The sequence below is a fragment of the Georgenia sp. Z1491 genome (assembly GCF_049856175.1).
Taxonomy (GTDB): domain Bacteria; phylum Actinomycetota; class Actinomycetes; order Actinomycetales; family Actinomycetaceae; genus JB111.
In genome coordinates, this window is the sequence record NZ_JBNDNA010000002.1 from 211,660 (window position 1) to 269,330 (window position 57,671).

At 74.3% G+C, this 57,671-nt stretch carries 51 protein-coding genes, 1 tRNA gene and 1 pseudogene (1 of these 53 running past the window's edge); 41 read left to right on the forward strand and 12 right to left on the reverse strand.

Features of this window, described 5'->3' with window-relative positions:
- The first annotated feature begins 548 nt into the window (after positions 1-548).
- The 6 genes and pseudogenes from ACPYO4_RS03570 (at position 549) to ACPYO4_RS03595 (ending at position 9,003) form a co-directional block, all read left to right on the forward strand.
- Positions 549-1,313 carry a phosphoribosyltransferase family protein gene (locus ACPYO4_RS03570; protein WP_425707839.1) on the forward strand — a complete coding sequence of 255 codons (765 nt, stop codon included), beginning with the start codon at positions 549-551 and terminating at the stop codon, positions 1,311-1,313.
- Between the two features lie 229 nt (positions 1,314-1,542).
- Positions 1,543-2,187: a ribosome hibernation-promoting factor, HPF/YfiA family gene (gene hpf, locus ACPYO4_RS03575; RefSeq protein ID WP_425707840.1), complete on the forward strand. Its 645-nt coding sequence runs from the start codon at positions 1,543-1,545 to the stop codon at positions 2,185-2,187.
- Between the two features lie 110 nt (positions 2,188-2,297).
- Positions 2,298-3,557 (forward strand): winged helix-turn-helix domain-containing protein, encoded by a 1,260-nt coding sequence (locus ACPYO4_RS03580; RefSeq protein WP_425707841.1) that lies wholly within the window; start codon positions 2,298-2,300, stop codon positions 3,555-3,557.
- Positions 3,558-3,770: 213 nt separating this feature from the next.
- A pseudogene (secA, locus tag ACPYO4_RS03585) lies at positions 3,771-6,314 on the forward strand (preprotein translocase subunit SecA); the annotation flags it as partial.
- A gap of 827 nt (positions 6,315-7,141) precedes the next feature.
- Positions 7,142-8,305: an LLM class flavin-dependent oxidoreductase gene (locus ACPYO4_RS03590; protein ID WP_425707842.1), complete on the forward strand. Its 1,164-nt coding sequence runs from the start codon at positions 7,142-7,144 to the stop codon at positions 8,303-8,305.
- The gene (locus ACPYO4_RS03595; protein ID WP_425707843.1) at positions 8,302-9,003 is read left to right on the forward strand and encodes a CE1759 family FMN reductase; all 702 of its coding nucleotides are present in this window, start codon (positions 8,302-8,304) and stop codon (positions 9,001-9,003) included. Before ACPYO4_RS03590 ends, ACPYO4_RS03595 begins: the two co-directional genes overlap by 4 nt.
- Before the next feature lie 71 nt (positions 9,004-9,074).
- On the opposite strand, the gene ACPYO4_RS03600 is transcribed toward ACPYO4_RS03595, so the two are convergent.
- Together ACPYO4_RS03600 and ACPYO4_RS03605 are read right to left on the reverse strand one after the other, a co-directional pair.
- Positions 9,075-9,662 carry an Rv3235 family protein gene (locus ACPYO4_RS03600; RefSeq protein ID WP_425707844.1) on the reverse strand — a complete coding sequence of 196 codons (588 nt, stop codon included), beginning with the start codon at positions 9,660-9,662 and terminating at the stop codon, positions 9,075-9,077.
- Positions 9,659-10,702 carry a LysM peptidoglycan-binding domain-containing protein gene (locus tag ACPYO4_RS03605; RefSeq protein ID WP_425707845.1) on the reverse strand — a complete coding sequence of 348 codons (1,044 nt, stop codon included), beginning with the start codon at positions 10,700-10,702 and terminating at the stop codon, positions 9,659-9,661. The genes ACPYO4_RS03600 and ACPYO4_RS03605 overlap by 4 nt, the downstream gene beginning before the upstream one ends.
- Before the next feature lie 174 nt (positions 10,703-10,876).
- Between ACPYO4_RS03605 and ACPYO4_RS03610 the strand changes: the two genes are divergently transcribed.
- Positions 10,877-11,392, forward strand: coding sequence for a hypothetical protein (locus ACPYO4_RS03610; protein WP_425707846.1), 516 nt, complete (start codon positions 10,877-10,879; stop codon positions 11,390-11,392).
- A gap of 34 nt (positions 11,393-11,426) precedes the next feature.
- On the opposite strand, the gene ACPYO4_RS03615 is transcribed toward ACPYO4_RS03610, so the two are convergent.
- Positions 11,427-11,657, reverse strand: coding sequence for a helix-turn-helix domain-containing protein (locus ACPYO4_RS03615; RefSeq protein WP_425707847.1), 231 nt, complete (start codon positions 11,655-11,657; stop codon positions 11,427-11,429).
- Between the two features lie 154 nt (positions 11,658-11,811).
- On the opposite strand from ACPYO4_RS03615, the gene ACPYO4_RS03620 reads away from it, so the two are divergent.
- From ACPYO4_RS03620 to ACPYO4_RS03630, 3 genes are read left to right on the forward strand one after another with little or no spacing between them, the layout of a single operon-like run.
- Positions 11,812-12,471 carry a hypothetical protein gene (locus ACPYO4_RS03620; RefSeq protein WP_425707848.1) on the forward strand — a complete coding sequence of 220 codons (660 nt, stop codon included), beginning with the start codon at positions 11,812-11,814 and terminating at the stop codon, positions 12,469-12,471.
- The gene (locus ACPYO4_RS03625) at positions 12,468-14,171 is read left to right on the forward strand and encodes a hypothetical protein (RefSeq protein WP_425707849.1); all 1,704 of its coding nucleotides are present in this window, start codon (positions 12,468-12,470) and stop codon (positions 14,169-14,171) included. Before ACPYO4_RS03620 ends, ACPYO4_RS03625 begins: the two co-directional genes overlap by 4 nt.
- A gap of 7 nt (positions 14,172-14,178) precedes the next feature.
- On the forward strand, positions 14,179-14,625 hold the full coding sequence (locus tag ACPYO4_RS03630; RefSeq protein WP_425707850.1) for a DUF6912 family protein: 447 nt from the start codon (positions 14,179-14,181) through the stop codon (positions 14,623-14,625).
- Positions 14,626-14,788: 163 nt separating this feature from the next.
- Here ACPYO4_RS03630 and ACPYO4_RS03635 read toward each other — a convergent pair whose 3' ends face one another.
- The 6 genes from ACPYO4_RS03635 to ACPYO4_RS03660 form a co-directional block, all read right to left on the reverse strand.
- Complete coding sequence (locus ACPYO4_RS03635; RefSeq protein WP_425707851.1) at positions 14,789-17,935, reverse strand: AAA family ATPase; 3,147 nt, start codon at positions 17,933-17,935, stop codon at positions 14,789-14,791.
- Complete coding sequence (locus tag ACPYO4_RS03640; RefSeq protein ID WP_425707852.1) at positions 17,935-19,131, reverse strand: exonuclease SbcCD subunit D; 1,197 nt, start codon at positions 19,129-19,131, stop codon at positions 17,935-17,937. The genes ACPYO4_RS03635 and ACPYO4_RS03640 overlap by 1 nt, the downstream gene beginning before the upstream one ends.
- Before the next feature lie 107 nt (positions 19,132-19,238).
- The gene (gene hisN / locus ACPYO4_RS03645) at positions 19,239-20,045 is read right to left on the reverse strand and encodes a histidinol-phosphatase (protein WP_425707853.1); all 807 of its coding nucleotides are present in this window, start codon (positions 20,043-20,045) and stop codon (positions 19,239-19,241) included.
- Positions 20,042-21,103: a ribosome small subunit-dependent GTPase A gene (rsgA, locus tag ACPYO4_RS03650; RefSeq protein WP_425707854.1), complete on the reverse strand. Its 1,062-nt coding sequence runs from the start codon at positions 21,101-21,103 to the stop codon at positions 20,042-20,044. The genes hisN and rsgA overlap by 4 nt, the downstream gene beginning before the upstream one ends.
- A gap of 13 nt (positions 21,104-21,116) precedes the next feature.
- Positions 21,117-22,418, reverse strand: coding sequence for a 3-phosphoshikimate 1-carboxyvinyltransferase (gene aroA / locus ACPYO4_RS03655; protein WP_425707855.1), 1,302 nt, complete (start codon positions 22,416-22,418; stop codon positions 21,117-21,119).
- Between the two features lie 60 nt (positions 22,419-22,478).
- Entirely contained in the window at positions 22,479-22,973 is a 495-nt protein-coding gene (locus tag ACPYO4_RS03660; protein ID WP_425707856.1) for a DoxX family protein, read from the reverse strand.
- Between the two features lie 78 nt (positions 22,974-23,051).
- Between ACPYO4_RS03660 and ACPYO4_RS03665 the strand changes: the two genes are divergently transcribed.
- The 5 genes from ACPYO4_RS03665 (at position 23,052) to ACPYO4_RS03685 (ending at position 26,287) form a co-directional block, all read left to right on the forward strand.
- Positions 23,052-23,768, forward strand: a complete 717-nt coding sequence (locus tag ACPYO4_RS03665) for a sigma-70 family RNA polymerase sigma factor (protein WP_425707857.1) — start codon at positions 23,052-23,054, stop codon at positions 23,766-23,768.
- Entirely contained in the window at positions 23,765-24,085 is a 321-nt protein-coding gene (rsrA, locus tag ACPYO4_RS03670) for a mycothiol system anti-sigma-R factor (protein WP_425707858.1), read from the forward strand. The genes ACPYO4_RS03665 and rsrA overlap by 4 nt, the downstream gene beginning before the upstream one ends.
- A 162-nt stretch (positions 24,086-24,247) precedes the next feature.
- A complete protein-coding gene (locus ACPYO4_RS03675; RefSeq protein WP_425707921.1) occupies positions 24,248-24,322 on the forward strand; it encodes a 50S ribosomal protein bL37 in 75 nt (24 codons plus the stop codon).
- 82 nt (positions 24,323-24,404) lie between these two features.
- On the forward strand, positions 24,405-25,265 hold the full coding sequence (locus tag ACPYO4_RS03680) for an SDR family oxidoreductase (RefSeq protein WP_425707859.1): 861 nt from the start codon (positions 24,405-24,407) through the stop codon (positions 25,263-25,265).
- A gap of 50 nt (positions 25,266-25,315) precedes the next feature.
- Positions 25,316-26,287 carry a zinc-binding dehydrogenase gene (locus ACPYO4_RS03685; RefSeq protein ID WP_425707860.1) on the forward strand — a complete coding sequence of 324 codons (972 nt, stop codon included), beginning with the start codon at positions 25,316-25,318 and terminating at the stop codon, positions 26,285-26,287.
- Between the two features lie 525 nt (positions 26,288-26,812).
- Here the strand turns inward: ACPYO4_RS03685 and ACPYO4_RS03690 are convergent.
- Together ACPYO4_RS03690 and ACPYO4_RS03695 are read right to left on the reverse strand one after the other, a co-directional pair.
- A complete protein-coding gene (locus ACPYO4_RS03690; RefSeq protein WP_425707861.1) occupies positions 26,813-27,409 on the reverse strand; it encodes a GDSL-type esterase/lipase family protein in 597 nt (198 codons plus the stop codon).
- A 109-nt stretch (positions 27,410-27,518) separates the two neighbouring features.
- Positions 27,519-31,409, reverse strand: a complete 3,891-nt coding sequence (locus ACPYO4_RS03695; RefSeq protein ID WP_425707862.1) for a multifunctional oxoglutarate decarboxylase/oxoglutarate dehydrogenase thiamine pyrophosphate-binding subunit/dihydrolipoyllysine-residue succinyltransferase subunit — start codon at positions 31,407-31,409, stop codon at positions 27,519-27,521.
- A 428-nt stretch (positions 31,410-31,837) separates the two neighbouring features.
- Between ACPYO4_RS03695 and ACPYO4_RS03700 the strand changes: the two genes are divergently transcribed.
- Positions 31,838-32,983 carry a M23 family metallopeptidase gene (locus ACPYO4_RS03700; RefSeq protein ID WP_425707863.1) on the forward strand — a complete coding sequence of 382 codons (1,146 nt, stop codon included), beginning with the start codon at positions 31,838-31,840 and terminating at the stop codon, positions 32,981-32,983.
- Positions 32,984-32,997: 14 nt separating this feature from the next.
- Positions 32,998-33,759, forward strand: coding sequence for a glycerophosphodiester phosphodiesterase family protein (locus ACPYO4_RS03705; protein ID WP_425707864.1), 762 nt, complete (start codon positions 32,998-33,000; stop codon positions 33,757-33,759).
- 87 nt (positions 33,760-33,846) lie between these two features.
- Here the strand turns inward: ACPYO4_RS03705 and ACPYO4_RS03710 are convergent.
- Positions 33,847-33,919 (reverse strand) — tRNA-Arg (locus ACPYO4_RS03710).
- A 197-nt stretch (positions 33,920-34,116) separates the two neighbouring features.
- On the opposite strand from ACPYO4_RS03710, the gene ACPYO4_RS03715 reads away from it, so the two are divergent.
- From ACPYO4_RS03715 to ACPYO4_RS03830, 24 genes are all read left to right on the forward strand, one after another.
- Positions 34,117-34,632, forward strand: a complete 516-nt coding sequence (locus ACPYO4_RS03715; protein WP_425707865.1) for a hypothetical protein — start codon at positions 34,117-34,119, stop codon at positions 34,630-34,632.
- Positions 34,633-34,733: 101 nt separating this feature from the next.
- Positions 34,734-36,413: an arginine--tRNA ligase gene (argS, locus tag ACPYO4_RS03720; RefSeq protein ID WP_425707866.1), complete on the forward strand. Its 1,680-nt coding sequence runs from the start codon at positions 34,734-34,736 to the stop codon at positions 36,411-36,413.
- Positions 36,410-37,807, forward strand: coding sequence for a diaminopimelate decarboxylase (gene lysA / locus ACPYO4_RS03725; protein WP_425707867.1), 1,398 nt, complete (start codon positions 36,410-36,412; stop codon positions 37,805-37,807). The genes argS and lysA overlap by 4 nt, the downstream gene beginning before the upstream one ends.
- Before the next feature lie 127 nt (positions 37,808-37,934).
- A complete protein-coding gene (locus ACPYO4_RS03730) occupies positions 37,935-39,332 on the forward strand; it encodes a homoserine dehydrogenase (protein WP_425707868.1) in 1,398 nt (465 codons plus the stop codon).
- 1 nt (position 39,333) lies between these two features.
- Positions 39,334-40,437, forward strand: coding sequence for a threonine synthase (gene thrC / locus ACPYO4_RS03735; RefSeq protein WP_425707869.1), 1,104 nt, complete (start codon positions 39,334-39,336; stop codon positions 40,435-40,437).
- Positions 40,434-41,345 (forward strand): homoserine kinase, encoded by a 912-nt coding sequence (gene thrB / locus ACPYO4_RS03740; protein WP_425707870.1) that lies wholly within the window; start codon positions 40,434-40,436, stop codon positions 41,343-41,345. The genes thrC and thrB overlap by 4 nt, the downstream gene beginning before the upstream one ends.
- A 268-nt stretch (positions 41,346-41,613) precedes the next feature.
- Positions 41,614-43,848: a transcription termination factor Rho gene (gene rho / locus ACPYO4_RS03745; protein ID WP_425707871.1), complete on the forward strand. Its 2,235-nt coding sequence runs from the start codon at positions 41,614-41,616 to the stop codon at positions 43,846-43,848.
- Positions 43,849-44,003: 155 nt separating this feature from the next.
- Entirely contained in the window at positions 44,004-44,222 is a 219-nt protein-coding gene (rpmE, locus tag ACPYO4_RS03750) for a 50S ribosomal protein L31 (protein WP_425707872.1), read from the forward strand.
- A gap of 127 nt (positions 44,223-44,349) precedes the next feature.
- On the forward strand, positions 44,350-45,459 hold the full coding sequence (gene prfA, locus ACPYO4_RS03755; RefSeq protein ID WP_425707873.1) for a peptide chain release factor 1: 1,110 nt from the start codon (positions 44,350-44,352) through the stop codon (positions 45,457-45,459).
- The gene (gene prmC, locus ACPYO4_RS03760) at positions 45,456-46,352 is read left to right on the forward strand and encodes a peptide chain release factor N(5)-glutamine methyltransferase (protein ID WP_425707874.1); all 897 of its coding nucleotides are present in this window, start codon (positions 45,456-45,458) and stop codon (positions 46,350-46,352) included. The genes prfA and prmC overlap by 4 nt, the downstream gene beginning before the upstream one ends.
- Positions 46,349-47,035: an L-threonylcarbamoyladenylate synthase gene (locus ACPYO4_RS03765; protein WP_425707875.1), complete on the forward strand. Its 687-nt coding sequence runs from the start codon at positions 46,349-46,351 to the stop codon at positions 47,033-47,035. Before prmC ends, ACPYO4_RS03765 begins: the two co-directional genes overlap by 4 nt.
- Entirely contained in the window at positions 47,032-48,144 is a 1,113-nt protein-coding gene (locus ACPYO4_RS03770) for an MraY family glycosyltransferase (RefSeq protein WP_425707876.1), read from the forward strand. The genes ACPYO4_RS03765 and ACPYO4_RS03770 overlap by 4 nt, the downstream gene beginning before the upstream one ends.
- A complete protein-coding gene (locus ACPYO4_RS03775) occupies positions 48,141-48,731 on the forward strand; it encodes a hypothetical protein (RefSeq protein ID WP_425707877.1) in 591 nt (196 codons plus the stop codon). The genes ACPYO4_RS03770 and ACPYO4_RS03775 overlap by 4 nt, the downstream gene beginning before the upstream one ends.
- A 206-nt stretch (positions 48,732-48,937) precedes the next feature.
- The gene (atpB, locus tag ACPYO4_RS03780; RefSeq protein ID WP_425707878.1) at positions 48,938-49,756 is read left to right on the forward strand and encodes a F0F1 ATP synthase subunit A; all 819 of its coding nucleotides are present in this window, start codon (positions 48,938-48,940) and stop codon (positions 49,754-49,756) included.
- A gap of 77 nt (positions 49,757-49,833) precedes the next feature.
- Positions 49,834-50,037 (forward strand): ATP synthase F0 subunit C, encoded by a 204-nt coding sequence (atpE, locus tag ACPYO4_RS03785; protein ID WP_425707879.1) that lies wholly within the window; start codon positions 49,834-49,836, stop codon positions 50,035-50,037.
- Entirely contained in the window at positions 50,037-50,621 is a 585-nt protein-coding gene (locus ACPYO4_RS03790; RefSeq protein ID WP_425707880.1) for a F0F1 ATP synthase subunit B, read from the forward strand. Before atpE ends, ACPYO4_RS03790 begins: the two co-directional genes overlap by 1 nt.
- Before the next feature lie 5 nt (positions 50,622-50,626).
- Positions 50,627-51,439 (forward strand): F0F1 ATP synthase subunit delta, encoded by an 813-nt coding sequence (locus tag ACPYO4_RS03795; RefSeq protein WP_425707881.1) that lies wholly within the window; start codon positions 50,627-50,629, stop codon positions 51,437-51,439.
- A gap of 66 nt (positions 51,440-51,505) precedes the next feature.
- Positions 51,506-53,137, forward strand: coding sequence for a F0F1 ATP synthase subunit alpha (gene atpA / locus ACPYO4_RS03800; RefSeq protein ID WP_425707882.1), 1,632 nt, complete (start codon positions 51,506-51,508; stop codon positions 53,135-53,137).
- Between the two features lie 3 nt (positions 53,138-53,140).
- Positions 53,141-54,034, forward strand: a complete 894-nt coding sequence (locus tag ACPYO4_RS03805; protein ID WP_425707883.1) for a F0F1 ATP synthase subunit gamma — start codon at positions 53,141-53,143, stop codon at positions 54,032-54,034.
- A gap of 49 nt (positions 54,035-54,083) precedes the next feature.
- Positions 54,084-55,547 (forward strand): F0F1 ATP synthase subunit beta, encoded by a 1,464-nt coding sequence (gene atpD, locus ACPYO4_RS03810; protein ID WP_425707884.1) that lies wholly within the window; start codon positions 54,084-54,086, stop codon positions 55,545-55,547.
- A 1-nt stretch (position 55,548) separates the two neighbouring features.
- Complete coding sequence (locus ACPYO4_RS03815) at positions 55,549-55,863, forward strand: F0F1 ATP synthase subunit epsilon (RefSeq protein ID WP_425707885.1); 315 nt, start codon at positions 55,549-55,551, stop codon at positions 55,861-55,863.
- A gap of 7 nt (positions 55,864-55,870) precedes the next feature.
- The gene (locus tag ACPYO4_RS03820) at positions 55,871-56,290 is read left to right on the forward strand and encodes a DUF2550 family protein (RefSeq protein ID WP_425707886.1); all 420 of its coding nucleotides are present in this window, start codon (positions 55,871-55,873) and stop codon (positions 56,288-56,290) included.
- 101 nt (positions 56,291-56,391) lie between these two features.
- Complete coding sequence (gene nucS / locus ACPYO4_RS03825; protein WP_425707887.1) at positions 56,392-57,087, forward strand: endonuclease NucS; 696 nt, start codon at positions 56,392-56,394, stop codon at positions 57,085-57,087.
- Positions 57,088-57,095: 8 nt separating this feature from the next.
- Positions 57,096-57,671: the 5' portion of a family 1 glycosylhydrolase gene (locus ACPYO4_RS03830; protein WP_425707888.1), read on the forward strand. 447 nt of this gene lie beyond the right edge of the window; 576 of the gene's 1,023 nt are visible here — the first part of the coding sequence; its start codon is at positions 57,096-57,098; its stop codon lies off the right edge, out of view.

A 57,671-nucleotide genomic window follows, 5' to 3' on the forward strand; every position in this document is an offset into this window, starting at 1 on the left:
TGTTGGGGTGGGGGGTGCTGGGTGGGTGTATGGTTTTGTTGGTGGGGGGGGGGGGGGGGGGGACGGGGATCAGGCTCTCGGCAGTATGTCCGCCGCCCGCCGCCCGCCGCCCGCCGCCCGCCGCCCGCCGCCCGCCGCCCGCCGCCCGCCGTCGGCCGTCCGCCGTCACGGGCCCACAGGTGCCTCTGCCACGCCCCCGCCCACGGGGTCGGTACGCCGCCTGCTCAGGCCCCGGCCGGAGCGGTGATCCTCTTCCGGTGAGGGATCGCCAGAGTGTGCGCGGGAGATTGCCAGGGCCGCTCGACCGGGTGGGGTCGGACCGCGCGCGCGGGAGGTCGCCGGGGCTGCCTGCCGGCTCGGGGTCCGACCGTGTGCTCGAGACGTTGACCGGGCCACTCGCCCGGTCGGTGGCCGATCGTGTGCGAAGCAGCTCGCCGGCCCGGTCGGCGGGCCGGTCCGCGCTCCGCGACGTCCTCGAGCTCGTCGTGCCGGCGGAGTGTTCCGGTTGCGGCACGTGGGGCACCGCGCTGTGCCGGACATGCCGCTCGTTGCTGGCCGCCGGACCGCGCGAGTGCACCGACGGAGCGCCCCTGCTCGCCGGGTTCGACGAGCCGGTCCTGCGCACCTGGGCGATCGGCGACTACCGCGGTCCGCTGCGCCGCATCGTCGTCGACTGGAAGACCGGGCGCTGCGGCCACCTGAGGCGCAGCCTGCCCGCCGCCGGCCGGGGCGCCGGCGCCAGGCTGTGGCCGCACGTCGCGGACGCGATCAGCGGGACCACGCTGCTGGTGGTCCCGGCGCCCTCCGGCCCCGCACGCCGACGCCACGGCATGCTCGTCGCCGCCGAGCTGGCCGACGCCGTGGCCGCGGGCATGGCCGACGCGTCCTCCGGACGGGTCGCTGCCGCGTCGGAGAACGGGCTCGCCGGCTTGCTGCCGCGAGACGCCGACGCGTCCTCCGGACGGGTCGCTGCCGCGCCGGAGAACGGGCTCGCGGGCACGCCGTCGGGAGACGCAGGCGCGACCTCCGCACCGCCGGTGGCACGGCCGCTGCACGTGGCGTCCGTGGATCTCCTGCGGCGCGCGGGCGGACCGGCGCGCCAGCGCGGTTCCTCGGCGCGCGGGCGCGTGGCGAACCGCAGCCGGGCACCGGTCCTCCGGGCGTCGGTCCCGACCGGCACCGCGGTCCTGCTCGTCGACGACGTCGTTACCACCGGCGCCACGCTCGCCGCCTGTGCAGGGGCGCTGCGCGCGGCCGGCGCCGTCGTCGTGGGGGCGCTCGTCGTCGCCGGTGCGCCCGCCCCCGGACGGTGATCCAGCGCCCCCGCCGCCCGGTGTCCCCGGGTGTCCGGCCGGTGTCCGGGACGCGTCGGACCAGGTAACGTTGCTGCATGGAGCCACCCGGGACGCGGATGCGCGGCGGGTGGCTGCGTCGTCCCCGAGGCGGGAGGAGGTGCTCGGCATCCTGACCGGCGCCGTGCGCGCCGAGGCACCACCGGCGGGCCCGTCACGCTCGCCCTCGCACCGACCGATGGAGGTCACCATGGAGATCGTCGTCAAGGGCCGCGGCACGGATGTCGCCGACCGCTTCCGTTCGCACGTGGAGGACAAGCTCGCCAAGGTCACACAGCTCGCTCCGCGCACGCAGCGCGTCGACGTCGAGCTCACGCTCGAGAAGAACCCGAGACTGTCCGACCAGGCCGAACGGATCGAGATCACGCTGCGCGACAAGGGCCCCGTGATCCGTGCCGAGGCGAGCGCCGCCGACAGGTACGCGGCGCTCGACCTCGCCACCGGCAAGCTCCTCGAGCGGCTGCGACGGCACCACGACCGGCGCAAGGACAAGCAGCGTCACGCCAACCGGTCGCTCCCCGCGACGCCTCCTCCCGAGCCCACGGAGGAGAGCGTCCCGGACGGCCTCGCGACCGATGCGCCGATCGCAGAGCACCCCGCGCCGTCGACGAGCCCGGGCGAGGCGGTCGAGACCCAGCTGGGCGACTCGCCGGTCATCGTCCGGGACAAGCTGCACAAGGCCGAGCCGATGACGGTCGACCAGGCCCTGTACGAGATGGAGATGGTCGGCCACCCGTTCTACCTCTTCGTCGACTCCGAGACCCGCCAGCCCTGCGTCGTCTACCGCCGCAAGGGTTGGGCCTACGGAGTGATCAGGCTCGACGCCACCTGCTGAGACCCCGACGGCGGGCTCCGGACCGCCGGAACCGCCCGTGCCCGTGCCGCCCCGCGAGGTGGCACGGGCACGGGCGCCGTCGTGTCGGTGCCCGGTGCGACGATGGTGCGGTGCAGCCCCAGGAGATCTCGATCCGCCAGGTACGGCGAGCCGCCGTCGCTGCCCAGGGCCTGGCCCGGCGCCGCCCCGCCCGCCCCGGGCGCCGGCACGTCGCCCGCGCTGTCGCCGACACGGCGCTGCTGCAGATCGACTCCGTCAACGTCCTCGCTCGCGCCCACCAGCTGCCGGTGCTCGCGCGGGTCGGCGCGTACGACACGTCGATCCTCGACCGTGTCACCGGCCGGTCGCCCCGGCTGCTGGTCGAGACCTGGTGCCACGAGGCCTCCCTCGTCCCGCCGCGTACCTACGCCCTCCAGGCGGCCCGGCGCTCGGCCGCGGAGGACCGGTGGCAGGACCGGGGGTTCGGCGACCCGGCCCTCATGGCCGACGTCGAGGCCGCGATCACCGACCACGGCGCGGCGACGTCGACCGACCTGCACGACCTCCTCGCGCACGAACGTGCGGAAAAGACTGCCTGGGGGTGGAACTGGTCCCCGCTCAAGGTCGCCCTGAGCCGGATGTGGCGCACCGGCCGCCTCGCCGTCGCCCGGCGGAGCTCGTCGTTCGAGCAGGTCCTCGACCTTCCGGGGCGCGTCCTTCCGCCCGAGGCGCTCGCCGCCGCGCCCCCGTGGCCGGAGGCGGTCCGTGAGCTCACTCTCGTCGCGGCCCGCGCGCACGGGGTCGCGGGCGTCCGGGCGCTCGCCGACTACCACCGGCTCCCCGTCCGCGAGACGGCCACCGCGGTGCGCGCGCTGGTCGAGGACGGTGAGCTCGTCGAGGTCCGCGTGCGCGGGCTGCGGCGACCCGCCTACCGGCCCGCGGAGGTGACGGTGCCGGCCGACCCGGTGCGCGCCCGCGCCCTGCTCGCCCCGTTCGACCCGCTCGTGTTCGAACGGGAGCGGCTCGCCGACCTGTGGGGTATGCACTACCGGATCGGTATCTACACCCCCGCTCACCTGCGCTCCCACGGCTACTACGTGCTGCCGTTCCTCCTCGGCGAGCACCTCGTGGCCCGCGTCGACCTCAAGGCCGACCGGGCGGCGGGCGTGCTTCTGGTCAAGGAGGTCCACGCCGAGGACCCGGGGCAGGTGCCGGACCTGCCGAGCCGGGGGGCGGGAGCGTGGCCGTCCCGCGAGCGGATCGCCGAGGAGCTCGCGGCCGAGCTCGGCGAGGTCGCGCGCTGGCTCGGCGCCGACCGCGTGGACGCGAGCGGCGGCGTCGGGGACCTCGCCCGGGACCTGCACCCGGCCGTGCTGCGCTCCGCCTCCTGACCGGGGCGGTCACCGTCCGGCCCGGCCGGGTGCCTGGGCGGTCACCGTCCGGTCCGGCCGGGTGGCGCGGGCCGTCGTGGTCCGCAGTGGCCGGGCTTCGCCCCCGTGCCCCCGTGCCCCCGGGGTCGCCGCGGCGCGCCTACCATGGCGGGTGGCGCGGCACCTCGGCGCGCCCGCCCCAAGGGGCGACGAACGACCTCACGGAGTGCCGCTGTGGCAACCATCCTCGACAAGATCCTGCGCATGGGCGAGGGCCGAGTCGTCAAGCGGCTCGGCGCGATCGCCGACCAGGTCGACGCGCTCGAGGACTCCTTCGTCGACCTGACCGACGAGGAGCTGGGGGAGCAGACGACCGAGTTCCGCGAGCGGATCGAGGACGGCGAGACGCTCGACGATCTCCTCCCGGAGGCGTTCGCCGTCGTGCGGGAGGCGGCCCGTCGCGTGCTCGGCCAGCGGCACTACCGCGTGCAGATCATGGGTGGCGCCGCGCTGCACCAGGGCGACATCGCCGAGATGAAGACCGGTGAGGGTAAGACGCTCGTCGCCACGCTCCCGAGCTACCTGAACGCGCTGTCCGGCAAGGGTGTCCACGTCGTCACGGTCAACGACTACCTCGCCACCTACCAGTCCGAGCTCATGGGGCGCGTCCACCGCTTCCTCGGGCTGAGCACCGGCTGCATCGTCTCGGGCCAGACCCCGGCCCAGCGCCGCGAGCAGTACGCCGCCGACATCACGTACGGCACGAACAACGAGTTCGGTTTCGACTACCTGCGCGACAACATGGCGCTGAGCACCGACGACCTCGTCCAGCGCGGACACAACTTCGTCATCGTCGACGAGGTGGACTCGATCCTCATCGACGAGGCACGCACCCCGCTCATCATCTCGGGCCCGGCCGAGGGGGACGTCAACCCGTGGTACGCCGCCTTCGCCAAGATCTCGCCGAAGCTGGAGCGGGACGTCGACTACGACGTCGACGAGAAGAAGCGCACGGTCGGCATCCTCGAGCCCGGCATCGAGAAGGTCGAGGACCTGCTCGGCATCGACAACCTCTACGAGTCGCTCAACACGCCGCTCATCTCGTTCCTCAACAACTCCCTGCGCGCCAAGGAGCTGTACCAGAACGACAAGGACTACATCGTCGAGAACGGCGAGGTGACGATCGTCGACGAGCACACCGGGCGTCGCCTGCGCGGGCGCCGGTACAACGAGGGCATGCACCAGGCCATCGAGGCCAAGGAGGGCGTGCGCATCAAGGCGGAGAACCAGACGCTGGCGACGATCACGCTGCAGAACTACTTCCGTCTCTACGACACCCTCTCCGGCATGACCGGTACGGCCGAGACCGAGGCCGCGGAGTTCTCCTCGACCTACAAGATCGGCGTCGTCCCGATCCCGTCGAACAAGCCGATGATCCGCAAGGACGAGGGCGACCTCGTCTACAAGAACATCGAGCAGAAGTACCGGGCGATCGTCAAGGACGTGAAGGAGCGCCACGAGACCGGCCAGCCGGTCCTCCTCGGTACGACGTCGGTGGAGAAGTCCGAGCGGCTCTCCGAGCTGCTGTCCGAGGCCGGGGTCGAGCACGACGTCCTCAACGCCAAGCAGCACGAGCGCGAGGCCGCCATCGTCTCCGAGGCGGGCCGCAAGGGCGCCGTCACCGTCGCCACGAACATGGCCGGTCGCGGTACCGACATCATGCTCGGCGGCAACCCCGAGCACATCGCCCAGAACGTCCTGCGCGACCGCGGCCTCGACCCGGTGGAGAACGCCGAGGAGTACGAGGCGGCCTGGACCGAGACGCTGGCGGCCGCCCAGGAGCAGGTCAAGGACGAGCACCAGGAGGTCCTCGACGCGGGCGGGCTCTACGTGCTCGGCACCGAGCGGCACGAGTCGCGACGCATCGACAACCAGCTGCGCGGTCGTTCGGGACGTCAGGGCGACCCCGGCGAGTCCCGGTTCTACCTCTCGCTCGAGGACGACCTCATGCGGCTGTTCGGGTCCGGGCCGACGGCCCGCCTCATGGACAACGACGCCTACCCGGACGACATGGCGCTCGAGCACAAGTGGGTCTCGAGCGGCATCCGGCGTGCCCAGGAGGCCATCGAGGCCCGCAACTTCGAGCAGCGCAAGAACGTCCTGAAGTACGACGACGTGATGAACCGGCAGCGCACCGTGATCTACGAGCAGCGCCGCCGCGTGCTGCACGGCGAGGACATCGAGGAGCAGGTGCGCGGGTTCGCGACCGACCTCGTCGACGCCATCGTCGACCAGCACAGCGCGGACGGCTCCCTCGAGGACTCCGACGTCGAGAAGATCCTCGGCGAGCTGGGCGCCTACTACCCGGTGGGGATCACCGAGGACGATCTCGTCGAGCAGGCCGGGCACAGCGCCCGCGTGACCCCCGAGATGCTCCGCACCGAGCTGCGCTCGGACATCCTCGTGGCGTACGACGCGCGCGAGGAGGAGGTGGGGGAGGACCTCATGCGTCGGCTCGAGCGCCGCGTCGTCCTGTCCGTCCTCGATCGCCACTGGCGGGAGAACCTCTACGAGATGGACTACCTGCGGCAGGGCATCTCGCTGCGGGCGGCCGGACAGCGCGACCCGCTCGTGGAGTACCAGCGCGAGGGCTTCACCTTCTTCCAGGCGATGAACGAGGCGATCCGCGAGGACACCGTCCGCTACGTCTTCAACCTCGAGATCAACCCCACCGACCAGCCGGTCGACGCAGCCTCCGCGGCGGCCGCGGCCACCTCGACCGTCGGCCGCGCCGCCACCGGGTCCGGCGCGTCGACCACGCTCCGGGCGGGTGCGGGCGCCGCGGCGACGCGCAAGGCCGCGGCGGCAGGCTCGGCGTTCGCGGCCTCTGCGCTCGGTGGGAGCACGCCCTCGATCCCGACGCCCGGCGCGGCCGCCGGTGCGGCTGCTGGTGCGGCTGCTGGTGCGGCCGCGGGAGGTGCCGCGTCCGGTGGCGCCCGGCCCGGGGGCGGCGCGCCCGACGACGCCACGGGTGCAGCAGCGTCGAGGGAGGCCGGCACCGCCGGCGATCCCGGGCCCGCACCCTCCGCGGACGCCGCGGGCGTGGGTGCCGACCTGACGTCGACCGGCGAGGACCCGCAGGACGACCCCGCCGCGCCGGTCCCCACGGACGACGAGCTGCTCGGTCTCGAGGCACCCCGCCGCCCCACGGGTCTGACCTACTCGGGCACGAGCTCGTCGACGTCGGGCGCGGACGAGGACGACGACGCACCCACGCGCCGGCCGGCACGCGGCAGCGCGGCCGGTACTGCCGCCGCGGGCGGGAGCGACGGACTCAACCGCGCCCAGCGCCGCGCCCAGGCCAAGAAGGCGAAGCGACAGGGCTAGAGCGGCCGCCCGGCAGCGCCGGCCGAGCCCGCACCGCCGGGCCGAGATCGCACGACGACGACGGCGACCCGCACGAGCGGGTCGCCGTCGTCGTGCGCTGCCCGTGCTGCGGGAGGTGTGTCCTGCGCCGCTTTGCAGCGGGAATGAATGCGAGGGACCCACCGTTGGCGCTAGTGTCGATGCAAACGCATCAATATGTCGATCAGGAGGACGGCGACATGCAGTTCGGGATCTTCAGCGTCAGCGACGTCACCGCCGACCCGACCACGGGGCGCGCCCCGTCGGACACGGAGCGGGTGCGCGCGATGCTCACCATTGCGAAGCACGCCGACGACGCCGGGCTCGACGTCTTCGCGACGGGCGAGCACCACAACCCGCCCTTCGTCGCGTCCTCGCCGACCACGATGCTCGGCTACCTCGCCGCGGCGACGACGAACATCACGCTGTCGACCGCGACCACGCTCATCACGACGAACGACCCGGTGAAGATCGCGGAGGACTACGCGATGCTCCAGGTCATCTCGGACGGCCGGATGGACCTCATGATGGGGCGGGGCAACACCGGGCCCGTGTACCCCTGGTTCGGCAAGGACATCCGCGAGGGCATCAACCTCGCGATCGAGAACTACGCCCTGCTGCGCCGCCTGTGGACCGAGGACGTCGTCGACTGGAGCGGCCGGTTCCGCACCCCCCTGCAGGGCTTCACCGCCACCCCGCGCCCGCTGGACGGCGTCGCCCCGTTCGTCTGGCACGGCTCGATCCGCAGCCCCGAGATCGCCGAGCAGGCCGCCTACTACGGTGACGGCTTCTTCCACAACAACATCTTCTGGCCGATGCGGCACACGAAGCGGATGGTGCAGTTCTACCGCGAGCGCTTCGAGCACCACGGCCACGGCGACGCGGACCAGGCGATCGTCGGCCTCGGCGGACAGGTGTTCATGCGCGCCAACAGCCAGGACGCGAAGACCGAGTTCCGTCCGTACTTCGACAACGCCCCCGTCTACGGGCACGGCCCCACGATGGAGGAGTTCACCGCGGAGACCCCGCTGACCGTCGGCTCGCCGCAGGAGGTCATCGACCGCTACGGGAAGATGTGGCAGGACGTCGGCCACTACCAGCGCCAGCTCTTCCTCATCGACCACGCGGGACTGCCGCTGAAGACGGTCCTCGAGCAGATCGACCTGCTGGCGACCGAGGTCGTGCCCGTCCTGCGCCGGGAGGCCGAGTCGATCCGTCCGGCCCACGTGCCGGCGGACCCGCCGAGCCACGCCGAGCGCGTGGCGGCCGCCCGGGAGCAGGGCACGGCGGGCGCGGCCCACGTGGGCGCCGTCGGCGACGACGCCACCGGACGCCGGGCCGAGGACGCGGCGGTGCGGGCATGAGCGAGGGGTTCGACCTCGACCTCACCGGCGACGCGTTCGACGACCGGCCAGGTGTCCCCGAGGGGGCCGGCGGGACCGAGCGCCGGATCGTCACGGTCTCGGCCGGGACGTCCGACCCCTCGACCACCCGGATGCTCGCCGACCGGCTCGGCCGGGCGGCCGTGACCGGGCTGAGCCAGAGGGGCGTGCGCGCGACCCTCATGACCCTCGACCTGCGGACGATCGCCCACGACCTGCTCGACACCATGCTCACCGGCGTGCGCAGCACGGCCGTGGAGGAGGCCATGGACGCGGTCCGCGGCGCCGACGGACTCGTGGTGACGACGCCCGTCTACTCGGGCTCGTACTCCGGGCTGCTCAAGATGTTCCTCGACGTCCTCGACCGGGGCTCGATCGACGGCACCCCGGTGCTGCTGTCCGCCACCGGCGGCACCCCACGGCACTCGCTCGCGATCGACTACGCGCTGCGTCCGCTCGTCGCGTACCTGCGCGGGAGCGCGATGCCGACCGCTGTGTACGCCGCGACGGACGACTGGGCCGCGGGTGCAGGCGAGCCGGGCGGCCCGGACCTTCCCGGGCGCATCGTGCGCGCCGGGGAGGAGCTCGCTCACGCCGTGGCCGGCAGTGCCCCCAGGCAGGCAAAGGACGAGTTCGACGACGTGCCCGACTTCTCGTCGATGCTCAGCGCCCTGCGCTGAGCTCCGGGGGGCCGGTTCTTCGCTCAGCGGGTCCTCCGCTCAGCAGGTCCTTCGCTCGGCGGGTCCGTCGCTCACCCGATCTCGAGGGCGACGGCCCGCCACCTCCCGCGGAAGACCTCGATCCGGACCGCGGCGGCGCGGACCTTGGTGCCGTCATGGACGACCACGCTGACCTCGCGCGCGCGTTCGCTGGGCGTAGATCCGATCGTGCGGCGGACCACGACGTGGGTGAACCGGTCCGGGCGACCCTGGAGCCGGCCCGCGAGCCCGGCGCGCCGCGAGAGGGACTCGTAGAGCGGCGGCGCGAGCCAGCGGGCGAGCTGGGCCGGTGACCGGGTGCCGAGCAGCGCCTCGACGGCGTGCTGCACGATCCCGGCGGCGAGCCGCTCGAGGTCGGCCTCGTCGGCCCGCGGAGGCTCCTCGTCCCGCCCGGGCGCAGGACCGTCCTCGAACATCTCCGCGCCCGGCCGGTGCTCGGCGGCGAAGCGGACCCGGTCCCACGGCCGTTCGAGCGACGTCCGGGGCAACGGCGGGGGCACCGCCGGCACCGTGCGGCGCCGCACGCGCGACACGGAGCCCGGCGGGCCCTGCGCGGCGACGATCCTCGGCCGGGAGGGTAGCGGCACCGGCACGACGTCGTGGGTGGGCTGGGCGCTCATCGGGTCTCCTCGAGGGTCGGGGGCGTCAGCTCGACGCCGGCGCGGACGAGATCGGGGTCGGCGCCGATGACCTCGGCGTTCGTGCTGTACCAGTCCGGCCAGGCGGCCGCGACGTCCGCGGTGCTCGCGGACGGACCGAGGTGGTCCGCCGCGATCGACCAGAGCGAGTCGCCGGCCGCGACGACGTAGACCGCCTCGGCCGTCGCCGGCTCGGGAGCCGGCTCCGGCGACGCGGTCGGCGCGAGCTCGGGCTCTGGTGCAGGTGCGGGCTCCGGCCCCGGTGCGGGGGCCGGTGAGTCGACGAGGGGTGATGCCGACGATCCGGTCACGTCCGGCACCGCGGGGACCGCGGGCAGGTCGGGACCCGGTACCGGGGGGCCGGCGTCGTCCCGCGGACCTGCCTCGTCCCCCGGTCCTGCCTCGCCCCCTGTCCCGGCCTCGTCGTCGGACGCGGGCGCCGACGGCGCATCGGTCGGCGACTCCGGAGCGTCGGGCACGGCCGCCGCGGGACCGACGGCGAGCCCCAGCGAGAGCCCGGCGACCGCGCTCCCGGCCGCGATGCGCCGCACGACCGGTGCGCCGGCCCTGCCCACCACGAGGGCGAGCCCGCTGCGCAGCCGGGCCCCGGCCCCGGAGCGGGGGAGCAGCGCGACGACGAGCCCCAGGAACGCGGTGCATGCGTACCAGGCCGCGCAGGCCGCGCCGACGGCGAGAAGGCCGGCGGCGACGGCGTCCGGCAGGTCCTGCGGTCCGTGCGCGGGGAGCGCCGCCAGTGCCGCGACGGCGTCCCGTGCGGCGTTCGCGAGCACGAGCGTGAGCGGCACCGTGGACGCCGCGGTCGCGGCGAGCGCGAGGAGTTCGCCGCCGGCGCGGACGGCCGTCGTCGCGCGCCGACCGGTAACCGGGGCACTCGTCGCACGCCGGTCGGGCCGCCGTACCGCCGGTGCGGCGCCGTGTCCCTGTCGTACCGCCGGTGCGGCGCCGTGCCCCTGTCGTCGCCCGCCGGACGCCGAAGTCGTCCCGTCCTTGATCGTCGTCATGCCCCCCACCGTCCCGATGAACGTGTCCGTTCGTGCTGGTTCGTGTCGAATGATGCCGGAACGATGGCACAGGTGTGACGAGATGCGCAAGAGTGACGGCGTGTCGCTGAAGGATCCGCCAGAGCGGGGCGCCGAACCGGCTCGCGCGGCCGTGGCTCCGCCTAGGTTGTTTCCGTGGCATGGGAGGACCTGCTGCTCGCCGACCTCTCGGGCGAGCTCGAGGCAGAACGACGCGCGGAGCAGCTGCTCGAGGCGGGCGAGCTCGCCGAGGCCGAGGCCGCCACCGTGACGCTCGAGGACCGGTGGCGGGCACGCATCGGCGCCGAGCTCGCCCTCGTGCTACCCGGCCGCGACGACGTCGTCGGCACGGTCCTCGACGCGAACGCCCACTGGCTCCTGCTCGCCGAGGGCGAGCGTCGGGCGCTCGTGCCCTCCCGCGCGGTCGTCGGCGTCCGCGGGCTCGCCCGAAGCGCCGGTGCCGCCGGCGTCGTCGCCGCGCGCTACTCGTTCGCGGCCGCGCTCCGGCGCATCGCGAGGTCAGGGGCGGTCGTGCGGCTCGACGACGCGGCGGGCGGCCGCACGGGGCGGATCCTGCGCGTAGGGGCCGACCACCTCGACCTGCGCGCCGACCCGGGCGACCACGTCGTGGCCGTGGCGCTCGCGCACGTGCACGTGGTCCGTACCGCATGACCGCGGCACGGGGGAGTCGTGGCGGGGGGTCGGATCAGCGACCGGTGCCGGACTCCTCGTCGACGTGCTCGTCGACCGGCCGGGCCGCGGCCTGCTCGTACAGCCGGGCGATGTACGCCTCGAGCTGGACGTCCTCGACCCGCCACAGGCCCTTGCCGCCGATCTGCACGCCGACGAGCTCCTTGCTCCGCAGCAGCGCGCGCACCTGGGACACCGAGAGATTGAGCTGCTCGGCGACGTCGGCGATGGTGAGGAAGCGGGCCACGGCTCCAGTATCGCCGCAGCGCCCGCCGGGCGCGTGGAGGGTGTGGACAGCCGTGTCGACCGCGCGGCCGGCCTCGTGCTGTGGACGAGGCGTGCATGGCCGGCGGCCGGTCGCGAGGATGCGGTGAGGACCGGATGAGCGAGGGGGAACTCGGATGACGGACAACGCTGGGACCGCGCGACGGATGCGCCGACCGGGCTGGCGCGACCCACGGCTCGGCGTGGGCGTGCTGCTCGTCGCCGTCTCGGTCGGCATCGGGGCGTGGGCGGTGGACCGCGCGGGAGGGACCACCCAGGTGTGGGCGGCCTCGGAGGTCGTCACGCCGGGCGAGCGCCTTGCCGACGCGGGCCTGGAGGTCGTCGAGGTCAACGTCGGTGACGCGGGCGACCACTACCTCGTCGCCGAGGGCGAGATCCCGGCCGACCTCGTCGCGACCCGCCTGGTGGGGGCGGGCGAGCTCGTGCCGATGGCGGCCACCGGTGAGTCGACGGACGAGGACATGCGTCCCGTGGTCGTCCCGGTCGACGCAGCGCTCCCGTCGGGGCTCGGCGCAGGCTCGACGGTCGACCTGTGGCGGGCGCCGCAGGCGGCGGTCGGCGACCGCGGCGAGGAGGTGGCGCCGCCCGTCGTGCTCGCGCCGGAGGTTCTCGTGGTCACCATCGGTACCGACGACGGCGTGTTCGCCGCCTCGGGAGGAGCGAGCGTCGAGCTGCTGGTCCCGGCCGACCTGGTCGAGGACGTGCTCGGCGCGGTCGCCGCGGGCGAGGAGCTCACCGTGGTCCCGCACCACTCGGTCCCCGTGGAGGGCTCGTGACCCACGGCATCCTCCTCGCCCTCACGGACGGCGAGGCCGACGTCGTCCGCGCGATCGACACGCCCGGGTCCGGAGCCAAGGTCGTCCGGCGGTGCGCGGACCTGGCCGAGCTGCTCGGCGGGGTCGGGGCGGGCATCGGCACCGTCGCCGTGCTCAGCAGCCACATGCCCGGCGTCGACCGTGCGTCCGTCGGCAGGATCACGGCGGCCGGCGCCCGCGTGCTGCTCGTCGGCCCGGGCCCCGACGCCGGCCGGCTCGCCCAGCTCGGTGCGGACGCGGTCGCCGCCGAGTCCGACCCGGCCGGGACCGTCGCCGCGATGGCGATCGCCCTCGCGCGCGGCGAGACCGTTCGCGGCCGGCCGGGTGCCGCGGCGCCCGGCGCCCACGACGGGCAGGGCGGGACGCCCGTTCCCGACGTCGTGCCGGAGGCGTGGACCCGCTCGGTGGCCACGCCCACGGGTCGCGGCGCCGGGGACGACCAGGCCCAGGAGCGTCCGCCCGGGTCCGCGGACGGCGCGCCGTCGACCGGCGACAAGGACGGGGCGGGACGTCCGACCAGCCGACGGGCGCTCCACCGGCCCGACGCCGCACCCCGCGCGGCACCGGAACCGCCCGGAAGCGTTCCGACGCCCGACGAGGCGCCCCGGTCGAACGAGGCGCCCCGGCCGGATGATCCCGCGGCGGAAGGCACCCCGCCCCACGACGGCGTGATCTCGGAGGTCCCCTGGTGGCTGTCGACGGGCGCTCAGACGACCTCGGCGCCCGCCGAGGCGACGACGAGCACGCCGGAGGACGTCGTCGACGAGGCCGCGCCGCCGACGGTGCCTCCGCCGGAGGAGCCGGGCCGGATCGTCGTCGTGTGGGGCGCGCGCGGAGCGCCCGGGCGCACGACCGTGGCCGTCAACCTCGCTGCCGAGGCGGCGGCGCTCGGAACGCGCGCCGTCGTCGTGGACGCCGACACCGAGGCGCCCGCGCTGGCGCAGGTGCTCGGGCTGCCCGACGACATCTCCTCGATCGCCGCCGTCGCCCGCCATGCCGCGCACGGCAGGCTCGACGCCGACGTCGCTCGCTCCGCCCTCGCCGAGGTGGCGGACGGGCTCACGGCGCTCACGGGCCTGACCCGGCCGGACCGCTGGCGTGAGCTCGAGAGCGCCGCCCTGGAGTCCGTGTGGGAGGTGCTGCGGGAGGTCGCGCCGCTCGTCGTCGTCGACGTGGGCGCCGGGGCCGAGCAGGGGGACGGCACCGACTTCGGCCCGGTCCGTCACCAGGCCACGCTCTCTGCGCTCGCCGCGGCCGACGAGGTCGTCGTCGTCGGGGCCGGGGACCCCGTCGGCGTGCGGCGCCTCGTCCTCGCGCTGACGGAGCTGCGGGAACGGGACCTCGCTCCCGACGCCCGCAGGACGGTCGTCGTCAACCGCGTGCGTCGGGCCTCGGCCGGCCCCGACCACGAGCGCGCGGTCCGCGAGGCCCTGTGGCGCTACGGCGGCGACCAGGAGCCGCATCTGGTCCCGGACGACCCGGGAACCGCGGACGGCGCGCTCCTCGCGGGTGCCACGTGGCGCGAGCAGGCGCCGTCCGGCGGCGCCCGGCGCGCGGTGGAGTCCCTCGCCCGGCACCTCCTCGCGCTCCCGGAGGGCCGCGACGCGCGCTCCCGGTGGTGGCGGCGCGGCGCACGCGTGGCCCGGACGGGAAGAGGATGATCGACCCGTGCGCATCTACCTGCCCGCCACGCCCGCCGAGCTCGCCGCCACCCCCGGCGCGGTCCACGCGCACGCCGTGACGCGTGACCTCGCCGCCGCCGTGCCCGACGAGGACGAGGAGGGCCTGGAGCTCGTCGCCTTCCTCGCCGCCGCCGACGACTCGGTGCGCCGCCGCTCCGAGCTCGACGCGCCCGGTGCGGCTCGCAGGGTCGTCGTCTCGGCCGACGTGGCCGACGGCGCGGCGATCCCCGTGCCGGGCGGGCTCCCGAGCCTCGTCCGCCTCGAGGCACCGGTCGGCTGGGACGCCGTCGCGGCGATCCACGTCGACGAGGCGTCCGTACAGGTCGACGTCGAGGCCGCCGCGGCGGGGGACGACGAGGTCTTCGAACGTGTCGCCGAGCTCGACCTGATGTGGTTCGACCCGAGCGAGCGGGCGACGATCCTCGAGGGCTGAGCGAGGGGGCGTCCGCCCGGTCGCACCGCCGATCGGTCTCAGGCCGGTCAGGCCCCGGAGCGGGGCCCGACCGCCGTGGTCAGCCGCCCGACCGCCGTGGTCAGCCGCCCGGCCGCCGTGGTCAGCCGCCCGGCCGCCGTGGTCAGCCGCCCGGCCGCCGCGGTCAGCCGCCCGCCCGCACGGTCAGCGTGGAGCCCCGTCCGTCGGGTCGGTGGCGGACGTTGACCTGGTCGCCGATGCGCTGCTTCATCTCGCCCACGTGGCTGATGAGCCCTACCGTGCGCCCGTGGTCGCGCAGGGCGCCCAGCTCGTTCATCACCGAGTCGAGGGTCTCGGGGTCGAGCGTGCCGAAGCCCTCGTCGACGAACAGCGTGCCGAGCTCGATGCCGCCGGACTCGGCACCGACGACGTCCGCGAGCCCCAGCGCGAGGGACAACGAGACGTAGAAGGTCTCGCCGCCGGACAGGGTGCGGGTCGCCCGCGGCGCGGAGGTGTGCGTGTCGAGAACGCTGAGGCCGAGGCCGACGGCGCGCGCACGCACCCCCTCCTCCCGCTCGTCGGTGCGCTCGAGCAGGTAGCGCCCCGACGACATCGTCGTCAGGCGGTCGTTGGCCGCCGCCAGCACCTCCTCGAACCGGCGCAGCAGCACGTAGGTGGCCAGGGTGATGCCCGTGCGGGACTCGCGTCCGGCGGCGAGGTCCGCGACCCGGACCAGGGGGGTGTCCGACTCCGCGTCGGCGGCGTGCCGGGCGATCTCGTCGCGCAGGGTCCGGGCCGCCGCCGTCGTGTCCTCCAGGGTGCGGCGGGCCGCGTCGTGCGCCGCGGACGCCTGCTCGAGCTCCGCCGCGCGGGCCTCCCGTGCCGCCTGGGCCTGCCCGGGGTCGGCCGTCGACCGCTCGGTGAGCGCGGCGATCTCGTCCTCGGCGAGGCCCGCGGCGACCCGCGCGGTGCCGGCCTCGTGGGCGGAGACCCGTCGCTGCGCCGCGAGCCGGTCGTCCTCGGTGAGGACGGCCGCCCGAGCGCTCTCGGCGTCGGCGAGGTCCGAGCCGGTCAGGTGTGCGTCGGCCTCCGCGCGCGCGGCCTCGGCGGACCGCCTGCGGTCGAGCAGCTCGCGCACGGCGCCGGCGAGCGCTCGTGCGCGAGCTGCGCGGGCGCCGAGCGCGGCGGCCCGGTCGGCGACGGACGCGTGCCCCTCCCGGGCGTCGCGGACCGCGCGGTCGTCGTCCTCCAGCGATGTGCGCATGGCGTCCAGCCCGGCCGCGAGCGCGGCACGCTCGGACTCGTCCGCGGCACGGAGCTCCGACTCGCGGGCTGCTCGGGCGTCGTGCTCGGCCAGTGCGGTGTCCAGCCGGGCGACCTCCGCGACCTGCTGCTCGGCCGCGCCCACGGCGGCCCGGGCGGCGGCGAGGGTATCGGTGGCGTCGTCGACGCTCAGCTCGCCCGCCGCCGCGGTCGCCGCCGTGAGCTGCTCCTCGGCGGCGGCCAGGGTCGAGGACGCCGCGGACAACGCGCGGTCGGCGCCGGCCCGGGACTGCTCGGCGGCCGCGAGGTCCTCGTCGCTCACCGGCCGGTCGGAGCCCGGCCGGGGGGCGGGGTGGTCCGTGGAACCGCACACCGGGCACGGGGCATCGTCGACGAGGTCGCGTGCCAGGCGCCCGGCGACCTCGTCCCGCCAGCGGGCGCGCAGCTCGTTCTCGCGTGCCTGCGCGGACTCGGCGGCCGTGCGCGCGGCCGTCAGCGCCTCGCTCGCGGCGTCGCGCTCCGTCCGTCGCCGCTCGGCGAGCCGGGCGGCGGCGAGCCGACCCTCCGCGTCGGTGACCGCCGCCCGGGCACCCGAGAGCCCGGCGGCCGCGACCTGCGCCGCCCGGCGCTGCTCGAGCAGCTCCGCCCGCGCGCCGGGCAGGGACCGGATCGCCTCCGCGCGGCCCGAGATCCGGCGGTCGAGGTCGGCGATGCCCGCCTCGCTCCTCGCGATCCGCGCGCGCCGGTCCGCGAGGCCGGCCTCCGTGGCGACCAGGGCCGCCAGGCGCCCCTGCTCGGTCGCGGCACGCTCCCGCTCGGCGTCGAGCGCGTCGGCACGGGCGGCGAGGTCCCCGTCCCCGGACCGGGCGGCCGCGACGAGCCCGGCCGGGGCACCCCCGGGGGCCTGCCCGTCCGGCTCTCCCTCGGGAAACTGCTCAGCGGCAGCGACGAGCCCGTCCGGGGCACCATCGGCGGACCGCTCGGCCAGAGTGACGAGCTCGTCCAGCGCGTGGTCGCGCGCCCGCTCGGCCCGATCGGCGGCGTCGAGCGCGACCACGACCGGTCGTGCGGCGGCGTCCGAGGTCAGCGCCGTCCGGCTCAGCTCGACCTCGCCGGCCGCGGCCTCGAGCGTCGCCCGCTCGGCGAGCAGCGCGGTACGCCGCGTGATCGCGCGGTGCAGCGCGCGCTGGGCGTCGAGGTGCTCCTGGGCCGCCCGGTCCGCGGCGCGGGCCGCCTCGTGCGTGTCTGCCGCCGCCGCCCGCCGTGTCGAGAGCTCCGCCAGCAGCGGGCCGAGCACCTCCTCCGCAGCGTCCGGGTCGATCGACTCCGCGGCCGTGACCAGCCGATCGCGCCCGCCCTCGTCCAGGCGGCCGTGCTCCGCGACGGCCGTCGCCCGCCGGCCCGCCGCCTCGGCCGCCCTCTGCGCGGCCGCACGGGAGGCACGGGCCCGGTCCGCGAGGATCGACTGGACGTCCTCGTACAGGGACGTGGCGAAGATCTGCTGGAGGACCTGCTGCCGCTCGGCGACGCCGGCGCGGAGGAAACGCGCGAACTGCCCCTGCGGCAGCACGACCGTCTGCGTGAACTGCTCCTTGGTCAGCCCGAGGATCGAGCCGAGCTCGGTGCCGACCTCCTGGACGTGCGCCGAGACCTGCTCGCCCGGCGGTTCCTCGCCCTCGGGCACCGCGGAGAGGTCGTCGGAGGCGAGCCGCCACAGGCGCGCCGTCGGGTTGACCGTCGTCATGCCCGTGCCGCGTTGCTTGGGTCGCTGGTAGGCGGGCGTCCGGCGCACCCGGTACACGCCCCGTGAGGTGGACAGCACGAGGTCCACGACGGGCTCCACGCCCGGCTCGGCGTGCTGCGAGTGCATCCGGCTGCGGTGCGACCCGCCCGTGTCCGCGACGTCCCCGTACAGCGCGAAGACGATCGCGTCGACGATCGTCGTCTTGCCCGCCCCGGTCGGCCCCTCGAGCAGGAACAGGCCGGACGCCCCGAGCCGGTCGATGTCGATCGTGTGCCGACCGGCGAACGGGCCGACGGCCTCGAGCGTGAGCCGGTGCAGGCGCATCAGGCGGACCGCCGCATCGCCTCGGCGGCCTCGACCGCCGCGCGGAGCGCGTCCCGCTCCGGTGCGGTCGCCTCGGCGCCGCCGGCGTCGGCGACGAACTGCGCGGCGATCTCGACGGGGTCCTCCGCGGCGGTCACCCGCAGCGGCCCGACCACCGGTGTCGCGCCATCGGGCTCGTGGAAGAGGACCAGCAGGTGGGGGAGGTGCTCGAGGATCCGGGACCGCATGTGGGCGGGGCGCGTGGCGTCCGTGACCCGCACGCGCACGTGGTCCCCGGCGTGGTGGTCGAACGACCCGGAGGTGAGCTCGTCGATCGTGCCGGTCAGGGTCGCCAGGCGCCGCAGCACGGGGGCCTCGACGAGCTCGGTCGACACCTCCCCGCCCGCCAGGTCGACCAGCACGCTGGACTTCACGTGGTGCTCCTCGGAGAAGGAGAACGCCACCGGCGAGCCCGAGTACCGGGCCGGGACCCGCCCGCCGACGCGCTGGGGGCCGTGCAGGTGCCCGAGCGCCGCGTAGTCGACGTCCGCGGTGCCGGACGCCAGGACCCCCGAGGGCACGACCTCGATCCCGCCGACCCGCAGGTCCCGCTCGGACTCGCTCGCCTCGCCGCCCGCGACGAACGCGTGCGCCATGACCACCGCCGGCACGCGGGTGGCGTCGCCGGCCCTGCGGCGCGCGAGGTCGGCGTGCACCCGCGCCATCGCCGCCGTGACGACGCCCTCGTGGCTGCGCGGCGGCCGGACCGGCTCGCCGTCGTCGCCGGGCTCGGCGAGGTCGGCGCGCGCCATGTCCGGATCGAGGTAGGGCAGCGGGTACACGTACGCGCCCACGCCGCCCTCGGCGTCCGGGAGGAGGGTGGGCCGGCCGACGTCGGGCACCCGGGTGCGGATCGACAGGCGCTCGTCGAGCAGGGCGGCCGAGAACCCGAGGCGCACGGCGGAGTCGTGGTTGCCGGGGGTGAGGACCACCCGCGTGAGCTCGGTCAGCCGCGCGAGGGCCTCCCCGAGCAGCGTGACGGAGTCCGCCGGCGGGATCGCCCGGTCGTAGACGTCGCCCGCGACGACGACGGCGTCGACCCGCTCCGAGCGCACGACCTCGACGAGGTGGTCGAGGTAGGCGGCGTGCGCCTCCGTGAGGTCCACGCCGTGCAGGGTCCGGCCCAGGTGCCAGTCGGAGGTGTGCAGGATCCGCATGGTGCTCACGGTAGGCGGACCGGCCGACATCGCCCGCGGCGTCCACAGCCTGTCCGTCCGCCCCGGGGACGGGCCCGCCCGCCCCGGGTACGGGCCCGGCGGCGGCCTCAGTCCTCCTGGCCGGACAGGATCTCGAGCACGAGGTCGTGCAGGTGCCCGTTCGTGGCGACGGCGTCGGTCCCCCAGGGACCGTCCTCGCCGTCGAGGGAGGTGAACCGTCCTCCCGCCTCGGTGATGATCGGGACGAGCGCCACCATGTCGTGCAGCGCGAGCTCGGGCTCGGTCGCCACGTCGACAGCGCCCTCGGCCAGCAGCATGTAGCTCCAGAAGTCGCCGTACGCGCGGGTGCGCCAGCACTCCTGGGCGAGGGAGAGGAAGGCGCGCAGGCGGCCGCGCTCGGCCCAGCCGCCGAGGGACGAGTAGGACAGGGAGGCGTCGGACACGTCGCTCACCCGGGAGACCTGGAGCTGGCGCGCCGAGGAGAGCGAGCGTCCGGTCCACGCCCCCGTCCCGCTGCCGGCCCACCAGCGCCGCTGCAGCGCCGGCGCCGAGACGACCCCGAGCACGACCTCGCCGTCCTCGACGAGCCCGATGAGGGTGGCCCACACCGGCACGCCGCGCACGAAGTTCTTGGTCCCGTCGATCGGGTCGACCACCCACTGTCGCTGCGAGTGCCCGGTCGCCCCCATCTCCTCGCCGATGATCGCGTCGCGCGGCCGCGTGCGGGCCAGCTGGGCGCGCACGAGCTCCTCAGCACCGCGGTCGGCGTCCGTCACGGGGGTGAGGTCCGGCTTCGCGGTGACCTCGAGGTCGACGGCGCCGAAGCGGGCCGTCGTGTGGGCGTCCACCTGGTCGGCGATCACGTGGGCGAGGCGCAGGTCGTCGTCGATACGCCTGGTGGGGCCGGTGCTCATCGCTCGACCGTACCCGGAACCCCGTGCAACGCCGCGGCCAACCGCCGGAACGACTCCAGGCGCGCCGCCCGGGCCTCGGCCGTCGCGCCGTCGGCCTCGGCCACCCAGTCGTCGAGCGCGCAGTCCGGGGAGTCGTCGGCGTGCGTGCACCCGCGCGGGCACAGCTCCGCGGCCCCGGCGAGGTCGGTGAAGCCGGCGAGCAGGGAGTCGGCGGAGACGTGGGCGAGCCCGAACGAGCGCACGCCCGGGGTGTCGATGACCCATCCGCCGCCCGGCAGCTCGAGCGCGACGGCGGAGCTCGAGGTGTGCCGACCGCGACCCGTCACCTCGTTGACGTGGCTCGTGGCCCGCTCGGCGCCCTCGACGAGCGCGTTGACGAGCGTGGACTTGCCGACCCCGGAGTGCCCGACGAGCACGGTCGTACGCCCCGCCAGCAGACCACGCATCTCCTGAAGCCCGCGCACCGCCCCGTCCGCCCCGGGCGCCTCGCCCATCCCGCCGACGACGACGTGGCCCACCTCGAGCGCCGCGTACCCCGCGAGCAGCTCGTCGGGCCCCGTCAGGTCGGACTTCGTCAGCACGAGGAGGGGGTCCATGCCGGCGTCGTAGGCCGCCACGAGGAACCGGTCGATCATCCGCGGCCGCGGGGGCGGGTCGGCCAGCGCCGTGACGACCGCGAGCTGGTCGGCGTTGGCCACGACCGGCCGCTCGACGCCGACCGTGTCGCCGTCCTCCGCGCTGCGCCGCAGCACCGTGCGGCGCTCCGCCACGCCGACCATCCGGGCGAGCGTGTCGACCTCGCCGCTGACGTCGCCGACGAGGGCGACCTCGTCCCCGACGACGACGGCCGTGCGCGTGCGGTTGAGCTCGCGCGCCTTGACGGCGGTGACCCGTGTCCCGTCCGCGGTCCCCACCCGGTAGCGGCCGCGGTCGACGGCCAGGACGGTGCCCGGCGTGGCGTCGTCGTGGGCGGGGCGGGTCTTCGTGCGCGGGCGCGTGCCCCTGCCGGGGCGCACGCGGACCCGTTCGTCGTCCGTCCCGACGTCGCGCCGGCTCACCGCCTCGCCCCGCTCATCCCAGGAGCGCGTTCCAGCGGGGGACGAAGTCCGGGATGGTCTTCGCGGTGGTCCCGACGTCGCGGATCCCGACCCCGTCGACCCGCAGGCCCAGGATCGCGGCGAACGTCGCCATCCGGTGGTCGCCGTAGGTCTGAACCGTCCCGCCGTGGAGGAACGCGGGCTCGATCACGAGGCCGTCCTCGGTCTCGTGGGCGCTGCCGCCGAGGCGGCGCAGCTCGGTGACGATCGCGGCCAGCCGGTCCGTCTCGTGGCCGCGCAGGTGCGCGATCCCGCGCAGCCGGGAGGGTGTCATCGCGAGGGCCGCGACCGCGGCGAGGGTGGGGGTGAGCTCTCCGACGTCGTGCAGGTCGATGTCGACGCCGCGCAGCTCGCGCTCGTCGGGGCCGGTGACCGACAGGACGTCCTCCGCCGGCCAGTCGACCTCGGCGCCCATCATCGCCAGCAGGCCGGGCATCGCGTCCCCGGCCTGGGTCGTGCTCGTGGGCCAACCCGGGACGCGCACGGTCCCGGCGGTGACCGCGGCGGCCGCGAGGAACGGGCCGGCGTTGGACAGGTCCGGCTCGATCGTGACCTCACCGCCGCGGACCGGCCCGGGGGCGACCACCCAGCGCACCGGGACGCCGTCGGACTCGTGCACCTCGACCTCGACGCCGCGCTCGCGCAGCGTCTCGACCGTCATCGTCACGTGGGGCAGCGACGGCATCGGCGGGCCGACGTGACGCAGGTCGACGCCCCGGTCGAACGCCGGGGCGACGAGCAGGATCGCGGAGACGAACTGCGAGGACGTCGAGGCGTCGACGGTGAGCGGGCCGCCCTCGAGACGTCCGCGGCCGTGGACCGTCAGCGGGAGGACCTCGGCGCCGGGTCCGCCCGCGGCGTCGACCTCGACGCCGAGCCCGCGCAACGCCGCGACGAGCGGGCCCATCGGCCGCACCCGGGCGTGCTCGTCGCCGTCGAGGCGCGTGGCACCGGGGGCGAGCGCGGCCAGCGGCGGGACGAACCGCATGACCGTGCCGGCGAGGCCGCAGTCGATCGACGTGCCGCCGACGACCGGGCCGGGCGTGACCCGCCAGTCGGTGCCCACGTCGTCGATGCGGGCCCCCAGTGCGCGCAGGGCCTCCGCCATGAGCAGCGTGTCGCGCGAGCGCAGCGGGCGACGCAGCAGCGTGGGTGAGTCGGCGATCGCGGCCAGCAGCAGGGCCCGGTTGGTCTGGGACTTCGAGCCCGGGACGTCGGCCGTGGCGTCCAGGGGTCCGCCGGAGCGGGGGGCGGGCCAGATGTCGGTGGTGGTCACGTGCCCAGGGTAGAGCCAGGCCGGGCGGCCGGACCCGGGTCCCGCCGCCCCGTGCGGGCGTCAGTCGGTGTACTTGTCCTTCACCTCGGCCTTGGCGGCCCTGATGTCGCGGCGCTGCTCGAGCGTGTTGCTCATCCGCCACCGCAGCGACGGCTCGCCGTCCCGGTCGGCGGCGGCCGTGAACAGGCCACCCACGAGGCCGGCGTACGCGAGCAGGTCGGAGGTCATCTCCTTGCGCTCCTCGCCCTGCGCGGTCCACACGGGGTTGCGGGCGAGCGCCACCGGCGCCGTGACCAGCGCGAGGGTGAAGGCCGCCGTGCGGGGCCTGCGGCCCGTGGCCAGCGCCAGCGCGGACACGGTCGTGACGACGCCGAGCGCACGCGTGAGGAGCTCCGGCGCCGCGGTGACCTGCTCGGGGACACCGAGCTTCTCCAGGGTCGGGCGGACGCGCTCCACCTTCTCGGCGTGGCGCTGCGGCTGCGTGATGGCCCCGATGCCGTCGGCGAGGAAGGGCGCGGCGAGCAGCGGGCGGGCGATGATCGAGTGGAGGCTCATGTCACCATTGTTGCCACATCGGGCGGCCCGAGGCACGCGGGCGGAATAGATCCGCACGTCGGACCCGTTGTCGACCGTATGACCACGGCAACTCTCGCCCGTCCCGCGGCCGCCCGCGGTCTAGTCTGGGCCGGGATGACCACCGACGACGCGCCGGGCCCCGGCGCCGTGACCACACCCGACGAGGTCGGGGACGATCCCGACCGCGCGCCCGCGGGCGAGACCGACGACGAGCGGGCGGCCCGTTTCGAGCTCGAGGCGCTCCCGTTCCTCGACCAGCTGTACGGCGCCGCCATGCGGATGACCCGTAACCCGGCCGACGCCGAGGACCTCGTGCAGGAGTCGTTCACCAAGGCGTTCGCCGCGTTCCACCAGTACCGCCCGGGCACGAACCTCAAGGCGTGGCTGTACCGGATCCTCACGAACACCTACATCAACACGTACCGCAAGAAGCAGCGCGAGCCCCTGCAGACGGACGCCGACGCGGTCGAGGACTGGCAGATGCACGCGGCGGCCTCCCACACCTCCACCGGGCTGCGCTCGGCGGAGACCGAGGCGCTGGAGTCGCTGCCCGACTCGGAGGTGAAGGACGCCCTCGCCGGCCTGCAGGAGGACTTCCGGCTGGCCGTGTACCTGGCCGACGTCGAGGGATTCGCGTACAAGGAGATCGCCGAGATCATGGGGACGCCGATCGGGACGGTGATGTCCCGCCTGCACCGGGGCCGCCGCCAGCTCCGCGAGCTCCTCGCCGACCACGCCCGGGACCTCGGGATCCGTACGGAGGTGACGAAGTGACCACGCCCTACGACGACGACGGGCTGGCCGACCGCATCACGCGGGCCGTCGAGGCCGACGTGCCCGCGGGGCCGTGCTCCTGCGAGGAGCTGAGCGAGCAGGTGTACGAGTTCCTCGACGCCGAGCTCGGCGACGCCCACCGCGAGCGGCTCCGGCGTCATGTCCTGACCTGCGAGACCTGCCGCGGGGAGGTCGACGCCGCCGCGCACGTCAAGGCGATCCTCCAGCGCTCGTGCACGGAGCAGGCGCCCGCCTCGCTGCGAGCGCGCATCGTCTCGCAGCTCTCGGTCGTCAGCATCGCCGTCGAGCGCCGCTGAACGGCGGGGTACCCGGTCCCCACGCGCCGGCGGGCGTTGCGTCCCCGGCTCCCACGCGCCGGTGAGCGGGGTCCGCCCCGCGCGGCCGGCCCGGCGTGTGGGAGGATGGCCCGTCCAGTCCTCCCGCGGCGCGGGAACGATACGAACCTCGAGGAGTCACGCATGTCCAAGCGCGGACGCAAGCGGAAGGCCCGCAAGAGCAGCTCGGCCAACCACGGCAAGCGGCCCAACGCCTGAGCAGGTCCGAAGGCCCCCGACGACGTCGGGGGCCTTCGCCGTACCCCGGACGATCCCCACCCGCCGCAGCAGAGGAGCTCTCGTGCCGCACCTCGAGTCCCTTCCCGCCCTGGCCGTCACCGGGGCCACCGGGCACATCGGCTCGCTCGTCGCCCGGCAGCTGGCGGACGCCGGCCTCGCCCAGCGCCTGCTCGTCCGCCGGCCCGGGAGCGCGCCCGACCTGCCGAGTGCCGCGGTGGTGGGGTGCACCTACGAGGACTCCAGCGTGTCGCGCGCGGCGCTCGACGGGGTCGACGTCCTGTTCATGGTCTCCGGCGCCGAGCACCCGGACCGGCTCGACCAGCACCGCGGGTTCGTCGACGCGGCCGTCGCTGCCGGCGTCGGGCACGTCGTCTACCTGTCCTTCTTCGGTGCGGCGCCCGACGCCACGTTCACCCTGGCCCGGGACCACTGGGCCACCGAGCAGCACATCATCGCCGCGGGCCCGAGGTACACGTTCCTGCGCAACGCCTTCTACACCGACTTCTTCGAGGCGATGACCGGCGCGGACGGCGTCCTGCGCGGGCCCGCCGGCACGGGGCGCGTCGCGTCCGTCACCCGCGCGGACGTCGCTCGGGTCGCAGCGGCCGTCCTGCAGCGACCGCAGGACCACCAGGGCGCGACCTACGACGTCACCGGGCCCGAGGAGCTCTCCCTGACCGAGGTCGCCGCGACCATCACCGAGGTGACCGGCCGGTCGGTGGTCTACCACGACGAGTCGATCGCCGAGGCCTACGAGTCGCGCCGGGCGTGGGACGCTCCCGAGTGGCAGTACGACGCCTGGGTGTCGACGTACACGGCGATCGCGGCCGGCGAGCTGGTGCCGGCGAGCGACCACGTCCTGCGGGTCACCGGACGCCCGCCCGAGAGCCTCCGCGACCACCTCGGGTCGGTCGAGGGCTGACGGTCCACGGCGGCGGGCGTCGTCGACCGGACCGGACCTACCCTGGTGGCATGCGCGCCGCCTACGCCGCCCGTCAGGACCAGGACGACCCGCTGGAGGGGCTCGTCGTCGGGGAGATCGAGCCTCCGACGGCCCCGCCCGGCTGGGTGCGCGTGACCGTGCGCGCCGCCGCGCTCAACCACCACGACCTGTGGTCGCTGCGCGGGGTCGGGCTGCCGTCCGACCGCCTGCCGATGGTGCTCGGCTGTGACGCCGCGGGCGTCACCGAGGACGGGCGGGAGGTGATCGTCCACGCCGTCGTCGGCGACCCGGCGTGGACCGGTGACGAGACCCTCGACCCGGCGCGGACCCTGCTGTCCGAGCTCCACCTCGGCACGTTCGCCGAGCACGTGCTCGTGCCGGCGCGCAACGTCGTGGACAAGGCGCCCGAGCTGACGTTCGCCGAGGCCGCGTGCCTGCCCACGGCGTGGCTGACGGCCTACCGGATGCTGACGACCGTGGGCCGCGTGCGCGCGGGGGACACCGTGCTCGTCCAGGGGGCCACCGGTGGTGTGGCGGGCGCGGCGATCACGCTGGCGCGGCTCATGGGCGCCCGCGTGGCCGCGACCTCACGCAGCGAGGCAGGACGGGCGCTCGCCGCCGACCTCGGTGCCCACGAGGTGCTCGAGAGCGGCGAACGCCTCTCCGGGCGGGCCGACCTCGTCGTGGAGTCGGTGGGGCAGGCCACCTGGGCGCACTCGCTGCGCTCGCTGCGGCCCGGCGGCTCGGTGGTCGTCTGCGGGGCCACCTCCGGCGACGCGCCGCCGGCCGAGCTGAACCGGGTGTTCTTCCGGTCGCTCAACGTGCTCGGGTCGACCATGGGCACGCGCGACGAGCTCGAGGCGCTGCAGCGGGCACTCGTCACCACGGGCGTCCGGCCGCGCGTGGAGGTCATCGGTGGTCTGGACGCCGTGCCGACCGGACTTCGGCGCATGGCCCGCGGCGAGATCGCCGGCAAGCTCGTGGTCGAGCCGTCGGTCTGACCCGTATCGCGCCGAGGGCGCGGGTCTGTGCCGAGGGCGCGGGTGCGCGCAGAGGGCGCGGGTCTGTGCCGAGGGCGCGGGTGCGCGCAGAGGGCGCGGGCAAGTCGCCGAGGACGCGGGTTTGTGCCGAGGACGCGGGGTCCGGACCGAGGGCACGAGCAAGTCGCCGAGTGGACATCCGCCGGCAGTACTCTCGGCGCCTACGTCGTGTCCTCGGCATATACATCGTGCTCTCGGCGCCTGGGGCACCGTCGTCGGACTGGACCACAGGGCCGCGAGCCTGACAGCACCCGGCCGACAGTGGTCAACGTGTTGCTGACGGCCTGCACTTGTCTACGTGTCCCTTACGGGCTGACAGCTACCGTGCGCGGTCCGGCTCGGACATGTCGGGCCCATCGCGACGTTCCGGAGAGCCGCGGTGCACAGCCCGTCAGGAGGTGCTCAGCCCGTTCCGCGGCGCTCAGTCCCTCAGGCGGTGCACAGCCCGTCAGACGGTGCACAGCCCGTCAGACGGTGCACAGCCCGTCAGGCGGCGCGGTCCTCGGCGCCGAGCCAGGCGTGCCAGCCCTCGTGGAGCACGAGCCACGCGAGCAGTCCGTATCCGGCCTGACCCGGCACGGTGCCGTCTCCGGCGTACATGTCGGCGAGCCACTGCTCGTGCGAGCGCAGCGGCTGGAAGGTCTCGACGTAGGGGACGTGCCGCCTGCGGCAGACGTCCGCGAACGCATCGGAGACGGTCGCGAGCGCGCGCTCGTCGACCCGCAGGCGCGGCGGCGGACCGACGACGAAGCAGCGCACGTCCGAGGCCGAGGCGGCGTCGAGCACGTTGGCGAGGTTGAGGCGCGACCGGGCGGTCGAGACGCCGGAGAGGACATCGGCCGCGGACAGGCCCACGACGAGCCGGTTGTCGGTCCGGGGTCCGAACCGCGTGGCAGTCTCGGTCTCCCAGCGCGCGGACAGGCCGGTGGACGTCTCGCCGGGCACCGGCAGTGCGGCGACGAAGGGGTCGGTCGCGTGCCGTGTGCGTGCCAGCACCCTGCCGACCCAGCCCAGGGCCCGGGCGTCGCCCTGCCCCGCCACCAGCTCGTCGCCGAGCACGCAGATCCGCACGCCGTCGCTCATACCCCTCCTTCTGCTCGCCCCGCCGTGCGCGGGGTCGTCCCATCCTGCCCCACGGCGGCCGGCACGCACGTGGGCGGCCGCACGAGCGGACGCCCACCCGCGGCCCGGGTCAGCGCCGGAAGGCGTCCGCCATGAGCGTCGCGTTCTCCGCGGCGTGCGTCTTGGCGGACCCGGCCGACGGCGAGGCGGCCGCCGGGCGGGAGACGAGCTTCATCGGACGGTCGGAGATGTGCAGGTTCGCGGCGAGGAACGGCCACGCACCCTGGTTGGCCGGCTCGTCCTGGACCCACACGAGCTCGGCGTCGCCGAACGGCTCGAGGGCGGCGAGCACCTCCTCGGTGGGGACCGGGTAGAGCTGCTCGAGGCGGATGATCGCGGTGCGCTCGTCGCCGGCCTTCTTCCGCGCCGCCGCGAGGTCGTAGTACACGCGGCCCGAGCACAGCAGCACCCGGTCGACCTGGCCGCCGGCCGCCAGGACCTGCTCGTCGACCTCACCGATGACCCGCCGGAGATGGCCCTCGGTGAAGTCCTCCACCGACGCGGCCGCCGCCTTGAGGCGGAGCAGCTGCTTGGGGGAGAAGACCACCATCGGCCGGCGCGGCTGCGCGTAGGCCTGCTGGCGCAGGAAGTGGAAGTAGCTGCCCGGGGTCGAGGGCTGCACGAGCAGCAGGTTGTCCTGCGCGGCCAGCGTGAGGAACCGCTCGATGCGCGCCGAGGAATGGTCCGGCCCCTGGCCCTCGTAGCCGTGGGGGAGCAGCAGCACGAGCGAGGAGGACTGGCCCCACTTCTGCTCGGCGGAGGACACGAACTCGTCGATGATGGTCTGGGCGCCGTTGACGAAGTCGCCGAACTGCGCCTCCCACAGCACGAGCGCGTCGGGTCGCTCGATCGAGTACCCGTACTCGAAGCCCATGGCGGCGAACTCGCTCAGCGAGGAGTCGTAGATCCACAGCTTGGCCTGGTCGGGGGTGAGGAAGCGCAGCGGCGTCCACTCCTTGCCGTCGACGTGGTCGTGGAAGACCGCGTGGCGCTGGACGAACGTGCCGCGGCGCGAGTCCTGCCCGGCGAGCCGCACGGGCGTGCCCTCCATCATCAGGGAGCCGAAGGCGATGAGCTCGCCCATGCCCCAGTCGATGCCGCCCTCCCTCGACATGGTCGCGCGCCGCTCGGTGAGCTGCTTGAGCTTGGGGTGCAGCGTGAAGCCGTCCGGCACGCGCTCGTGCGCCTCGCCGATCCGCTCGACCACCGCGCGGTTGACCGCGGTCGTCCAGCCGACCATGAGGCCGGCGTCCTCCTGCTGGGCGGAGGGCTTCTCGAGGCCGGCCACCGAGTCGCCGCCGCTGCGGGACTCCCGCTCCTTGGAGGCGGCGAAGCCCTCGTCGAGGGTGCGCTGGAACTCGTCGACCGCCTGCGCGCTCTGCTCCTCGGTGATGTCGCCGCGCCCGATGAGCGACTCCTGGTACAGGGTCCGCACCGTCTTCTTCTCGTCGATGAGGCGGTACATCACGGGCTGCGTCATCGAGGGGTCGTCGCCCTCGTTGTGACCGCGTCGGCGGTAGCACACGAGGTCGATGACGACGTCCTTGTGGAACTCCTCCCGGAACTCGAACGCGAGCTCGGCGACCCGGGCGACCGCCTCGGGGTCGTCCCCGTTGACGTGCAGCACCGGGATCTGCAGACCCTTGACGACGTCGGAGGCGTAGTACGAGGAACGCGACGACGCCGGCGAGGTGGTGAAGCCGATCTGGTTGTTGACGATGATGTGCACCGTGCCGCCCACCCGGTAGCCGGGCAGCTGGGACAGGTTGAGGGTCTCGGTGACCACGCCCTGGCCGGCGAACGAGGCGTCGCCGTGGATGAGCACCGGCAGCACCGAGTAGCCCTTGTCGCCAAGGTCGATCCGGTCCTGCTTGGCGCGCACGACGCCTACGAGCACGGGGTCGACCGCCTCGAGGTGCGAGGGGTTGGCGGCCAGGTACACGCTCGTCACCGCGCCGTCGGGCGCCTCGTGCTTTCCCTCCGTGCCGAGGTGGTACTTGACGTCGCCCGAGCCCGCGAGGTCGAAGTTGCCCTCGAACTCCCCGAAGATCTGCGTGTAGGACTTGCCCGCGACGTTGGCGAGCACGTTGAGGCGCCCGCGGTGGGGCATGCCGATCGCGACGGAGTCCAGCCCCGCCTCGGCCGCGCCGTTGAGGATCGTGTCGAGCAGCGGGATGAGCGACTCGCCGCCCTCGAGCGAGAACCGCTTCTGGCCGACGAACTTCGTCTGCAGGTAGGTCTCGAACGCCTCGGCCTTGTTGAGCATCGACAGGATGCGCAGCTGCTGCTCGGAGTCCGGCTTGGCGTAGGGCCGCTCGAGGCGCTCCTGGAACCACGTGCGCTGGGCGCGGTCGGCGAGGTGCATGTACTCGATGCCGACGGTGCGGCAGTAGGCGTCGCGCAGGTTGTTGAGGATCTCCCGCAGCGTGGCCCGGTTGCTCCCGCCGAAGCCGCCGGTGGGGTACTTCCGTTCGAGGTCCCACAGGGACAGCCCGTAGTTCGTGATGTCGAGGTCCGGGTGGTGGCGCTGGCGGTAGGAGATCGGGTCCGTGTTGGCCATGAGGTGGCCGCGCGAGCGGTACGCGTGGATGAGCTCCGCGATCCGGGCGGGCTTGCCCAGCTCGTTCTCGGCGTCGAACTCCGTGTCCTTCTTCCAGCGCACGGGCTCGTAGGGCACCTGCAGGGCGACGAAGACGCGGTCGTAGAACCCGTCCTCGCCGAGCAGCTTGGTCGCGATCGCCCGGAGGAACTCGCCCGACGCCGCGCCCTGGATGATCCGGTGGTCGTAGGTGGAGGTGAGCGTGAGGATCTTCGAGACGCCGAGGCGGGCGATCGCCTGCTCCGAGGCGCCCTGGTACTCGGCGGGGTAGTCCATCGCGCCGACACCGACGATGACCCCCTGCCCGTTCATGAGGCGGGGAATCGAGTGGACGGTGCCGATCCCGCCCGGGTTCGTCAGGGTCGCGGTGGTGCCCTGGAAGTCCTCGACCGTGAGGTCGTTCGTGCGCGCCTTCTGCACGAGCTCCTCGTAGCCGGCGACGAACCCGGCGAAGTCGAGGGTGTCGGCCTTCTTCACGCTGGGGACGACGAGCGTGCGCGTGCCGTCGGGCCGGGGCAGGTCGACCGCGAGGCCGAAGTTGATGTGCGCGGGGCGGACCAGGGCCGGCTTGCCGTCCTCGGTGCTGCCGTAGGAGTAGTTCATGTCGGGCACCTCGGCGAGCGCCTCGACCATCGCGTAGCCGATGAGGTGCGTGAACGAGACCTTCCCGCCGCGGGAGCGCGCGAGGTGGGAGTTGATGACGAGCCGGTTGTCCACGAGAACCTTGGCCGGGACGGCCCGCACCGAGGTGGCGACCGGGATCTCGAGCGAGGTCTCCATGTTCTTGGCCGTGCGCTGGCTCGCGCCCCGCAGCTTGACGACCTCGTCCTCCGCGCCCTCGGTGTTGTACCGGGCGATCGGCTTGGACGAGTCGCGGTAGGTGGCGGTCGCGGCCTGGGCCTCCACCGGCGGTGCGGGCGGCAGGTCGCCGCGGATGACCTGCACGGCCGAGTCGGACACGCGTCCGCGCGGGTCGGAGGGGCGGGTCTCGGGGGTCGGGGCGGAGGTGACGCGGTCGGGGTCCGTGCGGCTCGGCGTGGCCGGGGTCGAGGTGGTCGCGTCGTCGCTGGTGGTCTCGTCGTCGGAGACCGACGACGACGGGGCGCCCGCTGCCGGCGCGGCGTCCGTCGAGGCCCGTGCCGCGTCCGGTCCGGCCGTGGTGCGCGTGCCCGAGCCGCTCTCGTCGGTGCCGGGCCCGGCGGCGCGGACGGGCGTGCCGGCGGCCGGGCCCTCAGGGTCACGCTCGGCGAAGAAGGTCTGCCACGACTCGTCGACCGACGTGGGGTCCTGGCGGTACTTCTCGTACAGCTCCTCGATGAGCCATGCGTTCGGGCCGAAGTTGTCGTGAGCCTGGGTGGACACCGTGGGAAACCGCCTTGTTCCGAGTCGTGGGGGAGCGCGTTCTGCCGCAGTTCAGCGTATGCCGAACGGGTGCCAGAACCCCACTCCCGGGCCGCTCCGGAGCCAAGTTCACCCGCCGACGGAGCCCGCGAGGAGCCGGTTGTCAAGCAGCGGTCAAGACCCACCCTCGCTCGTGCCGGGCGATGGTCCCGATTGCCCAGCCTCGGTGGACCTCGTCGCCCTGTGGACGACCGGTCCGACGTGGGCCCGACCGGCGGTAGCCTCGGCCTCGTCGGCGCGGGTGTGCTTGGTCACCGAGGCGCCCGAGCCCCTGGACCCTCCGGTCCGGGACAGTTACCGTATCGTGATCAACCGCTGCCAGACGTGGCCCGACCATGTCGCTGGCGCGGACCTGTGCCCGACAACCCCCGCGAGAGGTCCTTGCCGTCATGTCTGAACCCGCCCTCCCGAGCGCCCGGCTCAGGCGACGGGACCTGCGGGCGGCGCACGGCCACGAGGGTCGGATCGCTGCGGTGACCAGCCAGGACGCTCGGACCACGCACGCGGCCGGGCCCGCCGGGGAGGTCGCGGCCGGCGACGGTACGACGCCCGCCGTCGAGGGTGGACGGTCGGCCGCCCCCCGTGTCCGTCGCCGTGACCTTCGTGAGACATCCGTCAAGGCCACGCCGGCGCGGCCGGCCACGCCGGTCCGGCCGACCGACGCCCCGGCGGACGCCGCGCCCGTCGCCCGCCGGTCACCGTCCGGCGCCCACCCGACGCGACGCGAGCTCCGGGCCCGCACGCGCCCGGCGCGTCGTCGTTCCCGGGCCGTCCGTACCTCCGTCGTGGCCGCGGCCGCCGCGGTCGGCACCCTCGGTGTCGCCCTCCCGGCGTTCCAGCACTCGGGTGCCACCGCCGAGGCGCAGCTCCTGGCCGGCCCGCAGGTGGAGGCGCTGACCGCCCCGACCTACTCGGTCCTCAACGACGGCGCGGACACGGGCACGACCGTCTCCTCGGAGCTGCTCGCCAGCGGGGGAGCCGACGCGCGCGCCACCTACGCGGCGGCGAGCCGCACCGAGGCCCGCTCCGAGCTGCGGTGCTCGCCCGACGTCGCCGCCTCGGGCACCCGTGCGGCGCTGGCCTCGGAGGAGACCGTGGTCCGGCCGCTGGAGTCGGGCACCTACCGGGACACCTCGGGCTACGGCTGGCGCACCCACCCGATCACCGGGTCCCCGAGCTTCCACACCGGCGACGACTGGGCCGCCCCCTTCGGCACCCCGATCCACGCCGTCGCCGACGGTGTCGTCACGCACGCCGGCGAGGGCATCGAGGGCCGCTCCGGGACGCTGGTGATCATCGAGCACGAGGTCGACGGCCGCACGTTCGAGACCTGGTCCACGCACATGTCGCCGTCGGGCGTGCACGTCCAGGTCGGGGACACCGTCTCCGCCGGCCAGCACATCGCCGACGTCGGCTCCTGGGGCAACTCCACCGGTCCGCACCTCCACCTCGAGGTCCATGTCGACGGCGAGACCGTCGCACCGAACGACTACCTCGCCTCGCTCGGCGCCGTCGAACCCTCCGAGGCCTGCTGACCGTGGTCGCCCACGTGTTCGACGGCCCCGGCCCGGTCGCGATCGCCCACCGCGGCGGCCGTCACGAGGTGCCCGAGAACACGGCTGCCGCGGCGGCGCACGCCGCCGCCCTCGGCGTCGTCATGGAGACGGACGCCCGGCTCACGGCCGACGGGGAGGTGGTCCTCTTCCACGACGACGACCTCGCGCGCACGACGACGGCCGACGGCCCCCTCGAGGCCCGCACGTGGGCGGAGGTCCGCGCGCTGTCCGTCGAGGGCGGGGGACCTCCTGCCCGGCTCGTCGACGTCCTCGCCGCGCATCCCGACCTCCGGCTCAACATCGACGCCAAGACGGACGAGGTGGCCGTGCCCCTCACGGACGTGCTCCACGACGCCGGTGCCACAGCTCGCGTCTGCCTCGCCGCCTTCTCCGACGACCGACTCGCGCGCATGCGCGAGCGGCTCGACGTGGCCGCCTCGCTGGGGCCCGCGTCCGTGGCGCGCCTCGTCGTCGGCTCCGTCCTGCCCGTCGTCGGCCACCGGCTCGTGCGGCGCCTGCCCGGGCCGGAGGACGGCGTCGTCGCGGTCCAGGTACCCGAGCGCCACCGCGGGATCCCGGTCGTGACCACCCGGTTCGTCGCCGCGGCCCACCGGCGCGGGCTGCAGGTCCACGTGTGGACGGTCGACGACCGCGCGGACATGGAGCGGCTCCTGGACCTGGGTGTCGACGGGATCATCACCGACCGTCCGAGCCTGCTCATCGACGTCCTGGACCGGCGCGGTCCCTGGCACTGAGCGGGTCCGGCGGGTCCGCACGGGCAGAGGTCCGCTCACTCGTCGGGCGGAAGTCCGCTCACTCGCGGGGTGGGGTGGGCGCGAAAGTACCCCCGACTGGATTCGAACCAGCGACCTTCTGCTCCGGAGGCAGACGCTCTATCCACTGAGCTACGGGGGCATACGCCCGCAGGCGCCCGAGCATCCTATCCCGCCGCGGGCCGCGCTCCGACGCAGCTGGGAGTGCTCCCGACCACGTACCCTGTCCACCGGTGTCCCGACGGGGCGCCGCGGCCGCGGCCGGTGGGGACGAGCTCGAGGGGCGCACGGATGGTGGTACGGGCGGGGGGACGGTCCGACACCCGGCTCATCGTCACCATGATCGTCTCGACCGTGGTGCTGCTCGCCGTCATCGTCGGAGGCACCTTCATCCTCGACGCGGCACGCGGGCCGGCCCTCGACGACCGTGACCTCGGTCCGCGCATCGAGACCAGCATCGTCTACACCGACGACGAGGGTGCGGCCACGACCTACTCCCTCACGGGCGACTGGGAGACGTGGGACGGCGCGACCACGGGCGGCGCCGTCGAGGGCTGGCAGGGCACGTACTCCTCGGGCACGAGCTCGGTGTCCTACGGCGCCGCCCGCTTCACGTCACAGGAGGCCGTCGACGAGTTCACGCAGTCGCTCGCGGACGAGCTCGTCGCCGCCGGCGCCACCGTGCGCCAGCAGGAGGACACGAACACCGACGGCACCGGCACGCTGCGGATCCTCGACACCACAGACCCCGCCGCCCCGGTGCAGTACCTGTGGGACAACGGCCGCGGCCTGGTCTTCACGCTCGCCGGCGAGGCGTGGCCCGTCTACGAGATGTACGTCGCCCACCCGCTGTAGTCGGCATCCCCGGCCGCGGGCCCGCACCATGTAGTCGGTCTCGCACCGCCGCGGGCGTCACCCGTCGCCGAGCGCCCCCCGCGCAGAACTAACCTGGGACCGTGACCCCCGAAGCTCTCGCCGACCTCATCGCCGCCCAGCTGGCGGCGCTCGCCGCCGACGGAACGATCGCGCTGCCCGCCGACGCCGTCCCGTCCACCGTCAAGGTCGAGCGACCCCGGCAGCGCGAGCACGGCGACTGGGCCACCAACGTCGCCATGCAGCTCGCGAAGCGGGCGGGGACCGCGCCGCGCGACCTGGCCACGCACCTCGCCGACCGCCTGGCCGCGCAGGACGGCGTGGCGGCGGCGGAGGTGGCGGGCCCGGGGTTCCTCAACATCCGGCTCGAGGCCGGCGCGGCGGGCGAGCTCGCCCGCACGATCGTCGAGGCGGGCGAGGGCTACGGCCGCTCGACGCGCCACGCCGGTCGGCGCATCAACCTCGAGTTCGTCTCCGCCAACCCCACCGGGCCGATCCACATCGGCGGCGTGCGGTGGGCCGCCGTGGGCGACTCGCTCGCCCGCATCCTCACGGCGACCGGCGCCGACGTCACGCGCGAGTACTACTTCAACGACCACGGCGCCCAGATCGACCGGTTCGCCCGCTCCCTGCTCGCGCGCGCCCGCGGCCAGGAGGCACCCGAGGACGGGTACGGCGGGCAGTACATCGCCGACATCGCCGACGCCGTCACCGCCGACGCCCTCGCCGCCGGCGGGCCCGAGCCCGCCACGCTCCCGGACGCCGAGGCGCAGGAGGCGTTCCGCTCCCGCGGCGTGGAGCGGATGTTCGCCGAGATCAAGGCGGCGCTGCACGACTTCGGCGTCGACTTCGACGTCTACTTCCACGAGGACAGCCTCCACGACTCCGGCGCCGTGGAGCGGGCGCTCACGCGCCTGCGCGAGGCCGGGCACGTGTTCGAGGCCGACGGCGCCACCTGGCTGCGCACCACGTCGTTCGGGGACGACAAGGACCGGGTCGTCGTCAAGTCCGACGGCGAGACGGCCTACATCGCCGGCGACATCGCCTACTACCTCGACAAGCGCGAGCGCGGCTTCGACGAGGTGGTCATCATGCTCGGCGCCGACCACCACGGGTACGTCGGCCGCATGATGGCGGTGTGCGCCGCGTTCGGGGACGAGCCGGGGGTCAACCTCCAGCTCCTCATCGGCCAGATGGTCAACCTGCTCAAGGACGGCCGGCCGCTGAGGATGTCGAAGCGGGCCGGCACGGTCGTCACCCTCGAGGACCTCGTCGACGCCGTGGGCGTCGACGCCGCGCGCTACTCGCTGGCCCGCTCGTCCACGGACACCTCGATCGACCTCGACCTCGACCTGCTCGTGGCCCGGTCGAACGACAACCCCGTCTACTACGTGCAGTACGCCCACGCCCGTACCTGCGCGGTCGCCCGCAACGCGGCCGAGCACGGCGTGCGCCGCGACCTCGCCTTCGTCCCCGAGCTCCTCGACGACCCGGCGGACGCCGCCCTGCTCGGCGTGCTCGGCTCGTTCCCGCAGATCGTCACCATGGCCGGCGAGCTGCGCGAGCCGCACCGGGTGGCCCGCTACCTCGAGGACCTCGCCACGGCCTACCACCACTGGTACGGCCGCGTGCGGGTCACCCCGCGCGGCGAGGCCGAGGTCGAGGACGCCCACCACACCCGGCTGTGGCTCAACGACGCCACCGCCCAGGTCGTCGCGACCGGCCTCGGTCTGCTCGGTGTCTCCGCCCCGGAGCGCATGTGAGCGACCACGGCACCGAGCTCGCCACGCTCGCCGCCCCGGAGCCCGACGGCAGTGCCGCCGGGCCGTGGTCGACGACCACCCGGCGGGACGAGGCCGGCGGGCTCGAGGTCGGCGGCGTCGCCCTGACCGACCTCGCCCGCGAGCACGGCACGCCCGCCTACGTCCTCGACCTCGCCGACCTGCGCGGCAGGGCCCAGGCGTGGGCGGACGCGTTCGCGCGGCACTTCGCCCCCGGGCGGGGCCTGGCGGGCGCCGACGTCTACTACGCGGGCAAGGCGCTGCTCACCGTCGGCGTCGCTCGGATCGTCCACGCTGCCGGCCTGCGGGTCGACACCTCCACGGGGGGCGAGCTCGCCACCGCGCTGCGCGCCGGCGTCCCGGGGCCGTCGATCGGGCTGCACGGGAACAACAAGTCCGACGCGGAGATCGCCGCAGCGATCGACGCCGGCGTGGGCCGGATCGTCGTGGACTCCCTCGCCGAGATCGACCGGGTGACGATGATCGCCGCCGAGCGCGGCACCTCGGCCCCCGTCATGGTGCGCGTGACGACCGGCGTCCATGCCGGCGGCCACGAGTTCATCGCCACCGCCCACGAGGACCAGAAGTTCGGGCTGTCGCTCGCGTCGGGCGCAGCCCGGGAGGCCGTCGGGAAGATCCTCGCCGAGCCCGCCCTGGAGCTCGTCGGCCTGCACAGCCACATCGGCAGCCAGATCCTCGACCTCGCGGGCTTCGAGGCCGCGGCGCGCGCGGTCCTCGCGCTGCGCGAGGACGTGCGGGCCGCGACCGGCCGAGTCCTGCCGGAGGTCGACCTCGGCGGCGGCTACGGCATCCGGTACACCGGCGCGGACGCCGCCGGCCCCACACCCGACGACGTCGCCGCCACCCTCGCCGCGGTCGTCGCCACCGAGTGCGCCCGCATCGGCTCGCCCGTGCCGCGCGTGTCGGTCGAGCCGGGACGCTCCGTCGTCGGGCCGGCCGGCCTCACGCTCTACCGGGTGGGCACGATCAAGGACGTCGCGCTCGACGACGGCGCCTCCCGGCGCTACGTCTCGGTCGACGGCGGTATGTCCGACCACATCCGCACGGCCCTGTACGGCGCCGACTACACGGCCGCCCTCGCGTCGCGCCCCGGTGACGGCGGGTCCGTGGCGACCCGCGTGGTGGGCAAGCACTGCGAGTCCGGGGACATCGTCGTCCGCGACGTCGCCCTCCCCGCCGGCACCGCCCGCGGGGACCTGCTCGCGGTGCCCGTGACCGGCGCGTACGGACGCTCGATGTCCAGCCAGTACAACCTCGTCCCGCGACCGCCGGTGATCGGCGTCGAGGACGGCCGGGCCCGGGTGATGGTCCGGCGCGAGACGATCGAGGACCTGCTCGCCCTCGACGAGGACTGACCGCCCGTCGCGCCGGGTCCGTGCCGGGCGGTGCCCTCCCGGACGGCCCGGTGCGGCGGCGCCCCGCACACATATGCTGACGTCGCACCCCCGGGCTCCCGGCGGCGCAGCCCCTACCGTCGAGGATGTGAGAGCACCCGTGACCACCCCGCCCTCCGAGGTCCGCGTCGCCCTGCTGGGCGCCGGGACGGTCGGTGCCCAGGTCGTCCGACTCATGAACGAGCGGGCGGACGACCTCGCCGCCCGGGCCGGTGCGCCCCTGCGGCTCGTCGGCATCGCGGTCACCGACGTCGAGCGTGAGCGCGAGCCGTGGATCCCGCGGGACCTGCTCACCACGGACGCCGAGGGCCTGATCGCGGACGCGGACGTCGTCGTCGAGCTCATCGGCGGGATCGACCCGCCCCGGGCGCTCGTGCACGCCGCGATGGCCGCGGGCGCCACGGTCGTCACCGGCAACAAGGCGCTCGTCGCCGCCCACGGCCCCGAGCTGCACGACGCCGCCGCGGCCGCCGACGTCGACCTCTACTACGAGGCCGCCGTCGCGGGAGCCATCCCCATCGTCTACGCCCTGCGCGAGTCGCTCGCGGGGGACACGGTCACCGAGGTGCTCGGCATCGTCAACGGGACGACGAACTACGTGCTCGACGAGATGGCCACGAACGGCAGCACGTTCGACGACGCCGTCGCCCAGGCCCAGGCGCTCGGCTTCGCCGAGGCGGACCCGAGCGCGGACGTCGACGGCCACGACTCGGCCGCCAAGGCTGCTCTGCTGGCGTCCCTCGCGTTCCACACCCGCGTCCCCCTGGAGAACGTCCCGGTCGAAGGCATCCGCGGCGTCACCGTCGAGGAGATGGCGGCCGCCCAGGAGACCGGGTACGCGCTCAAGCTGCTGGCCGTCGCCCGGCGCACGACCTCGCCCGACGGCATCTCCGTGCGGGTCGGGCCGACGCTCATCCCTGCGGACCACCCGCTCGCCACCGTGCGCGGGGCGTTCAACGCCGTCGTCGTCGAGTCCGAGGCCGCGGGCCGGCTCATGTTCTACGGGCAGGGCGCAGGCGGCGCACCGACCGCCTCCGCGGTCCTGTCCGACCTCGTGGCGGCGGCAGGCCACAGGGTCCGCGGCGGGCAGGCTCCCCGGGAGTCCGCCTACGCCCGGCTCGCACCCCTGCCTGCGAGCTCCCAGCGGATCACCGCGCGGTTCGACCTCGAGATCGACGACCGACCGGGCATGCTCGCGCTCGTCGCCGCCGTCCTCGCCCGCCACGGGATCTCGATCGAGGCGGTCCGCCAGGCCGCGCACACCGACCCGACCGCCTACGGCGACGAGCTCTACGACGTGTTCGACGACGCGTACGACGGCGGGTCGGACCGCGACCGGGACCCCGCCGCGAGCCGGGAGAGCGCGACGCTGACGATCACCACCCACCGCACCGACGAGGGCACCCTCGCCGCGTGCCTCGCCGAGCTCGCCGGTGCGGACGGGGTCCGCGCCGTCCTGCCCGTGCGCCGAGTCGAAGGAGTCTGACGTGGCCCAGCCGTGGCGCGGCATCATCACCGAGTACGCCGACCGTCTCCCGGTCGAGGACGACCGTCCCGTCAGCCTCGGCGAGGGCGGTACGCCGCTCGTCGAGGCCCCCGCGCTGTCCGAGCGCACCGGCGCCGAGGTGTGGGTCAAGGTCGAGGGTGCGAACCCGACCGGCTCCTTCAAGGACCGCGGCATGACGATGGCGATGACCAAGGTGCTCGCCACGGACGCCGAGGTCGTCGTCTGCGCCTCGACGGGCAACACCTCCGCCTCCGCGGCCGCCTACGCGGTGCGAGCCGGGCTGACGTGCGCCGTCGTGCTGCCCGCCGGGAAGATCGCCGCCGGCAAGCTCGCCCAGGCCGCCGTCCACGGCGCCACGCTCCTCGCGATCGACGGCTCGTTCGACGATTGCCTGCGCATCGTGCGGCAGATGGCAGACGCCTACCCGGTCGCGCTGGTCAACTCGGTCAACCCCTACCGCCTGCAGGGGCAGAAGACCGCGGCGTTCGAGGTCGTCGACGCCCTCGGGGACGCCCCGGACATCCACGTCCTGCCGGTCGGCAACGCGGGCAACATCTCGGCCTACTGGATGGGCTACAACGAGTACGCCGGCCGCACGACGGCGGCGTCGATGGACGGCACCACGGAGGGGCGCGCGCCGGTCGCGACCCGGGTCCCGCAGATGTGGGGCGTGCAGGCCGACGGCTCGGCGCCCTTCGTCAAGGGCGCGGTCGTCGAGCACCCCGAGACCGTCGCCACCGCGATCCGCATCGGCAACCCGGCGTCGTGGGACCTCGCCGTCGCCGCCCGCGACGACTCGTCGGGGCGGATCGACTCCGTCACCGACCCGGAGATCCTCGAGGCCCAGGCGCTGCTCGCCGCCGAGGTCGGCGTGTTCTGCGAGCCCGCCTCGGCCGCGTCCGTCGCCGGCCTCCTGGCCGCCGCGCGCCGCGGCGAGGTGCCTGCCGGCGCCCGCGTCGTCTGCACCGTCACCGGCAACGGACTCAAGGACACCGAGACGGCGCTCGGGCACACCGGGATGGCCCTCACCGAGGTCCCCGGCACGCTCGAGGCCGCGGCCGAGGCGCTCGGCCTCCGCTCGTGACCCGGGTCGGCGCCGGCGCGGTCGGCGTCCGGGTCCCCGCGACGTCCGCCAACCTCGGCCCGGGCTTCGACGCGCTCGGGCTGGCGCTCGGCATCCACGACGACCTCGAGGTGCGCACCACCACCGGAGCCACCCGGGTCGACGTGAGAGGGGAGGGCGCCGGCTCCCTGCCCAGCGGCGAGGACCACCTCGTCGTGCGCGCGGTCCGGCTCGGGCTCGAGGCCGCGGGCGCCGAGCAGGTCGGGCTCGAGCTGCGCTGCACCAACCGGGTCCCGCACGGCCGTGGCATGGGCTCGTCCGCGGCCGCCGTGATCGCCGGCCTCCTCGCGGCCCGCGGACTCCTCGCCGAGGAGGCCGCGGACGACGGCGGGCCGCTCGACGACGGCGCGATCCTCGCGCTCGCCACCGAGATCGAGGGGCACCCGGACAACGCGGCACCCGCGCTCCTCGGCGGCGCCACCGTGGCGTGGATCGACGACGACGAGGGACCCACCGCGGTCCGGCTCGCCCTCGACCCGACGATCGACCCCACCGTGCTCGTCCCCGACGAGCAGCTGTCCACCTCCACCGCGCGCGCCGCGCTGCCGGCGGCCGTGCCGCACCGGGACGCCGCGCGGGCCGCCGGCCGCGCCGCGCTGCTCGTCCACGCCCTGGCCGGCGCGCCCGAGCGGCTCCTGGCCGCCACCGCGGACACGCTCCACCAGGAGCACCGCCGTGCAGCGATGCCCGCGACCCTCGCGCTCGTCGACGACCTGCGGGCCCGAGGCCTGCCCGCGGTCGTCTCCGGGGCGGGACCGACCGTGCTCGTCCTTGCCCCGGTCGACCGGGCAGCCGTCCCGAGCGGCTGGCGCGTCCTCATGCCCTCGGTGGACCTCGTCGGCGCCCGCGTCCGTCCCCTCGCCGGCTGACGACCGGGGTGGGGGACCTCTCCCCGCCCCGCCGGCGGTCGGGTGCCCCGATCGCTCTCGAGGCCTGTTATCATCGAGCCACCGGCACGTGCCGGACAGGCCGTCCGCCTCGCGCGACTCCCTCGTCCCACGCAGCCGGGCAGCCTCCATGATTCCGACCGCATCCGAGCGTGTCGTGCAACGGGAGCGCAGACCTATCTCCCCGGCACCGAGCCGGGTGTGCAGCGAACCCGGTCAAAGCCGGGCGCCGACCGAGGAAAGGCACCTCGTGACAGACACCATCGACGCCGCCCGACAGGGCGCGCTCACCACACTCAAGCTCACCGAGCTGCAGGCGATCGCCTCCCAGATGGGACTCAAGGGCACCGCCCGCATGCGGAAGAGCGACCTCGTCGAGGCGATCCGCGCCGGCCGGTCCGCCGCGTCGGGCTCCGCGCCGGCCGGCGAGGCTCCGGCCGCGGCGACCACGGCGGCCGGCGAGGCTCCGGCCGCGGCGACCACGGCGGGCTCCGCCTCGGGCGACGAGCCGTCGACCGACCGGTCCTCGTCCCGCGGCGCGCGCGCCCAGGACCGGCAGGATCAGGGCTCGCAGGACGAGGGCTCTCAGGACCAGGGTTCGCAGGGTGCCGGCGCCGAGCAGGGCGGGACGTCCCCCGAGCCCCGCCAGCGCCGCTCGCGCCGGGCCGTCTCGGCCCCGACCGGGTCCGGCGCCGGGGCCGACGCCCTGCCCGACCTCGGTATCGAGCTCCCGGACCGCCCCGCCGCCGGCGAGGGCACCGGCCAGGGCGGGCCGGTGCTCCAGGCTCCCGGCGACTCCGCGGACTCCCGCGGCCGGCGGGGCGATGACGCCCGGTCCGGCGGCGGTCGTCAGGGCGCGCGCGACCAGGGGCGCGCCCAGCAGGACGGTTCCGACCCGCGGCGTGACCAGCAGGGCGGCTCCGACCAGAACGGCTCGCAGCAGGGTGGCTCCCGGCAGGCTGGTTCCCGGCAGAACGGCTCCCAGCAGAACGGCTCCGACCAGGGACGTTCCCAGCAGGGCGATCGCGGCCAGCAGCGACGCGGCAACGACTCCGGCGGGCCCGACTTCACGCTCGACGACCTCGGCGAGGCGGCGTCCCGTCGCCGCGAGGGCTCCGGGCAGAACAACCAGCGCGGCAACGACTGGGACGACGACGGCGGCCCCGGCGGGCGTCGCCGGCGCAACCGCGACCGGAACCGCGACCGGCGCCGTCGTGGTCGCGGCAACCAGGACCAGGACATCGTCGTGGAGGAGACCGAGGTCTCCGCGGACGACGTGCTGCTGCCCGTCGCCGGCATCGTCGACATCCTCGACCAGTACGCGTTCGTGCGGACCTCCGGGTACCTGCCGGGCTCGAGCGACGTCTACGTCACCCTCAACCAGGTGCGGAAGTTCGGCCTGCGCCGCGGCGACGCGGTCACCGGTGCCGTGCGCCAGACCGGCGACGACAACGGCGGCCAGGGCTCCGGCGGGCACGGGGGTGGCGGCCGCGGCGGCCGGAACCAGAAGCAGAAGTTCAACCCGCTCGTCCGCCTCGACACCGTCAACGGCATGACCGTCGAGCGGGCCCGGCAGCGCCCCGAGTTCGGCAAGCTCACCCCGCTCTACCCCCAGGACCAGCTCCGCCTGGAGACGACGCCGAAGGCGATCACGCCGCGCGTCATCGACCTCGTCTCGCCGATCGGCAAGGGCCAGCGCGGGCTCATCGTCTCGCCGCCCAAGGCCGGCAAGACGATCATCATGCAGCAGATCGCCAACGCGATCGCGGTGAACAACCCCGACGTGCACCTCATGGTCGTCCTCGTCGACGAGCGCCCGGAGGAGGTCACCGACATGCAGCGCCTGGTCAAGGGTGAGGTCATCGCCTCGACCTTCGACCGGCCCGCCTCCGACCACACCGTCGTCGCCGAGCTCGCCATCGAGCGCGCCAAGCGACTGGTCGAGCTCGGCCAGGACGTGGTCGTGCTGCTCGACTCGCTGACCCGGCTCTCGCGCGCCTACAACCTCGCCGCCCCCGCCTCGGGGCGCATCCTGTCCGGTGGCGTGGACGCCGCGGCCCTCTACCCGCCGAAGAAGTTCTTCGGCGCGGCCCGCAACATCGAGCACGGCGGCTCGCTGACCATCCTCGCCTCGGCGCTGGTCGAGACCGGCTCGAAGATGGACGAGGTGATCTTCGAGGAGTTCAAGGGCACCGGCAACATGGAGCTGCGCCTGTCGCGCCAGCTGGCCGACAAGCGGATCTTCCCCGCCGTCGACGTCAACGCCTCCGGCACGCGCCGCGAGGAGCTGCTCATGGCGCCCGAGGAGCTGAAGATCATGTGGAAGCTCCGCCGCGTCATGGGTGCGCTCGACCTGCAGCAGTCCTCGGACCTGCTGCTCGGCAAGCTGCGCGAGACCACGTCCAACGCGGAGTTCCTCATGACGGTGCAGAAGAACACGCCCACCACGCCGTCGAACTCCGACCCGGACTACGCCATCCAGTAGCGACGACCCGGCGTGCGTCGCCCCGGCGACGCACGTCACGTGGCCCGCCCCTGACACGGGCAGCCACGGCCTGGCAGAATGTCCCGTCGGCCTCCGGTTCACGCCACGCACCAGCGCGGCGACCCGGTCCGCCGTGAAACCCCTTGGAGATCCACATGAAGCAGGGCATCCACCCCGACTACGTCGCCACCACGGTGACGTGCACGTGCGGGAACACCTTCGAGACGCGGTCGACCGCCACGTCCGGCTCGATCAACGTCGAGGTGTGCAGCGCGTGCCACCCGTTCTACACGGGCAAGCAGAAGATCCTCGACACCGGTGGTCGCGTGGCCCGCTTCGAGGCCCGCTACGGCAAGAAGAAGTCCGCCAGCTAGCTTCCACGACGCGCCGGTGGCGGCGCCGCCCCACCGGCGGCGTCGCCACCGGCGCTCGTTCGTCCCCGCACCCGCGCGCCCGCCGCGCGGGCATCCGCCGCACCGCGTTCCTCGCCGGAAGGACCCCATGAGCAGCCCCGAGCTCACCGAGGCGCTGTCGCCGCTGCTCGCGGAGCACGCTGAGCTCGAGGTCGCCCTGGCGGACCCCGACGTCCACTCCGACGCCGGCCGCGCCCGTGCCCTGGCCCGTCGCTACGCCGAGCTGTCCCGCGTGAGTGCCGCGGCCGCCGCGGAGCAGGCCGCCCGCGAGGACCTCGCCGCCGCCGTGGAGCTCATCGAGCTCTCGACGGGCGAGGAGGCCGACCAGCTCCGCGCCGAGCTCGCCGACCTCGAGGCGGTGCACGCCGACGCCCTCGAGCACCTGCGTGACGTCCTGCTGCCGCGGGACCCCGACGACTCCCGCGACGTCATCCTCGAGATCAAGGCCGGCGAGGGCGGGGACGAGTCCGCCCTCTTCGCCGGCGACCTGCTGCGGATGTACACCCGCTACGCGGAGCGGCGCGGCTGGACCACCCAGGTCCTCAGCCTCACCGAGACCGGGCTCGGCGGCGTCAAGGACGCGGCCCTGTCCGTGCGCACGCGCGGCGACGTCGCGCCGGAGGACGGCGCGTGGGCGAGCCTGAAGTACGAGGGCGGCGTGCACCGCGTGCAGCGCGTCCCCGTCACCGAGTCCGCGGGACGCATCCACACCTCCGCCGCCGGCGTCCTCGCGCTGCCCGAGGTCGACGACCCGGGCGAGATCGAGATCGACCCGAACGACCTGCGGATCGACGTCTACCGGTCCTCCGGCCCCGGCGGCCAGTCCGTCAACACCACCGACTCGGCCGTGCGGATCACCCACGAGCCCACCGGCATCGTCGTGTCCATGCAGGACGAGAAGTCCCAGCTGCAGAACCGCGAGGCCGCGATGCGGGTGCTGCGCGCGCGCCTCCTCGCCGAGCGCAACGCGCGGCTCGAGGCCGAGGCGGCCGACGCCCGCCGCTCCCAGGTGCGCACCGTGGACCGCTCCGAGCGGATTCGCACCTACAACTTCCCCGAGAACCGCATCGCCGACCACCGCACCGGGTTCAAGGCGTACAACCTCGACCAGGTGCTCGACGGCGACCTCGGCCCCGTCGTCGCCTCCGCCGTCGAGGCCGACGAGGCGGCCCGCCTGGCCGACGCCTCCGGGTCGTGAACCCCGCGGCGCCCACCTGGCGCGCGGCCGTCTCGGGCGCCGCCCGGCTGCTCGCGGAGGCCGGGGTGCCGAGCCCGGAGGTCGACGCCCGCCTGCTCGCCGAGCACGTCGCCGGCCTCTCCCCGCTGCTCATGGCGCCCGCCCCCACGCCCGACCAGGTCGGCGACTACGCCCACGCGGTCGAGCGCCGCGCCGCCCGCGAGCCGCTGCAGCACATCACCGGCCGGATGCACTTCCGCCGGCTCGAGCTGCACGCCGGGCCCGGCGCGTTCGTCGTGCGGCCCGAGACCGAGCTCGTCGCCGGCGCCGCGGTCGACGCCGCGCGTGCAGCCGCCCGCGACGGTCGTCGGCCCGTCGTCGTCGACCTGTGCACCGGCTCCGGGGCGATCGCCCTGGCCGTGGCCACCGAGGTCGCCACCGCCGAGGTCCACGCCGTCGAGCTCTCGGCCGACGCACTGGCGATCGCCCGGCGCAACGTCGAGCGGCACGCCCCGCGGGTGCGGCTCGCGCGGGGGGACGCGCGCAGCGCCCTGCCGGAGCTGGAGGGGACGTGCGACGTCGTCGTGTCCAACCCGCCCTACGTGCCCGACGACGCGGTTCCGCGCGACCCGGAGGTGCGCGTCCACGACCCCTCGCGGGCCCTGTACGGCGGGGGTTCCGACGGACTCGACGTGCCGCGCGCCGTGCTCGCGCGCGCCCGGGACCTGCTCGCGCCCGGCGGCGTCGCGATCGTGGAGCACTCCGAGGAGCAGGGGGCCGCGCTGCGCGACCACGCCCGCGCGCTCGGCCTGGCCGAGGCGCGCACCCACCGGGACCTCACCGGTCGCGAGCGGTTCCTCACGGCGAGCGCGCCCGGGCACCCGGGGGCAGGCGTGGAACACTCGGCCCCGTGACCGTCTTCGACACGTCCTCCGCGCGCGAGCGCGCGGTCGGCCTCGACGCCGCCGTGTCGGCGCTCGGCCGCGGTGAGCTCGTCGTGCTGCCGACGGACACCGTCTACGGGGTCGCCGCCAACGCCTTCGACCCGGCCGCCGTCGAGGTGCTCCAGGCCGCCAAGGGACGCGGCCGCGACAAGCCGCCCCCCGTTCTCGTCGGCGACCTCGCCGTCCTGCCCGCCCTGACCACGCACCTGCCTCACTCCGCCCACGCGCTGGCCGAACGCTTCTGGCCCGGAGCCCTCACGCTCGTGTGCCGGTCCCAGCCCGCGCTGAGCTGGGACCTGGGCGACACCCGGGGCACCGTGGCCGTGCGGATGCCCGACGACGAGCTGGCGCGAGAGCTCCTGCGCCGCGCAGGGCCGACCGCGGTCTCCTCGGCGAACCGCACCGGCCACCCGCCGCCCGGCACATGCGCCGACGCACGCGAGCAGCTGGGCGGGTCGGTCGCCGTCTACCTGGACGCGGGCGCGGTCGGCGCCGGCGAGCCGTCGACCATCCTCGACCTCACCGGGGAGACCGTGCGGGTCCTGCGGCTCGGCGCGCTGTCCCTCGCCACGCTCGCCGAGGTCGTGCCCGAGCTCGCCGAGACCGGGGACGCCGGTCCGGGCGGTGAGGCGGGCTCGCCCGCCCCGGCATGAGGACCTACCTGCTCGTCACGGCGCTCGCCGCCGTCGTCACCTACCTGCTCACCCCGGTCCTGCGGCGCGTCGCCGTCCGCGTGGGTGCGCTGACCGCCGTGCGGGACCGCGACGTCCACGCGGTGCCCACCCCGCGGCTCGGCGGCCTCGCGATGCTTCTCGGGTTCGGCGGAGCGATGCTGCTCGCCTCGCGCATCCCGTACCTCGAGGACGTGTTCGCCCAGTCCTCGCAGGCGTGGGGCATCCTCCTCGGCGCGTGCGTCATCTGCCTGATCGGCGTGGCCGACGACGTGTGGGACCTCGACTGGCTGACGAAGCTCGCCGGCCAGTTCCTCGCGGCGGGCCTCATGGCCTGGCAGGGCGTCCAGCTCATCACGTTCCCGATCTTCGGCCTGACCATCGGCTCCTCGGGCTTCTCGCTGCTGGCGACGGTGCTCATCGTCGTCGTCGTGGTCAACGCCGTGAACTTCGTCGACGGTCTCGACGGGCTGGCCGCAGGCATGATCCTCATCGGCGCCTCGTCGTTCTTCCTGTTCACCTACCTGCTGGCGCGGGACGCCTCGCCGGGCAACTACGCGAACGTCGCCTCGGCGATCCTCGCCGCGCTCGCCGGGGCGTGCCTGGGCTTCCTCCCGCACAACCTGCACCCCGCCCGCATCTTCATGGGCGACTCCGGCGCGATGTTCCTCGGCCTCGTGCTCTCCGGTGCGGCCATCGTCGTCACGGGCCAGATCGACCCCTCGGCCGTATCCACGAGCCGCGCCCTGCCGGCGTTCGTGCCGATCCTCATCCCCGTCGCCGTGCTCGCGGTCCCGCTCATCGAGATCGTCACCTCGGTGGTGCGCCGCGTGGTCGACGGACGCTCCCCGTTCGACGCGGACGCCTCGCACCTCCACCACCGGCTGCTCCGGCTCGGGCACAGCCACCGCGCCGCGGTCGCAATCCTCCACCTGTGGACCGCGGTCGTGTCCGGCACCGCGGTCTCCCTCGCCTTCTTCCCCCTCGCGCAGGTCGCGATCGGCGCCGGCGGTGCCGCGCTCGTCGCGCTCGTGCTCACCGCGCGTCTCCTGCCCGCCCACCGCAAGTCCAGCCCCAGGAGCTCCACGTGACCGACCCGACCACCAACGACCCGACGGCCGACGACGGCGCGGACCAGACCCGACGGACCCCGGGCGCGGACGAGGCCCCACCGACGTCGGACGCAGGCACCGACGCGGATGCAGGCACCGGCTCGGAGGCGGCCGCCCCGCGGCCGAGGGACCCCAACGACCCCGCTCTGCCGCCGGAGCTCTTCACCGGCATCCTCAAACGGCTCGTGCTCTTCCTCCTCGTCGTCGCGGCCCTGTCCATCGGGATCGGGCTTCTCGTCGGCGGGACGCGTGGCATGTGGGGCGGCGTCATCGGCACCGGCCTCGCCGCGATCTTCGCCGTGACCACCGTCGTGGCCGTCCGGGCGGCCGCGAAGCGCCCGCTCGACCTCATGGTCATCGCCGTCATGGGCTCGTGGTTGCTCAAGACCGTGCTGGTCATCCTCGTCCTGCTCGCGGTGCGCGACGCCGACTTCTTCCACCGCGGGGTGCTCTTCGGCTCCGCCGCGATCGCGGTCCTCGGCTCGGTCCTCATCGACTCCCACGCCGTGATGACGGCGCGGATCCCCTACACCTCACCGCCGGCGAGGCCCGACGTCGAGGACTGACGTCGAGGTCCGCGGGGGCGTCCGTCGGCCCGACGCCGGACGGCCCAGAACGTGACGGGTGTCGCGTCGTGGGCCCCGAGATCGGGGGTGGAGGGCCAGTCGGAATGGGTTAGTCTGACTGCCGTCGGTGCGCTACGAGGGAGCTCTCGAGGTGTGCCGCACGCGCCGCCCACCATGACCCCGGGAGACGACCTGTGCTGAATGCGTTGACGAACGCCGCCACTGCCGCGCACGTCCGCATCGTCACCGCCGAGGGGGGCGAGGGCTGGCACGCGCCGGGTCTCGAGGAGTTCTTCCCCGAGCCGTTCCTCTTCGAGGGCACGCCGTTCGCCCTCAACCGGATCATGCTGGTCCGATTCGTCGCCGTGGCCGCCCTGGTCCTCGTCATCTGGCTGGGTACCCGGAGGCTGCGGCTCGTGCCCGGCCGGGCTCAGTCACTGATGGAGCTCGCCCAGGAGTTCGTGCGCCGCAACATCGCCTTCGACTCGCTCGGCGAACGGCTGGGCCGCAAGTACACGCCCCTGCTCACCGTGATCTTCGTCGGCGTCCTGTTCTTCAACATGACGGGCGTGATCCCGTTCCTCAACATCGCGGGAACGTCAGTCGTCGGTCTTCCGCTGACGTTCGCGATCATCGCGTGGATCGCCTTCATGTACGCCGGCATCAGGGAGCGCGGCGCGGGGAAGTTCTTCGGCGGCCAGCTCTTCCCGGCGGGCGTGCCGAAGCCGATCTACATCATCCTCACGCCCATCGAGTTCATCTCGACCTTCCTCCTGCGGCCGGTGACGCTCACCATCCGTCTGCTGGCCAACATGATGTCCGGGCACATCCTGCTCGTGCTGTGCTTCTCGGCCACGCACTTCTTCTTCTTCCAGGCGAGCGGCGTGATGGCCGGCCTCGGCGGTGTCACTCTCGTGGCCGGGCTGGGATTCACGCTGTTCGAGATCTTCATCAGCGCGCTGCAGGCCTACATCTTCACGCTGCTCTCCGCCGTGTACATCCAGCTCTCCGTGTCCGACCACTAGGCCGGACCCGCATCCGGCCACGGCCGGCACACTCCACACCAGACCGATCCACACCCACACAAGTAAGGAACCACCACATGGACGGCTCGCTCTCCGCAGTTGGTTACGGCCTCGGCACGATCGGCCCCGGCATCGGCATCGGCTACCTCGTCGGCAAGACCCAGGAGGCCACCGCCCGCCAGCCCGAGGTCGCGGGCCGCCTGATGACCAACATGTTCATCGGTGCCGCGTTCGCCGAGGCTCTCGGTCTGCTCGGCCTCATCGCGGGCCTCATCTTCTGATGCCTGCCAGCGGCAACGTCGTCGCGGGGGTGAGGGACGGTCTCGACCTCCTCATCCCGGCCTGGTACGACATCATCTGGTCGCTGGTGGTCGTCGCAGTCATCGCCTTCGCGGTCGTCCGCTGGGGCGTACCGCGCCTCACCGGCATCCTCGACGAGCGGTCCGACAAGATCGCCGAGGGCCTGCGCAAGGCGGAGGACGCCGAGGCGATGCTCGCCAACGCCGAGGAGTCCTCGGCCAGCGAGCTGGCCGAGGCGCGCCGCGAGGCGGCCGGCATCCGCGAGCGGGCCAACGCCCGCGGCAAGGAGATCGAGGCCGAGGCCCAGCGCAAGGCGCAGGACGAGGCCGAGCGCACCACGGCCGCGGCCGAGCGCCAGATCGAGGCGGAGCGCCGTCAGGCCGCGCAGAGCCTGCGCAGCGACGTCGGCACGCTCGCCGTGGAGCTGGCCTCGCGGATCGTGGGGGAGTCCCTCGCGGACTCCGCCGCCCAGTCCCGCGTGGTCGACCGGTTCCTCGACGACCTCGAGCAGCAGAACACCGCCGGCGCCACCACCCGCACCACCAGCACGACCCAGGAGGGCTGATCGTCATGCGCGCCTCCAGCTCCGTCGCCCTCGGGCAGGCTCAGGGTCGCTGGGACCCGGTCGTCCGGGAGGCCGATGACGCGTTCGACCTCGCGGGGACGGTCTTCGCGGTCGCGGACCTGCTCGCCGAGAGCACGGCCGTGCGGCGCGCGATGACCGACCCGTCCCGCTCCGGCGAGGACCGGGCCGCGCTCGCGGTGCGCGTCCTGGGCGACTCCGTGGACGGCCGCGTGACCGATCTCGTCGCCGGGCTGGCGCGCGAGCGCTGGTCGGCGGACCTGGACATCGTCGAGGCCCTCGAGACCCTCGGGCAGGACACGGTCCTCGCGGCGGCCGAGCGGGGCGACGGGCTCGACGCGCTCGGCGCGGAGCTGCTCGACGTGCGCGGCGTCATCGCCGGCTCGCCCGACCTCGAGGTGGCGCTGGCCGAGGAGGCGCGGGACCTGGCCGGTCGCCGCGAGCTCCTGACCCGGGTGCTCGGCGAGCGCATCTCGCCGGCGGCGCTGCTCATCGCCCGCCGCGGTGTCGGCTCGCTCCACGAGCGCTCGGTGCTCAGCGCGCTGACCCACGCCGCCGAACGCGCGGCCGAGCGGCGCGACCGCAAGGTCGCCCGCGTCACGGCGGCCGTCCCACTCACGGGCGAGCAGCGCGAGCGGCTCGTCGCCGCGCTCGCCCGCGAGCACGGCAGCGACATCGCGCTGCACGTCGACATCGACCCCGCGATCATCGGGGGTCTGCGCGTCGAGGTCGGTCACACGATCCTGGACGGCACCGTCCGCACGCGCCTGGACGAGGCGCACCGGCGCATCGCCGGCTGATCGACCCCACACGCAGGAACACAATCGGGCCCCACGAGGGACCGGACGAGGACAAGGACACTTGAGATGGCAGAGCTGACGATCCGCCCCGACGAGATCCGGGCGGCCCTGGACAGCTTCGTGAGCTCCTACGAGCCGGGGGCCGCGAGCACGGACGAGATCGGCCACGTGATCTCCGCCGCGGACGGTATCGCGACCGTCGAGGGCCTCCCCGGCGCGATGGCCAACGAGCTGCTGCGCTTCGAGGACGGTACGCTCGGCCTGGCGATGAACCTCGAGGAGCGCCACATCGGTGTCGTCGTCCTCGGCGAGTACACCGCCATCGAGGAGGGCCAGGAGGTGCACCGCACCGGCGAGGTGCTCTCGGTCCCGGTCGGAGACGGCTACCTCGGTCGCGTGGTCGACCCGCTCGGCAAGCCGATCGACGGCCTCGGCGAGATCACCGAGCTCCAGGGGCGCCGCGCGCTCGAGCTCCAGGCCCCCGGCGTCATGGCCCGCAAGTCGGTCCACGAGCCGCTGCAGACGGGCCTCAAGGCCATCGACGCGATGATCCCGATCGGTCGCGGCCAGCGTCAGCTCATCATCGGCGACCGCAAGACCGGCAAGACGGCGATCGCCCTGGACGCGATCCTCAACCAGAAGGCCAACTGGGACTCGGGCGACCCGGCCAAGCAGGTCCGCTGCGTCTACGTCGCCATCGGCCAGAAGGGCTCGACGATCGCGGCGGTCCGCAAGACGCTCGAGGACGCCGGCGCGCTGGAGTACACGACGATCGTCGCCTCGCCCGCGTCGGACCCGGCCGGCTTCAAGTACATCGCCCCCTACACGGGCTCGGCCATCGGCCAGCACTGGATGTACGGCGGCAAGCACGTCCTCATCGTGTTCGACGACCTGTCGAAGCAGGCCGAGGCCTACCGCGCCGTGTCCCTGCTGCTGCGCCGCCCGCCGGGCCGTGAGGCCTACCCGGGCGACGTCTTCTACCTGCACTCCCGGCTGCTCGAGCGCTGCGCGAAGCTGAACGACGAGCTCGGCTCCGGGTCGATGACCGGTCTGCCGATCATCGAGACCAAGGGCAACGACGTCTCGGCGTACATCCCGACCAACGTCATCTCGATCACCGACGGCCAGATCTTTCTGCAGTCGGACCTGTTCAACTCGAACCAGCGTCCCGCCGTCGACGTCGGCATCTCGGTGTCCCGGGTCGGTGGTGACGCGCAGATCAAGGCGATGAAGAAGGTCGCGGGCACGCTGAAGATCACGCTCGCCCAGTACCGAGCCATGGCCTCGTTCGCCATGTTCGCCTCGGACCTGGACCCGACGACCCGCCAGCAGCTCACCCGCGGCGAGCGCCTCATGGAGCTGCTCAAGCAGCAGCAGTCCAGCCCGTACCCGGTGGAGGACCAGGTCGTCTCCATCTGGGCGGGAACGAACGGCTACCTCGACGACGTCGAGGTGAGCGACGTGTCCCGCTTCGAGACCGAGCTGATCGACCACCTGCGCTCGACCACCTCCGTGCTCGACGCGATCGTCTCCACCGGCAAGCTCGACGACGACACCCTCCAGGCGCTGCAGGCCGGCGTCGAGGACTTCCGCTCCGGGTTCACCACCGGGGAGGGCAAGCTGCTCGAGGAGGTCGAGGGCGAGGAGGAGTCCGAGGCCGAGGTCGCGCAGGAGCAGATCGTCAGGGCCAAGGCCTGATCCATGGCGGGACAGCAGCGCGTCTACAAGCAGAAGATCCGGGCGACCCAGACGCTCAAGAAGGTCTTCCGCGCGATGGAGCTCATCGCGGCCTCACGGATCGGCAAGGCCCGGGACGCCGCGCTCGGGTCCGACCCCTACACCGCCGCGCTCATCCGCGCGGTGTCGGCCGTCGCGTCGCACGCGGATCTCGACCACCCGCTGATCTCGGGTCGCGACGACACCACGGACGTCGCGGTGCTCGTCGTTACCTCCGACCGCGGCATGGCGGGCGCCTACTCGGCGACCGTGCTGCGGGAGGCCGAGCGCCTGCTCGAGGAGCTGGAGGCCGAGGGCAAGACCCCCCGGCTGTACGTCTTCGGCCGCCGGGGCGAGAGCTACTTCAAGTTCCGCGGTCGCGAGGTCGTGGCGACCTGGACCGGTGAGTCCGACAGCCCCTCGGTCGCGGTCTCCCAGGAGATCGCGCAGACCCTGCTCGGCGCCTACCGGGCCGAGCCGGGCGAGGGCGGGGTGAGCGAGCTGCACGTCGTGTTCACCCGGTTCCAGTCGATGGTCACGCAGGTCGTCCAGCGTCGCCGCGTCCTTCCGCTCGAGGTGGTCGAGGGTGTCGCCGAGCCGACGTCGAAGGCGCTGCCGCTCTACGAGTTCGAGCCGAGCCCCGAGGACGTGCTCGACCAGCTCCTCCCGATGTACGTCTCCAACCGCATCCGCGCCCAGCTGCTCATGGCGGCGGCCTCCGAGCTGGCCTCGCGCCAGCGCGCGATGCACACGGCGACCGAGAACGCGGAGGACATCATCCGCGACTACACGCGGCTGGCGAACCAGGCGCGGCAGGGTGAGATCACCCAGGAGATCTCCGAGATCGTCTCGGGCGTCGACGCGCTGAGCGCGAGCTGACCCACCCGACCCCCACACTTCCGAGCACCCGAGACCGAGGACGAAACTCATGACCGCCACCCAGTCCGAGACGCCGCAGGCCGAGACCGCCGGCGTCGGCCGCATCGCCCGAGTGATCGGTGCCGTCGTCGACGTCGAGTTCCCGGCCGGCCAGATCCCCGAGGTCTACAACGCGCTGAAGACCACGCTCCACCTGCCCGGGCAGGAGGAGGCCGCCGAGATCACGCTCGAGACCGCCCAGCACCTCGGCGACCACCTCGTGCGCGCCATCGCGCTCAAGCCGACCGACGGCCTCGTCCGCGGCGGCGAGGTCCGCGACACCGGTGCGCCGATCTCGGTGCCCGTCGGCGACGTGACCAAGGGGCACGTCTTCGACGTCACCGGCGAGCCGCTCAACCTCGCGGAGGGCGAGACCCTCGAGGTGACCGAGCGCTGGCCCATCCACCGCCAGCCCCCGCGGTTCGACGAGCTCGAGGGCTCGACGACGATGTTCGAGACCGGCATCAAGGTCATCGACCTGCTCACCCCGTACGTCCAGGGCGGGAAGATCGGCCTGTTCGGTGGCGCCGGCGTCGGCAAGACGGTCCTCATCCAGGAGATGATCCAGCGCGTCGCGCAGGACCACGGCGGTGTGTCGGTGTTCGCCGGTGTCGGTGAGCGTACCCGTGAGGGCAACGACCTCATCGAGGAGATGGACGACGCCGGGGTCTTCGACAAGACCGCCCTCGTGTTCGGCCAGATGGACGAGCCCCCGGGTACGCGCCTGCGCGTCGCCCTCTCGGCGCTGACGATGGCGGAGTACTTCCGCGACGTCCAGCAGCAGGAGGTGCTGCTGTTCATCGACAACATCTTCCGCTTCACGCAGGCGGGCTCCGAGGTCTCCACGCTGCTCGGCCGTGTCCCCTCCGCCGTGGGCTACCAGCCCACCCTCGCGGACGAGATGGGCCAGCTCCAGGAGCGCATCACCTCCACCCGCGGCCACTCGATCACCTCGCTGCAGGCGATCTACGTCCCCGCGGACGACTACACGGACCCCGCCCCGGCGACCACGTTCGCGCACCTGGACTCCACCACGGAGCTCTCCCGCGACATCGCCTCGCGCGGCCTGTACCCGGCCGTGGACCCGCTGACCTCCACCTCGCGCATCCTCGCGCCGGAGTTCGTGGGCCAGGAGCACTACGAGGTCGCCACGCGCGTGAAGTCGATCCTGCAGAAGAACAAGGAGCTGCAGGACATCATCGCGATCCTCGGCGTCGACGAGCTCGGCGAGGAGGACAAGGTGACGGTCGCGCGTGCGCGCCGCATCGAGCAGTACCTGTCGCAGAACACCTACACCGCCATCAAGTTCACGGGCGTGGAGGGCTCGACCGTGCCGGTCGCCGAGACCGTCGAGGCGTTCAAGCGCATCGCGGACGGCCAGTACGACCACGTGCCGGAGCAGGCGTTCTTCAACATCGGCGGTATCGAGGACCTCGAGCGCGCATGGTCCAAGATCCAGGCCGACGAGCGCTGACGTGGCCGGCAACGGATCGCTGACCGTCGACGTCGTCTCGCCGACCGGGGTGCTGTGGTCGGGGGAGGCGTCCTCCGTCGTCGTGCCCGCCGCCGAGGGAGAGCTCGGCGTGCTGCCGGGGCGCGAGCCGGTGCTCGCGGTGCTCCTGCCCGGCACGGCGAGGGTGACGTCGGACGGGTCGACGGTCTCCCTCGACGTGCACGGGGGATTCGTCTCGGTCGACGACGACGTCGTCACCGTCGTCGTGGCCGACGAGGACGCCGAGGTCGGCGTGCTCGACGCCGAGCCGGCGTCGGACGATAGCACGCTCGCCTAGGCCGCCGATGCCGCGCACCGGATGGTTGGTGGTCCTGGGGATCCTTGCCGTCCTCGCCGTGTGCGCGGCCCTGGCGTGCGCCCTGCTGTGGCGGGCGCTGCGCCTCTACCGGCGCGGCGGCACGGTCGAGTGCCGCCTGCGCACCGGTGAGGACCGGTGGCGACGCGGGCTCGCCCAGCTCGGTGCGACCGACCTCCTGTGGTACCAGTTCGCCTCGTTGGCGGTGCGGCCCCGGTTGCGCATGGACCGCACCGCGCTCGAGCTGCGCGGGTACGACCCCCGGCCCCCCGACCCGGGTGGCCGCCCGGTCGTCCAGCTCACCCTCAGCGACGGACGGCGCACCGCGCAGCTGCGCCTGGCCCCGTCCGCCGTGCAGGCGCTCGTGGGCTGGAGCGAGGGCGCCCCGCCCCGTGTCCGCGGTACCTGAGGCTCCTCACCGCAGTACCTGAGGCTCCGTGCGCGTCCGCAGCGCCCGGGGCCCGCCGCGCGCGGACCGGGCGCCGGCGCGGCGGGGTAACGTGGTCGACCGTGCGTACCGTCTTCGCCCGTTGCTCCGTCGACTACTCGGGCCGGCTGTCGGCGCACCTCCCGCTCGCCCCGCGCCTCATCATGGTCAAGGCGGACGGCTCGGTGCTCATCCACTCCGACGGCGGCAGCTACAAGCCGCTGAACTGGATGACGGCGCCCTGCACCCTCAAGGAGCGCGAGCCCGACGCGGTCGAGACCGAGAGCGGCACCACGCTCGTGTGGGAGGTCAGCGCCGCGAAGACCGACGACCGGCTCGTGGTGCGGCTGCACGAGGTCATCTCGGACACGAGCGTCGAGCTCGGCGTCGACCCGGGCCTGGTCAAGGACGGCGTCGAGGCCCACCTCCAGGTGCTGCTGGCGGAGCAGGTCGAGCTCCTCGGTGCCGGGCACCGCCTCGTGCGCCGCGAGCACCCCACGCCGATCGGCCCGGTCGACCTGCTCGTGCGGGACCCCGAGGGCGGGGCCGTGGCGGTCGAGATCAAGCGGGTCGGCGGCATCGACGGAGTCGAGCAGCTCACCCGCTACCTCGACCTCCTGGGCCGGGACCCGCTGCTCAGCCCGATCCGCGGGGTGTTCGCGGCGCAGCAGATCAAGCCCCAGGCGCGCACGCTCGCCGAGGACCGCGGAATCCGGTGCCTCGTGCTGGACTACGACGCGATGCGCGGGGTCGACGACGTCGACTCCCGCCTGTTCTAGGAGGCGCCGTGAGCACCAGCGCCCCCGGCGCACGGCCCGCCGCCGACGACGAACGGCCCGGCGCCGACCTTCTCCCCGCCGGCGGCTGGCTCGCCCCCGGGGCCGTCGAGCTGGTCGACGCCGAGGACTCCCTCGTGGACGGCGGCGCGGCCGCCGCGGAGGTGTTCGCCGCGCAGATCGCTCGCGCGGCCGACGCCGGACGGGCCTGCGTCGTCGTCCTCGCGCCGGACCCCGACCCGACGCGGGAGAGCGTCGGCCGCCGTGCCGAGCTCGCCCGGGCCGCCGTGGCTGCGGCCGGGACCCACGACGTCGCCGCCTGGCTCACCGTGCGCGACCCGCTCCGGGTCGCCCGGACCGCCGGCGCCGGCGACGTGGGCCGCACGCTCGCCGCCCTGCACCACGCGCTGCTCGGCCACGGCGCCGCGGCGACCGCCCTGCGCGAGGCGGGCGCCGGCGTCGTCGGGACCGCCGTGCACCTCGAGGTGACCCGCCCCGCCGACCCGTCCTCGGCCCCGGACCTCGCCGCCGCGCTCGAGGCCGACCTCCTGACCAACCACGTCGTGCTGGGACCGCTGCTCGACGGC

Excerpts from the sequence above, each read along its gene's own strand:
- hpf (WP_425707840.1), top strand. The coding sequence starts at position 1,543 with ATGGAGATCGTCGTCAAGGGCCGCGGCACGGATGTCGCCGACCGCTTC.
- ACPYO4_RS03590 (WP_425707842.1), top strand. The coding sequence starts at position 7,142 with ATGCAGTTCGGGATCTTCAGCGTCAGCGACGTCACCGCCGACCCGACC.
- ACPYO4_RS03595 (WP_425707843.1), top strand. The coding sequence starts at position 8,302 with ATGAGCGAGGGGTTCGACCTCGACCTCACCGGCGACGCGTTCGACGAC.
- ACPYO4_RS03600 (WP_425707844.1), bottom strand. The coding sequence starts at position 9,662 with ATGAGCGCCCAGCCCACCCACGACGTCGTGCCGGTGCCGCTACCCTCC.
- ACPYO4_RS03605 (WP_425707845.1), bottom strand. The coding sequence starts at position 10,702 with ATGACGACGATCAAGGACGGGACGACTTCGGCGTCCGGCGGGCGACGA.
- ACPYO4_RS03620 (WP_425707848.1), top strand. The coding sequence starts at position 11,812 with ATGACGGACAACGCTGGGACCGCGCGACGGATGCGCCGACCGGGCTGG.
- ACPYO4_RS03635 (WP_425707851.1), bottom strand. The coding sequence starts at position 17,935 with ATGCGCCTGCACCGGCTCACGCTCGAGGCCGTCGGCCCGTTCGCCGGT.
- ACPYO4_RS03640 (WP_425707852.1), bottom strand. The coding sequence starts at position 19,131 with ATGCGGATCCTGCACACCTCCGACTGGCACCTGGGCCGGACCCTGCAC.
- hisN (WP_425707853.1), bottom strand. The coding sequence starts at position 20,045 with ATGAGCACCGGCCCCACCAGGCGTATCGACGACGACCTGCGCCTCGCC.
- ACPYO4_RS03660 (WP_425707856.1), bottom strand. The coding sequence starts at position 22,973 with ATGAGCCTCCACTCGATCATCGCCCGCCCGCTGCTCGCCGCGCCCTTC.
- ACPYO4_RS03665 (WP_425707857.1), top strand. The coding sequence starts at position 23,052 with ATGACCACGGCAACTCTCGCCCGTCCCGCGGCCGCCCGCGGTCTAGTC.
- ACPYO4_RS03685 (WP_425707860.1), top strand. The coding sequence starts at position 25,316 with ATGCGCGCCGCCTACGCCGCCCGTCAGGACCAGGACGACCCGCTGGAG.
- ACPYO4_RS03690 (WP_425707861.1), bottom strand. The coding sequence starts at position 27,409 with ATGAGCGACGGCGTGCGGATCTGCGTGCTCGGCGACGAGCTGGTGGCG.
- ACPYO4_RS03700 (WP_425707863.1), top strand. The coding sequence starts at position 31,838 with ATGTCTGAACCCGCCCTCCCGAGCGCCCGGCTCAGGCGACGGGACCTG.
- ACPYO4_RS03715 (WP_425707865.1), top strand. The coding sequence starts at position 34,117 with ATGATCGTCTCGACCGTGGTGCTGCTCGCCGTCATCGTCGGAGGCACC.
- rpmE (WP_425707872.1), top strand. The coding sequence starts at position 44,004 with ATGAAGCAGGGCATCCACCCCGACTACGTCGCCACCACGGTGACGTGC.
- prfA (WP_425707873.1), top strand. The coding sequence starts at position 44,350 with ATGAGCAGCCCCGAGCTCACCGAGGCGCTGTCGCCGCTGCTCGCGGAG.
- ACPYO4_RS03770 (WP_425707876.1), top strand. The coding sequence starts at position 47,032 with ATGAGGACCTACCTGCTCGTCACGGCGCTCGCCGCCGTCGTCACCTAC.
- atpE (WP_425707879.1), top strand. The coding sequence starts at position 49,834 with ATGGACGGCTCGCTCTCCGCAGTTGGTTACGGCCTCGGCACGATCGGC.
- ACPYO4_RS03790 (WP_425707880.1), top strand. The coding sequence starts at position 50,037 with ATGCCTGCCAGCGGCAACGTCGTCGCGGGGGTGAGGGACGGTCTCGAC.
- ACPYO4_RS03795 (WP_425707881.1), top strand. The coding sequence starts at position 50,627 with ATGCGCGCCTCCAGCTCCGTCGCCCTCGGGCAGGCTCAGGGTCGCTGG.
- atpA (WP_425707882.1), top strand. The coding sequence starts at position 51,506 with ATGGCAGAGCTGACGATCCGCCCCGACGAGATCCGGGCGGCCCTGGAC.
- ACPYO4_RS03805 (WP_425707883.1), top strand. The coding sequence starts at position 53,141 with ATGGCGGGACAGCAGCGCGTCTACAAGCAGAAGATCCGGGCGACCCAG.
- atpD (WP_425707884.1), top strand. The coding sequence starts at position 54,084 with ATGACCGCCACCCAGTCCGAGACGCCGCAGGCCGAGACCGCCGGCGTC.
- ACPYO4_RS03820 (WP_425707886.1), top strand. The coding sequence starts at position 55,871 with ATGCCGCGCACCGGATGGTTGGTGGTCCTGGGGATCCTTGCCGTCCTC.